Source organism: Streptomyces sp. NPDC001415, from assembly GCF_053597395.1.
On the sequence record NZ_JBSFIE010000006.1, the window covers coordinates 223,132 to 279,438 of the forward strand.

Annotated in this window: 52 protein-coding genes and 1 pseudogene (1 of these 53 only partly in view); 23 read left to right on the plus strand and 30 right to left on the minus strand. The window is 70.8% G+C overall.

Annotation, left to right across the window (positions count from 1 at the left end):
- Positions 1 to 504: the 5' portion of a hypothetical protein gene (locus tag ACWC2B_RS10590; RefSeq protein WP_450716089.1), read on the minus strand. It extends 168 nt beyond the left edge of the window; the window shows 504 of its 672 coding nt (coding positions 1–504); the start codon lies at positions 502 to 504; its stop codon lies beyond the left edge, outside the window.
- 390 nt (positions 505 to 894) lie between these two features.
- Here ACWC2B_RS10590 and ACWC2B_RS10595 point away from each other — a divergent pair, with 390 nt between their 5' ends.
- Complete coding sequence (locus ACWC2B_RS10595) at positions 895 to 1,194, plus strand: hypothetical protein (RefSeq protein WP_450716090.1); 300 nt, start codon at positions 895 to 897, stop codon at positions 1,192 to 1,194.
- Between the two features lie 155 nt (positions 1,195 to 1,349).
- Here ACWC2B_RS10595 and ACWC2B_RS10600 read toward each other — a convergent pair whose 3' ends face one another.
- From ACWC2B_RS10600 to ACWC2B_RS10610, 3 genes and pseudogenes are all read right to left on the minus strand, one after another.
- Entirely contained in the window at positions 1,350 to 2,831 is a 1,482-nt protein-coding gene (locus ACWC2B_RS10600; RefSeq protein WP_450716091.1) for an MFS transporter, read from the minus strand.
- Between the two features lie 556 nt (positions 2,832 to 3,387).
- Positions 3,388 to 3,768: pseudogene (locus tag ACWC2B_RS10605) on the minus strand (transporter); the annotation flags it as partial.
- 280 nt (positions 3,769 to 4,048) lie between these two features.
- Entirely contained in the window at positions 4,049 to 4,555 is a 507-nt protein-coding gene (locus ACWC2B_RS10610; protein ID WP_450716092.1) for a DUF3995 domain-containing protein, read from the minus strand.
- Between the two features lie 1,408 nt (positions 4,556 to 5,963).
- Here ACWC2B_RS10610 and ACWC2B_RS10615 point away from each other — a divergent pair.
- Complete coding sequence (locus ACWC2B_RS10615) at positions 5,964 to 7,238, plus strand: hypothetical protein (RefSeq protein WP_450716093.1); 1,275 nt, start codon at positions 5,964 to 5,966, stop codon at positions 7,236 to 7,238.
- Positions 7,239 to 7,465: 227 nt separating this feature from the next.
- The gene (locus ACWC2B_RS10620; protein ID WP_450716094.1) at positions 7,466 to 8,194 is read left to right on the plus strand and encodes an alpha/beta hydrolase; all 729 of its coding nucleotides are present in this window, start codon (positions 7,466 to 7,468) and stop codon (positions 8,192 to 8,194) included.
- Positions 8,195 to 8,454: 260 nt separating this feature from the next.
- On the opposite strand, the gene ACWC2B_RS10625 is transcribed toward ACWC2B_RS10620, so the two are convergent.
- On the minus strand, positions 8,455 to 9,837 hold the full coding sequence (locus ACWC2B_RS10625; protein WP_450716095.1) for a glycosyltransferase: 1,383 nt from the start codon (positions 9,835 to 9,837) through the stop codon (positions 8,455 to 8,457).
- Positions 9,834 to 10,118 carry a hypothetical protein gene (locus tag ACWC2B_RS10630; protein WP_450716096.1) on the minus strand — a complete coding sequence of 95 codons (285 nt, stop codon included), beginning with the start codon at positions 10,116 to 10,118 and terminating at the stop codon, positions 9,834 to 9,836. The genes ACWC2B_RS10625 and ACWC2B_RS10630 overlap by 4 nt, the downstream gene beginning before the upstream one ends.
- Positions 10,119 to 10,571: 453 nt before the next feature.
- On the opposite strand from ACWC2B_RS10630, the gene wecB reads away from it, so the two are divergent.
- From wecB to ACWC2B_RS10645, 3 genes are read left to right on the plus strand one after another with little or no spacing between them, the layout of a single operon-like run.
- A complete protein-coding gene (gene wecB, locus ACWC2B_RS10635; RefSeq protein ID WP_450716097.1) occupies positions 10,572 to 11,759 on the plus strand; it encodes a non-hydrolyzing UDP-N-acetylglucosamine 2-epimerase in 1,188 nt (395 codons plus the stop codon).
- Positions 11,759 to 14,047, plus strand: a complete 2,289-nt coding sequence (locus ACWC2B_RS10640) for an NHL repeat-containing protein (RefSeq protein ID WP_450716098.1) — start codon at positions 11,759 to 11,761, stop codon at positions 14,045 to 14,047. The genes wecB and ACWC2B_RS10640 overlap by 1 nt, the downstream gene beginning before the upstream one ends.
- Positions 14,048 to 14,066: 19 nt before the next feature.
- Positions 14,067 to 16,373 (plus strand): hypothetical protein, encoded by a 2,307-nt coding sequence (locus ACWC2B_RS10645; protein ID WP_450716099.1) that lies wholly within the window; start codon positions 14,067 to 14,069, stop codon positions 16,371 to 16,373.
- A 241-nt stretch (positions 16,374 to 16,614) separates the two neighbouring features.
- Here ACWC2B_RS10645 and ACWC2B_RS10650 read toward each other — a convergent pair whose 3' ends face one another.
- Entirely contained in the window at positions 16,615 to 16,830 is a 216-nt protein-coding gene (locus ACWC2B_RS10650) for a DUF6243 family protein (RefSeq protein ID WP_450716100.1), read from the minus strand.
- Positions 16,831 to 17,040: 210 nt separating this feature from the next.
- Between ACWC2B_RS10650 and ACWC2B_RS10655 the strand changes: the two genes are divergently transcribed.
- Positions 17,041 to 17,310: a hypothetical protein gene (locus ACWC2B_RS10655; RefSeq protein WP_450716101.1), complete on the plus strand. Its 270-nt coding sequence runs from the start codon at positions 17,041 to 17,043 to the stop codon at positions 17,308 to 17,310.
- A gap of 38 nt (positions 17,311 to 17,348) precedes the next feature.
- A complete protein-coding gene (locus ACWC2B_RS10660) occupies positions 17,349 to 18,569 on the plus strand; it encodes a metallophosphoesterase (protein WP_450716102.1) in 1,221 nt (406 codons plus the stop codon).
- A gap of 73 nt (positions 18,570 to 18,642) precedes the next feature.
- Here ACWC2B_RS10660 and ACWC2B_RS10665 read toward each other — a convergent pair whose 3' ends face one another.
- Positions 18,643 to 19,422, minus strand: coding sequence for an SDR family oxidoreductase (locus ACWC2B_RS10665; RefSeq protein WP_450716103.1), 780 nt, complete (start codon positions 19,420 to 19,422; stop codon positions 18,643 to 18,645).
- A gap of 292 nt (positions 19,423 to 19,714) precedes the next feature.
- Between ACWC2B_RS10665 and ACWC2B_RS10670 the strand changes: the two genes are divergently transcribed.
- The 3 genes from ACWC2B_RS10670 (at position 19,715) to ACWC2B_RS10680 (ending at position 22,459) form a co-directional block, all read left to right on the plus strand.
- Positions 19,715 to 20,287 carry an EF-hand domain-containing protein gene (locus tag ACWC2B_RS10670; RefSeq protein WP_450716104.1) on the plus strand — a complete coding sequence of 191 codons (573 nt, stop codon included), beginning with the start codon at positions 19,715 to 19,717 and terminating at the stop codon, positions 20,285 to 20,287.
- Positions 20,288 to 20,681: 394 nt separating this feature from the next.
- A complete protein-coding gene (locus ACWC2B_RS10675) occupies positions 20,682 to 21,797 on the plus strand; it encodes a NucA/NucB deoxyribonuclease domain-containing protein (RefSeq protein ID WP_450716105.1) in 1,116 nt (371 codons plus the stop codon).
- A gap of 74 nt (positions 21,798 to 21,871) precedes the next feature.
- Complete coding sequence (locus ACWC2B_RS10680) at positions 21,872 to 22,459, plus strand: hypothetical protein (RefSeq protein ID WP_450716106.1); 588 nt, start codon at positions 21,872 to 21,874, stop codon at positions 22,457 to 22,459.
- A 164-nt stretch (positions 22,460 to 22,623) separates the two neighbouring features.
- Here the strand turns inward: ACWC2B_RS10680 and ACWC2B_RS10685 are convergent, their stop codons facing one another.
- The 8 genes from ACWC2B_RS10685 to ACWC2B_RS10720 all read right to left on the minus strand — a co-directional run bounded on the left by ACWC2B_RS10685 (position 22,624) and on the right by ACWC2B_RS10720 (position 29,772).
- Positions 22,624 to 22,908 carry a hypothetical protein gene (locus ACWC2B_RS10685; RefSeq protein WP_450716107.1) on the minus strand — a complete coding sequence of 95 codons (285 nt, stop codon included), beginning with the start codon at positions 22,906 to 22,908 and terminating at the stop codon, positions 22,624 to 22,626.
- A gap of 168 nt (positions 22,909 to 23,076) precedes the next feature.
- Positions 23,077 to 23,664: a hypothetical protein gene (locus tag ACWC2B_RS10690; RefSeq protein WP_450716108.1), complete on the minus strand. Its 588-nt coding sequence runs from the start codon at positions 23,662 to 23,664 to the stop codon at positions 23,077 to 23,079.
- A complete protein-coding gene (locus tag ACWC2B_RS10695; protein ID WP_450716109.1) occupies positions 23,664 to 24,833 on the minus strand; it encodes an ROK family glucokinase in 1,170 nt (389 codons plus the stop codon). The genes ACWC2B_RS10690 and ACWC2B_RS10695 overlap by 1 nt, the downstream gene beginning before the upstream one ends.
- Before the next feature lie 75 nt (positions 24,834 to 24,908).
- Positions 24,909 to 25,751 carry an ATP-binding cassette domain-containing protein gene (locus ACWC2B_RS10700; RefSeq protein WP_450716110.1) on the minus strand — a complete coding sequence of 281 codons (843 nt, stop codon included), beginning with the start codon at positions 25,749 to 25,751 and terminating at the stop codon, positions 24,909 to 24,911.
- Entirely contained in the window at positions 25,748 to 26,785 is a 1,038-nt protein-coding gene (locus tag ACWC2B_RS10705; protein WP_450716111.1) for an ABC transporter permease, read from the minus strand. Before ACWC2B_RS10705 ends, ACWC2B_RS10700 begins: the two co-directional genes overlap by 4 nt.
- Positions 26,782 to 27,795, minus strand: a complete 1,014-nt coding sequence (locus tag ACWC2B_RS10710) for a sugar ABC transporter substrate-binding protein (protein ID WP_450716112.1) — start codon at positions 27,793 to 27,795, stop codon at positions 26,782 to 26,784. Before ACWC2B_RS10710 ends, ACWC2B_RS10705 begins: the two co-directional genes overlap by 4 nt.
- Positions 27,796 to 27,893: 98 nt before the next feature.
- Complete coding sequence (locus ACWC2B_RS10715) at positions 27,894 to 28,898, minus strand: substrate-binding domain-containing protein (RefSeq protein ID WP_450716113.1); 1,005 nt, start codon at positions 28,896 to 28,898, stop codon at positions 27,894 to 27,896.
- A 124-nt stretch (positions 28,899 to 29,022) separates the two neighbouring features.
- Entirely contained in the window at positions 29,023 to 29,772 is a 750-nt protein-coding gene (locus ACWC2B_RS10720) for a GntR family transcriptional regulator (RefSeq protein WP_450716219.1), read from the minus strand.
- A 125-nt stretch (positions 29,773 to 29,897) separates the two neighbouring features.
- Between ACWC2B_RS10720 and ACWC2B_RS10725 the strand changes: the two genes are divergently transcribed.
- A complete protein-coding gene (locus ACWC2B_RS10725) occupies positions 29,898 to 30,899 on the plus strand; it encodes a Gfo/Idh/MocA family protein (protein WP_450716114.1) in 1,002 nt (333 codons plus the stop codon).
- Between the two features lie 60 nt (positions 30,900 to 30,959).
- Here the strand turns inward: ACWC2B_RS10725 and ACWC2B_RS10730 are convergent, their stop codons facing one another.
- Entirely contained in the window at positions 30,960 to 31,415 is a 456-nt protein-coding gene (locus ACWC2B_RS10730) for a PaaI family thioesterase (RefSeq protein WP_450716115.1), read from the minus strand.
- Between the two features lie 90 nt (positions 31,416 to 31,505).
- Here ACWC2B_RS10730 and ACWC2B_RS10735 point away from each other — a divergent pair, with 90 nt between their 5' ends.
- The gene (locus ACWC2B_RS10735; RefSeq protein WP_450716116.1) at positions 31,506 to 32,279 is read left to right on the plus strand and encodes a hypothetical protein; all 774 of its coding nucleotides are present in this window, start codon (positions 31,506 to 31,508) and stop codon (positions 32,277 to 32,279) included.
- A 21-nt stretch (positions 32,280 to 32,300) separates the two neighbouring features.
- On the opposite strand, the gene ACWC2B_RS10740 is transcribed toward ACWC2B_RS10735, so the two are convergent.
- The 3 genes from ACWC2B_RS10740 to ACWC2B_RS10750 form a co-directional block, all read right to left on the minus strand.
- Positions 32,301 to 33,488: a cytochrome P450 family protein gene (locus ACWC2B_RS10740; RefSeq protein WP_450716117.1), complete on the minus strand. Its 1,188-nt coding sequence runs from the start codon at positions 33,486 to 33,488 to the stop codon at positions 32,301 to 32,303.
- 80 nt (positions 33,489 to 33,568) lie between these two features.
- The gene (locus ACWC2B_RS10745) at positions 33,569 to 34,246 is read right to left on the minus strand and encodes a response regulator transcription factor (protein WP_450716118.1); all 678 of its coding nucleotides are present in this window, start codon (positions 34,244 to 34,246) and stop codon (positions 33,569 to 33,571) included.
- Positions 34,243 to 35,466, minus strand: coding sequence for a sensor histidine kinase (locus tag ACWC2B_RS10750; RefSeq protein WP_450716119.1), 1,224 nt, complete (start codon positions 35,464 to 35,466; stop codon positions 34,243 to 34,245). The genes ACWC2B_RS10745 and ACWC2B_RS10750 overlap by 4 nt, the downstream gene beginning before the upstream one ends.
- A gap of 146 nt (positions 35,467 to 35,612) precedes the next feature.
- On the opposite strand from ACWC2B_RS10750, the gene ACWC2B_RS10755 reads away from it, so the two are divergent.
- Positions 35,613 to 35,819, plus strand: a complete 207-nt coding sequence (locus tag ACWC2B_RS10755) for a hypothetical protein (protein ID WP_450716120.1) — start codon at positions 35,613 to 35,615, stop codon at positions 35,817 to 35,819.
- On the opposite strand, the gene ACWC2B_RS10760 is transcribed toward ACWC2B_RS10755, so the two are convergent.
- Together ACWC2B_RS10760 and ACWC2B_RS10765 are read right to left on the minus strand one after the other, a co-directional pair.
- Positions 35,820 to 36,734: a DMT family transporter gene (locus tag ACWC2B_RS10760; RefSeq protein WP_450716220.1), complete on the minus strand. Its 915-nt coding sequence runs from the start codon at positions 36,732 to 36,734 to the stop codon at positions 35,820 to 35,822.
- Positions 36,735 to 36,963: 229 nt separating this feature from the next.
- Positions 36,964 to 37,779: an AIM24 family protein gene (locus ACWC2B_RS10765; protein ID WP_450716121.1), complete on the minus strand. Its 816-nt coding sequence runs from the start codon at positions 37,777 to 37,779 to the stop codon at positions 36,964 to 36,966.
- Positions 37,780 to 38,001: 222 nt separating this feature from the next.
- Between ACWC2B_RS10765 and ACWC2B_RS10770 the strand changes: the two genes are divergently transcribed.
- Positions 38,002 to 38,742 (plus strand): SDR family NAD(P)-dependent oxidoreductase, encoded by a 741-nt coding sequence (locus ACWC2B_RS10770; protein WP_450716122.1) that lies wholly within the window; start codon positions 38,002 to 38,004, stop codon positions 38,740 to 38,742.
- A 124-nt stretch (positions 38,743 to 38,866) separates the two neighbouring features.
- Here the strand turns inward: ACWC2B_RS10770 and alc are convergent, their stop codons facing one another.
- Both alc and allB read right to left on the minus strand, forming a co-directional pair.
- Complete coding sequence (gene alc / locus ACWC2B_RS10775; protein WP_450716221.1) at positions 38,867 to 39,988, minus strand: allantoicase; 1,122 nt, start codon at positions 39,986 to 39,988, stop codon at positions 38,867 to 38,869.
- A 13-nt stretch (positions 39,989 to 40,001) separates the two neighbouring features.
- Positions 40,002 to 41,339 carry an allantoinase AllB gene (gene allB / locus ACWC2B_RS10780; RefSeq protein WP_450716123.1) on the minus strand — a complete coding sequence of 446 codons (1,338 nt, stop codon included), beginning with the start codon at positions 41,337 to 41,339 and terminating at the stop codon, positions 40,002 to 40,004.
- Between the two features lie 335 nt (positions 41,340 to 41,674).
- Between allB and ACWC2B_RS10785 the strand changes: the two genes are divergently transcribed.
- Entirely contained in the window at positions 41,675 to 42,478 is an 804-nt protein-coding gene (locus ACWC2B_RS10785; protein ID WP_450716124.1) for an IclR family transcriptional regulator, read from the plus strand.
- A 47-nt stretch (positions 42,479 to 42,525) separates the two neighbouring features.
- Here ACWC2B_RS10785 and ACWC2B_RS10790 read toward each other — a convergent pair whose 3' ends face one another.
- The 3 genes from ACWC2B_RS10790 to ACWC2B_RS10800 form a co-directional block, all read right to left on the minus strand.
- Positions 42,526 to 44,175: an alkaline phosphatase family protein gene (locus ACWC2B_RS10790; protein ID WP_450716125.1), complete on the minus strand. Its 1,650-nt coding sequence runs from the start codon at positions 44,173 to 44,175 to the stop codon at positions 42,526 to 42,528.
- A gap of 163 nt (positions 44,176 to 44,338) precedes the next feature.
- Positions 44,339 to 45,034, minus strand: a complete 696-nt coding sequence (locus tag ACWC2B_RS10795; protein WP_450716126.1) for an ABC transporter ATP-binding protein — start codon at positions 45,032 to 45,034, stop codon at positions 44,339 to 44,341.
- Positions 45,031 to 46,074: an ABC transporter permease gene (locus ACWC2B_RS10800; RefSeq protein ID WP_450716127.1), complete on the minus strand. Its 1,044-nt coding sequence runs from the start codon at positions 46,072 to 46,074 to the stop codon at positions 45,031 to 45,033. The genes ACWC2B_RS10795 and ACWC2B_RS10800 overlap by 4 nt, the downstream gene beginning before the upstream one ends.
- A 133-nt stretch (positions 46,075 to 46,207) precedes the next feature.
- Here ACWC2B_RS10800 and ACWC2B_RS10805 point away from each other — a divergent pair, with 133 nt between their 5' ends.
- Complete coding sequence (locus ACWC2B_RS10805) at positions 46,208 to 47,404, plus strand: sensor histidine kinase (protein ID WP_450716128.1); 1,197 nt, start codon at positions 46,208 to 46,210, stop codon at positions 47,402 to 47,404.
- Positions 47,401 to 48,042, plus strand: coding sequence for a response regulator (locus ACWC2B_RS10810; RefSeq protein ID WP_450716129.1), 642 nt, complete (start codon positions 47,401 to 47,403; stop codon positions 48,040 to 48,042). The genes ACWC2B_RS10805 and ACWC2B_RS10810 overlap by 4 nt, the downstream gene beginning before the upstream one ends.
- 91 nt (positions 48,043 to 48,133) lie before the next feature.
- On the opposite strand, the gene ACWC2B_RS10815 is transcribed toward ACWC2B_RS10810, so the two are convergent.
- Positions 48,134 to 48,262, minus strand: coding sequence for a hypothetical protein (locus ACWC2B_RS10815; RefSeq protein ID WP_450716130.1), 129 nt, complete (start codon positions 48,260 to 48,262; stop codon positions 48,134 to 48,136).
- Between the two features lie 105 nt (positions 48,263 to 48,367).
- Between ACWC2B_RS10815 and yczR the strand changes: the two genes are divergently transcribed.
- On the plus strand, positions 48,368 to 49,855 hold the full coding sequence (gene yczR, locus ACWC2B_RS10820; RefSeq protein WP_450716131.1) for a MocR-like transcription factor YczR: 1,488 nt from the start codon (positions 48,368 to 48,370) through the stop codon (positions 49,853 to 49,855).
- A 58-nt stretch (positions 49,856 to 49,913) separates the two neighbouring features.
- Here yczR and ACWC2B_RS10825 read toward each other — a convergent pair whose 3' ends face one another.
- Positions 49,914 to 50,231 (minus strand): DUF5955 family protein, encoded by a 318-nt coding sequence (locus ACWC2B_RS10825; RefSeq protein ID WP_450716132.1) that lies wholly within the window; start codon positions 50,229 to 50,231, stop codon positions 49,914 to 49,916.
- Between the two features lie 165 nt (positions 50,232 to 50,396).
- On the opposite strand from ACWC2B_RS10825, the gene ACWC2B_RS10830 reads away from it, so the two are divergent.
- The 4 genes from ACWC2B_RS10830 to ACWC2B_RS10845 all read left to right on the plus strand — a co-directional run bounded on the left by ACWC2B_RS10830 (position 50,397) and on the right by ACWC2B_RS10845 (position 55,044).
- The gene (locus ACWC2B_RS10830) at positions 50,397 to 50,999 is read left to right on the plus strand and encodes a nucleotidyltransferase family protein (protein WP_450716133.1); all 603 of its coding nucleotides are present in this window, start codon (positions 50,397 to 50,399) and stop codon (positions 50,997 to 50,999) included.
- 318 nt (positions 51,000 to 51,317) lie between these two features.
- Positions 51,318 to 52,937, plus strand: coding sequence for a malate synthase A (gene aceB / locus ACWC2B_RS10835; RefSeq protein ID WP_450716134.1), 1,620 nt, complete (start codon positions 51,318 to 51,320; stop codon positions 52,935 to 52,937).
- 184 nt (positions 52,938 to 53,121) lie between these two features.
- Positions 53,122 to 54,324 carry an FAD-dependent monooxygenase gene (locus ACWC2B_RS10840; RefSeq protein WP_450716135.1) on the plus strand — a complete coding sequence of 401 codons (1,203 nt, stop codon included), beginning with the start codon at positions 53,122 to 53,124 and terminating at the stop codon, positions 54,322 to 54,324.
- 111 nt (positions 54,325 to 54,435) lie between these two features.
- Positions 54,436 to 55,044: a TIGR03086 family metal-binding protein gene (locus ACWC2B_RS10845; protein WP_450716136.1), complete on the plus strand. Its 609-nt coding sequence runs from the start codon at positions 54,436 to 54,438 to the stop codon at positions 55,042 to 55,044.
- A gap of 42 nt (positions 55,045 to 55,086) precedes the next feature.
- On the opposite strand, the gene ACWC2B_RS10850 is transcribed toward ACWC2B_RS10845, so the two are convergent.
- On the minus strand, positions 55,087 to 55,926 hold the full coding sequence (locus ACWC2B_RS10850) for a pentapeptide repeat-containing protein (protein ID WP_450716137.1): 840 nt from the start codon (positions 55,924 to 55,926) through the stop codon (positions 55,087 to 55,089).
- Positions 55,927 to 56,307 lie beyond the last annotated feature (381 nt).

Sequence of the window (56,307 nt, forward strand, 5' to 3'; positions counted from 1 at the left end):
TCCGTCAGCAAGCTGGAGTGTCACCATGGCACCGGTGCTCGGATCCTCCCGCCCCAGCCACACTCCACCGAGGGCAGTCGCAGGCACCCACCCCGGCTCGGACTCCGGGCCGCCCGCGCGCCACCGACGCAGCACCTTCCGCCGATAACCCGGAATCAGCAGACCCGGGAGCGTCACCACGACGAGGAGAAAGAACACGATGCTCAACACCGTCTCGGCCGCCCACCGCAGCAGCACGAGGAGAGCCGCGTAGCAGACCGAGACGAGGAACACCCACAGGCAACCCACGACGACGACGTGCGGCGCACCGGCCTTGTTCAGCAGGCTGTGGAGGCCCACCGAAGCGAGCAGCACCAAGACCGTGAGGCATCCAGCCGTGTCGCCGAGGAACGCTTCAGCGGCACGGCCGGCGATCCGGTCGCGTCTGACGACGAAACCGTGGTCATGGAATTGGACACGTACACGTCCCCCGGGCGTGGCTCTGACGCCTGCGATCTCACGCATGCCGCTCACCCTAATGCCGCATCAGACAAACGTTCGCCCGGCAGGCCGCGGCCTTCCGCGATGGCGTCGTTGTCATCGTTGAAAGCCGCAATTTCCAGCACCAGGTATAGGCCGGCAGGAACACGATGAACCGCAGGTATCGCCTCGCAGTTGCCGGAGCCCTCAGTGTCACTCTCCTCGCTGGGAGCACGGCCGCCGCCGTTGCAACAACCACGCCTGCCGCCCGAACGGCAAGCGTCTCGACGCCACGAACAGCGGCACTGACCGCGAAGCCGAGTGCAGGCACGGTCAAGGCATGGGAAGCGTTCCGGATCTCGGGAACGTCTACCGGTCTCAAGGCCGGCGTCCCGTGGACATCACCAACCAATTGCAGGAGGAGATCGACGCCGAGTGGACCTGGGCCAACCCAACCACCCGATGACGTGGCTCGACCGCGACGAGATCCGGCTCGTGTCCGCCGACGCCCAGAAGGTCCACGACGACATCGTCTCCGGCCTCCTCACGGTCCACCTGTTCTTGGGCAGTTCAGATCTGTCTCATGCGGTGTCGCTCGGGCTGATGAACGTGTTCCTGGTGCCCTCCAGTCTGCTGCTGTCTCTCGTCTCCCGCGTTGTTTCACAGGGGGACGGAGATGCTGTTGTTCTCGGTGAACTGGAAGGTGGTGACGAACCGTCTGGAGTGTGCCTCTGACGCGGCCGCCACCAACTGGAAGGACGCCGACGGGTGAGCACTCGCCGATCTCGGACCAACACCCGCCTTGATAAGGAACTCGACAAGGAAGAGGGAAGCCGGGGGCCAGGGGTGGCAGTCACCCAGTACGGGTGACTGCCACCCCTGAAAGCGGATCACCTCACCTGATTGTTCGCCCGCTTGGGCAGGAAGAACATCAGGGCCCACATCCCGGCGAGGAGGCCGCCGACCCACCACAGCACGGTGATGAATGCCTCGCGGTTGAGTCCGGCGTCGGGTGAGCCGCCGGTGGTGGCGAAGAACACCAGGGCGGTCAGCCCGGTGCCGAGAGCGATGCCCAGGTGCATGGCGGTATTGAACAGGCCCGAGGCGGAACCGGCGTCCTCGTGCGGGACCTGGGCCAGCGACATGTCGGCGAGCGGGCCGCCGACCATGCCGAGGCCGAAGCCGATCAGTACCACCGGGGCGGTCATCGCGAGGAGGGTCAGGTCGGCCTGGAGTCCGTCGGCCTGAACCCCGTAGGCGGCCATCGAGGCGAGAGCGATCAGGGCTCCGCCCTGGGGCAGGCGACGCCCGAAGCGCCCGGCACTCTTCGCCGCGACCGTCGCACCGCCCAGTTCGCCGAGAGCGAGCAGCACGAAGGCCACGGCTGCGTGGAAGGGGCTCATGCCCAGGCCGCGCTGGAGGTACAGCGTCCAGGTCATGAAGTACAGGCCGCACAGCAGGCCGAGCATCAGCTGCGCGGACAGGCCGCCGGAGAACTGCCTGCCGCGGAAGACGGACAGTGTCACGAGCGGGGCATTGTCCTGCTTGCCCTGTTGGTGGCGCAGGAACACGCCGAGGACGAGGAGACCGCAGGCGAGCATGGCGAAGCACCACAGCGGCCAGTGGTGGGTGTGACCCTCGGTGAGCGGAAAGAGGATGAGGACGATGGCCAGTGCGGACAGCAGCATGCCGGTGAGGTCGAGCCGGTCGGCCTTCCGTGCGGTCGACTCGGGGATGAACCTGCGTCCGAAGATGATTACGGCGAGGCCGACGGGCACGTTGATCAGGAAGATCAGCCGCCAGCCCAGTCCGAACAGGTCGGCCTCGGTGAGCAGGCCGCCCAGGACCGGGCCCAGGACGTTGGCGAGCGACAGGATGGCCCCGTACAGGCCGAAAGCCTTGCTGCGGTTCTCGCCGTCGAAGGTGACGTGGAGGGTGGCCAGGACCTGCGGGATCATCAGGGCCACTCCGACGCCTTGGAGCACGCGGGCGGCGATCAGCACGCCCAGCCCGGTCGCGAGGCCACACAGCAGCGAGGCCACGGTGAACACGACGGTACCGATGAGGAGGATCTTGCGTCGGCCGTGGATGTCGCCGAGGCGTCCGCCGGTGATCAGTCCGACGGCGACGGTCAGGGAGTAGCCGGCGGTCAGCCACTGGACCGCGGCCGGTCCGGCGCCGGTCGACTGCTGGATCGCGGGCAGGGCGGTGAGGACGACCGACTGGTCGAGGATGTCCATGAGCTCGGCGACCAGGAGCACCAGGAGGGCGATCCGGGCGGCCAAGGCCATCTTCGGCGGTCGCCCCGATGTGGTGTGAGCTGGGGGTTCGGTGGTGTGCTGCGGCTCGTTGCCGAGCGCGGGGGAAGACACTGGTGGGACTCCTGATCCAAGGAATCGGGGAGCCCTGCCGTCAGCCGCGCCGGGGCCGGAACACACGAAACCCGGGGCAGACGGCAGAGCTGCACCCGGGAAACGACAGGAAACTACGGCGGCGGGCGACGCAACTCAGGCCAGCGCGAGTCCGCCCCCGGACACGTTCGACGACTCAGAACGTGGGGAACGCGGACCGCTACAGGACCTGGGGGATAAAAACACCTCAAGATCGCCACAGAAGGAACAGGAAGCCTGATGCTGCAGCCGATGTCTACGGCGCAGCAACCTCTCTACGGTACGACACCCCTGACCCTGCCACCATCGAATTTCGCACCCACGCTCGTCCCTTCGGCATCCTCATCTCCGGCGCCTCCACCCTGCTGGGCCTGCTGTTCGTATGCCTGGGTTTCGACCAGTAACCAAACCCCTGCATGCGCGATGCGATCGCCGACGACATGCAGTGGAACGGCCTCCCGCAGACCAAGCCGTACGCCAGCAGGGCGATACGTAGCAGCAGACCCCCGGTTGGCGAAACCGAGGATCCCGCGCACCATCAGTGGCCCACCGCCACTACCTGCCCGTCACCTCGGAAGGCCCACCACGACAACTCCAAGTCCCGCTCCGTACGCAGCTGCAGCTCCAGGTCACCCGTGCCGTGGTGATCGAGCCCCGTCACATCGCGGGGGGAAGCCGGGGACGAGGCCGACCTCCTTCGGGTCGGCCTTGAGGTAGACGAGGAGCTTGGTCTGCTGCGGCGGACAGACGCTGGCAAAGTTCCGCAGCCGCTGGTAGGCGCGGTACTGCTTGCGCTGCACCGGGTGACGCCGTCCCGGAGTCCGATCAGGGCCTCGTCAACCGCCTGGGCCAGCTCGGCCACCGCATCACCCTGCTTCCGGAGCGGCGGCGCCCCGGGCACGCAGCGGCGTAGCCGCTTGCCCTGAGCCAAGTGCACGTAGGGGCGCCGGCCCCAACAACCCGAAGAACAGCGTCGAGTCCTAACCGCACAGGGCCATCTACTCCGGCAAGGTCCAGCTGCCCGCAGCTCAGAAAGCGATCGCGACGGACTGGACCACCGCACTGGACACACAGGGACTCAACCAACCGCGCGCAGAACTGCCAACACGGCAGTCGGGGCGCGTACCGGGCCCGCGCGGCCGCCGGTGAAGCGGGGGCGGCACGTCCCTCGCCCGTGACCAGCAGTTACGTGACAGCTCTCAACCGATACCGGTAGCCGTTGAGGCTACGGACAGGACCAGCGCACCGAGCGCGCCCACCGTGCAGTAGAGCCGCAGCTTGCCCCGATCATCGCGTTGGCGGACATACAGTGCGGTGGCCCCGGCAAAGGCCAGACCACCGACGATGAACCACGGCCCCCACAGGTAGAGGTACCAGGCGGTCAGCGCAGCCAGATCTGGCTCAACAGAGACGGCCCCAGCCTCGACCAGCACACCGTGGACGACGAAGAGGCCGCCATGCCAAGTGAGCAGGGTCGCCGCGCCACCGCCGCAGAAGACCATGAGTCGGCTGATCCTTGAGCCCCGCGGTCGCGTCAGGCCGATGCCGATCAGTGCTCCGAAGAGCTTCAGGAAGCCGGTTACGACCAGGACGGCCACGAACCACGGCACGCCGTCGCGAGCGAGCTTCACCAACGACGGCGCCACCGTCGACTGCGCGCCGAAGGTACTACCCGTCGCCCAGACGAAACCGGGTACCGCGAACAAGAACCCCCATGCCGCAGCGGCGTATCCAGGCCAATTGCTGAGGTCGAGGCGGACTGTCCGGCGCGGGACAGGACGCACTGTGTCGTCCAAGGAAGGCATAACCAACATGACTCGACCATGGTCCGCACCGCGACGATGTACGTCATCCGCACGGAGGAACCGCCTCCCCCACGAGAGCTACCTCCCGGCGCCCGAGCTACGAGCGGTCCGACGGAACCGGACCTGGCGGCATCCACACCGGTGACTGCACGATCACGGCGACGATGCACTTCAACGCGTTCGTCGACCTGTACATGGGCACCGCCGAGGGCACGCCCGCAACCAAGTCCGGGTGCCCGGCCTCAGCCACGGTCTACCTCGGCCCCAAGGCACTCCTCGACCTGAAGGACGCAGCCACCCGCACCCTCACGATGACCCAGTTCAACTCGGGTGCCGGCGCCGGTTCCGGTTCCGGCGAGCGTGTGCTCCCGTACGTCACGTCAGTAGCCGTGTCTGGCATCGAACCCTGGGTCGCCTTCGGACGACTGGAGGGAGCTGCCCACAGAGCACCCGGCCACCGGAGATCGGATGTCATGAATCGCCCCCCTCTTGAGGTGGCGTGGAGCTTACGATCGCCAGGGGCGCAGGGTCAGGGATTTCTGGGGGGCACGCCGAGCCGCGCTCACCGCACTGGCGCACATACGGAATCTGGGCGCGGCACTTGAGGAGATCGAGCTCGCTGGTGCACCGCTGCCCTCCCCCGCACGGCGCGCAGGAGGACCGGACGAGCCTCGATGGTGGATCAACTGGCAGTGGCGCCGCTACCGCGCGATCCCCCGCTGTCTTGCCGAGGGCGACGGTTGGCTGGAGATCCCGCACCCGACGCGAACCGGCCCGCTGGATGCTCTTCTCATCGTTCCCGGTCCGCGGTGAACCCTGCCGACCCCTTCAGCACACTGATCAAGTACGCCGACAACGCCTGATGGAGAACGTTTCGTGACCGGCCAGGACCCTCAATGTGTGTTGCCCTCTGAATTCCTCATCACAGCGATGACTCAACGCAGCCCGGACGACCCGGAAGCGGTGCGCCGCTGAGCAGTTGGCCCAGCTCGGCAGCCCCCTGGCTACTGAGCGGCTCGCCAGTGCGGTTGCGGCGGAGATGCGTGCCCGCGGCGGTACGCCGCCGCCCATGACTCCCCGACTGCTTGAGGAACCGACCCTGGCTCAGATCGCGTTCCGGCAAGGCCCGTTGCACGACCTGGTGTTCGCAGCGGCTCGCGACACTCTTCCGACGATCCCCGACGTCGGCGAGCTTGGCGAAGGCGATGACATCGATGACTGGCTGAAGCGGCACAGACAGGCGTATGAGGCCTGGGAGAGTATGTGGCGAGGGATACTCAAACTGCATCCAAGGCGTCACCGGGAGCTCGTGGAATGGGCTGATGGCACCGATGCGGAGCGGACGATCCGCGACGAGCTGCTCGGCAGCCTGCCGTGGGAGGTCGAGCCGGAGCTGCTGGTCGAGCTGGCCTCGGTCGATCTCGGGCGATTCCCTTTCGAGGTGCTGGTGGCCCGAGGCTGCCGTATGCGTCGTGGTGGAGCGGACGAGCAGCAGGTGCTGGATCACTTCGCCGCGGACTTGTCTGCTCTGACGGACGAAGAGCAGGACCACTTCCGTCACTTCCTGGGCCGTACGAGCACCACGCTGATCGACCTGGGGTGCCGGGCCCCCGTCGTCTGGGTGCAGCACACCGCATCCGGAACCTGGCGGCACCTCCTCAACCCGGCGCAGGCCAAGGACGGCTATCGGTCGGTCGACTGGCGGGCCTCTGCCACCACGCTCGCCGACCTCGCGGCGAGGTTCGCCGAGACGGCTGCCCAAGCCCTCGCCTTCTGGGAGTCCGGTGACCGGTACTCGGCCATCGGCTTGGCCGACGTGGCCTGGGTGCGCGACATGATGCTTCACCTGCCGACGGTCACCGAAGACGTCAAGGCCGGCGTCCGCCCGATCGTCCGCGGCGCGCGCGAGCAGTTGAGCTCCCGTCATCCCGGACTTCAGCCGCGTTACGACCAGCGCCGCGAACTTGAGGAGATCCTTGACACGATCGAGCGCGTCCTCGCCGACCCGCCGCCGGCGGTCGGTGCGGATCGTCGCCGAAGCGCACTCGGCGCCCCGGACGAGGTGACCGTGCGCGGACTGGCCGGAGTCCAGGCACAGGTACTGAGCGAGTACCTGGACCGGCACCCCGGTGACGACGCCCTGGTGGAGAAGGCTCTCCTCGCCTGTGCCGCGAGCGGATACCGGTCCGACGACAACTTCGAGAAGGTACTGCGGCGACACGGTCTCCCGAACGAGGCGCTGCTCCGACTCACCGAGGACCTGCGCACGAACCTCGGTGGCGGTCCGCCGTGGCGCGAGGCTTGGACTCGCCTGATCCTGGCCAGGCCGGACAGCGAGCGGGAACTAGTCCGCGCACTCCCGGCCTGGTCGGCGCTGCGTGCCCCGGGCGGTAGTCATGGAAGCGCCCACCCGGCGGTGGTCTCGGTGGTACGTGAGGCTCTGGGCGCCGACCAGGACGCGTGGGACCGGTTCGCGAACTGCCCGGCCAGCTACTCCGGACCGACAGCCTGGCTGCGCCTCGGCGATCTGCTCGACGCGGCCGCCGCTGGGGCGCCTTGGCCGAAGCCCCCGGGGAGCCGATGAGTGGCCAGGCACGTCATGGGCCCGTGGGTTTACGGACCATGCCAGGGCCTCCGCGAAAACCCCTTGGCGGAACCACGGCAGGCACTGCTACGTTTCCGGAGGCCGTGCAAGAGAGCGAGGAGGTGGTACCCGTGAACGTATCGACATGGGTGCTCCCCTCCGGGGTCACGGTCGGGCGATAGGTCGTCCGGGAGCGCCGTTCCATGGCACTCCGGAAAGGCACGACCATGCAATTCACTTCTGAACGGCGTCTCGACGGCGCTGTCGTCGAGCGCGAGTTCACCCTCGGTGAGATCCCCGGCATCCTGTGGACGCCCGCATCCGCACCGGCGCCGCTGATCCTGCTCAGCCCCCCTCCTCTCGGACTGCGCAAGGCATACTCCCGACTGGTGGCCCGGGCTCGGCACGCTGCGGCGGACGGCTTCGCCACGGCCACCATCGAGCTCCCCGGAAGCGGCGACCGGCCCCGTTGGCCCGCCGCCGAGCAGGCCCTCGCCGATCTGCGCCGGGCGCTGGAGGCCGGCGAGCCGGTCAGTGACGAGATCATCGACGCTCTCATCCTCCCCCTGGTCGACAAGTCGGTCCCGGAATGGCAGGCCGCCCTGGACGCCCTCCTTGCGCTGCCCGAGATCGGCGGCCCTGTGGGGTATTCGGGGGGCGTGATCTCCATCGGGACCCGGCTGGCGGTGGTCGAGCCGCGCATCTCGGCCGCCGTTCTGTTCGCCGGGAGTTTCGTCCCTCGCGCCATGTTCGAGGAGGCCCGCCGGGTCACCATTCCGCTGCACGTCCTGCTCCAGTGGGACGACGAAGGGAACGACCGGCAGGCAGCCCTGGACCTGTTCGACACCTTCGGCTCCAAGGAGAAGACCCTGCATGCCAACATGGGCGGGCACACCGGCGTCCCTCAGTTCGCGGGGGACGCCGCGGCCCAGTTCTTCACCCGACACCTGAAGTGACGCCGGGCCGTCAGGCCACCAGTAGACGGTAGCCGTGTTGGCCAGGACGCTGCTCGTCCAGGGACAGGTCCCGGCCCTCCTCGGCTCTCTGCGGCACGGGCCCCTGCCAGAGGCTTGGCAGGGGCCCGTGCCGCCCGAGGCCGTGAATCGCTCGACGTCCGCAACAGGTCGGTCTCCACGGCGATGCCCGTCTTGAGGACATCGCCTGTCCCGGCGCCGCGAAACCCGCGGTCGACGGCGTCAGCCCGCGCCGCGCCTGCTCACAGACGCCGATCGTCGGCCGGGCACGCCACCTCTGCCTCGCGGGTGGTCTTGGTCCAGCCCGTCTGCCCGCGCACCATGCGGAACAGCGCGCGCCAGGCGCAGAGGAACGACATGTAGTTCATGACGACGAAGGAGTGGCCGAGCAGCAGCGCCCGGCCCACGCCCACACCTCTGTCGCGGCGCAGGTACGTCCAGGAGGTGACGAGCGCCGGGGCGAAGGTGAGCAGGTACCAGGCGGCGAGGTTGGCAGGCCACTTCAGGGGGGTGGCGTTGACCGCGGCCGCTCTACGGCCGCGCAGCACCAGCACGTTGGGGCTGCGGATGAACCAGATCAGGCAGTACTGGAAGAGCAGCGACCAGGGCAGGTCCAGGACCCAGGGGACCAGGAGGTAGGCGAACATCTCCAGGGCGGCCAGGTGCCCCATCCGGGGGGCGCGCCAGATCTCGCCCATCCGCCGGATCGCCGTCATATGGCCCTGGTACCAGCGGGTGCGCTGGCGGACGAGCCGTCGCAGGTCGCTCACCCCTTGCTGGTCGACGGAGGCGTGGGCGGTGGTGCGCAGGCGCCAGCCTCGTACGGCCAGGCTGATGGCCAGGTCCAGGTCCTCGGTCAGCGACTGTGACCAGGGGCGTTCGCCCAGTGCGTCGAGCGCGGAGAGGCGGGTGAACTGGCCGTTGCCGCCGAGGCTGACGGTGGAGGTCCAGTTGCGGCCGAACTGGGTGACGGCGGCCATCGCCCAGAACTGGTAGTCCTGGAACCAGGTCAGGAAGTTGCCGCGGCGATTGCGGATGCGTACCCCCAGCTGCACGCCGCCCACCCGGGGGTCGTCGAAGAGCGGCAGGATGTGGCGCAGCGCCCGGTCCGAGAGCCTGCCGTCGGCGTCCATGACGCAGACGACCGTCTCGGCCGGGTCCTGTCCACGGGCCGCAACCCGCTCGCGGATCAGCCGGATGCCGTGGTTGAGCGCCTCGCCCTTGCCCTGGCGGGCGTGGGGAGGGTCGCGGCGCAGCACGGCCACTTCCCCTTCGTCACCGACCGCCCGCGCCCGCGCCCCCGCCCGTTCGGCCACCTGCCCCGTGGCGTCGTCCGAGCCGTCGTCGATGACCACGACGGTGGTACGGGGCCCGAGCAGCCCGGTGACCGTGGTGGCGATCACCGACTCCTCGTTGAGGCAGGGAACGAGGACATAGAGGTCGCGGCGGTCGCGGCGGCCGAGGTGCGGGTGTCCGTACGTGGTGTCTCCCTGGACCCGTAACGCGGCTTTCTGGCGGCGCAGTTCGAGGAGTCCGGCGCCCATGGCGAGGGTGAGATAGCCGGCGGACAGGCCGATGACGGCGTAGCCGATGGAGTCGACGGCCTTGAGCAAAAGGCGTTTCACCGATGGATCTCCTGTTGTGGACGGTCCGTCGGGGATGCGCCCCCGGAGGCGGCGGGAACCGGGTACGGACGGCGGGGCACGGGCAGGCGAGGTGTTCCGGTCCCCGGAGCCGGAGCCCACCGCTCCCTTCCGGTCCGCCGGCGCTGCAACTCCCGCCCCAGGACGAACCCGGCGGGCAGCATCATCGCGCCGATCACGGCCACCAGGGCGCCGCGTCCGGGCGCCCCGGCCCGGGCCGCCGCCATGCCGCCCACCAGCGGCCAGGTGAATCCCATGTACATGGTGCGGCCGTACCTCCGGGCAGGGGAGATGAGCACGAGTCGGGGACGTTTGGGGCGAGGGCCCGACCACTGTCACCCAGAAATCCGCTGCTGGCCAGACCGCGAAGGGGCACGTACGAGACGACTGGAGGCTGTTTCACGCCGACCCGAGGGTGACTGGATTCCCTTAATTCGCAAGCGCACCTGGCGTTTCCCGCTCCCTCACTGTGGAAGTTGCCCGGATTTGGCCATTCATGCCGGATCCGGGCCATTGCATGCCAAGCAACCTCAGAGTTAGCGTCAGCGACGGCCGCACTCAAGACGCTGAGTGTTCGGCCCTTCAGTTTCCGCGTCTTTGCGCGATCCTTCATTCTGCTGAGCGACGGGCGGTGACCCAGTGCGCCAATTTTTTTCTCGCAATGCCGTCGATACAACGGTCAAATATCCCGCGCGACGGATGGAGACCGTATCGCGTTGAACGAACGCCAGCGCATCGCCGTCATCGTGGGCACCCGCCCCGAAGCCATCAAACTCGCCCCCGTCGTTCAGGAGCTGAAGCGGAAACGCTGGGCGCTCCCGGTCGTCGTCACCACCGGCCAACACGGCACGGTGGTCACCGACACCCTCGCCTCTTTCGGGCTGCGCGCGCAGACGGAGCTGACCCTGCCACCCGGCGCGCACTCCGTCACCGAGCTGACCGCCGGCCTGCTCAGGGGGCTGGACAAGGGGCTGAACACGCTGGCGGCCCACGCGGTCGTGGTCCAGGGCGACACCTCATCGGCCCTGGCGGGGGCCATGGCCGGGTTCTTCTCCTCGATCCCCGTGGTGCACGTGGAGGCAGGGCTGCGCTCTGCGGATCTGCGCAGCCCGTTCCCCGAGGAGGCGCACCGGCGCATGATCGCCGAGGTGAGCGATCTCCATCTGGCTCCCACCCACACCGCCCGGGGCCATCTTCTTGCCCAGGCGGTGGCGGCCGAGCGGATCGTGGTGACCGGCAACACCGTGATCGACGCGGTGGTCTCCGCCAGCCGCCGCCGGCCGGCCGGCTCCGAACCGGCGTCGCCGCTGCATCGCATCGAGCGGGATTCCGCTCCGCTGGTTCTGGTGACCGCGCACCGCAGAGAGAACTGGGGCGCTCCGATCCGGCGCATCGGGCAGGCGGTGGCAATTCTCAGTCGGCAATACCCGGACGTCAGCTTCGTGGTGGCGGCACACATGAATCCATTGGTCCGCGCCGCGATCGAAGATTCCCTCCGTGATCGCCCCAACGTTCATCTACCGGGTCCCATTCCGTACGACACCTTCGCCCGGCTCCTCGCCCGTTCCATTCTCGCCATCACGGACTCGGGCGGAATCCAGGAAGAGGCAGCCGCTTTTGGCCTGCCGGTTCTCGTGACCCGCGACAACACCGAGCGGACCGAGGGGATCGATTCCGGCCTCGCCCGCCTGGTCGGCACCCAGGAATCGGAGATCGTCGCGGCCGCGGAAAAGGAATTCGCGCGTGAGGGAGCGCTCTCGGGTGCTGGTGAACGGCCACGCGTACGACGCAATCCCTATGGCGACGGCAGGGCGGCCCGGCGCTGTGCGGACGCCTGTGGCTGGCTGCTCGGCCTGGCACCCAGACCGCTCGACATCCCGATGGGCTTCCCCGAGGAGGAGTGATGGCGACACCAACTGCTGTGCCCCATGGCACGATCACAACGGTGGCGGGCACCGGCGCCGCCGGGTACGACGAGGACGGCGTCCTGGCCACTGATGCCGCGCTCAACGGCGCCAGGGTGGCCACGGACCGGTCCGGCACGTTCTACATCGCCGACACGGACAACCACCGGATACGCAAGGTCGCCTCCGACGGCATCATCCGGACGATCGCCGGCACCGGGACCTCCGGGTTCAGCGGTGACGGCGGGCAGGCCACCGCGGCGCAGATCGCCCAGCCGGTGTCGGTGGCCGTGGGCACCGACGGCAGCGTGTACTTCGCGACGTGGGGCTGGAGTCGCGTACGCAAGGTGGCGCCCAACGGCATCGTCACCACCGTCACGGGCGGCGGGGCGGGGACCGCGGACGGCGGGAAGGCCGTCGACGCCAGCCTCAGCAACGTCTTCGCCATCGCGCTGGACGGGGCCGGGAACCTGTATCTCACCGAACGCTACGGCCACAAGGTGCGCAAGGTGGGCACCGACGGCGTCATCCGTACGGTCGCCGGCACCGGCCAGGCCGGTTACGACAAGGACGACGTCCCCACCACCACCGCCAAGCTCAACAGCCCCAAGGGCCTTGCGGTGGACGGGGCCGGCAACCTCTACATCGCCGACACGGGCAACCACCGGGTGCGCAGGGTCGGCTCCGACGGCGTCATCCGTACGGTCGCGGGCACCGGGGAGCCCGGGTACATCGCGGACGGCGGGCCCGCGGTGAAGACCCGGCTCAACTCCCCCGAAGGTCTTGCCGTAGACAGCGACGGCAACCTCTACATCGCCGACAGCGCCAATCACCGGGTGCGCCGGGTGGACCCTGGCGGCATCATCACCACACTCGCCGGCACCGGCACCGGCGGCTACGACGCCGACGGCACCATGGCCGACGCCGCGCGGCTCTACTTCCCCAACACCGTCGCGCTGGACGGCGACGGCAACCTCTACATCGGCGACAGCAGCAACAACCGAGTGCGCAAGGTCGCCGGGGCGACCCGCTTCGACCCGGCCAAGTTCCCGATCGCCGACCTGTACGGCGCGGCCGTCGCCCCGCACACCGTGCAGCGCGGCCAGGAGTTCGACATCGGCGCCCGGATCCGCAACCGCGGCCCGAACACCGTCGACGGGGAGAGCGTCACCGTCGTCCTCACCCTGGCCGACGGCCTGACCGGCGGCCCGGGCACCACCGGACGGCGGCTCACCCGCACCTTCCCCGGCGTGCGCATCATCCCCTACTTCCAGGCCCTGCCCAACGGTTGGGACCACCTGGACGCGCTGTTCCGCGTCAGCGCGCCCGAGACCACTCCCGCGGGCACCTACGAATGCACCCTGGAGATCCAGTACAGCGGCGAACTCAATCTGAAGGACAACACCTTCGCCCTCCCCGTGACGGTCGTCGTCCCCCGGGACGTCAGCGACGAGACCGCCCTGGAGATCCGCCAGGAGACCGTGCCCGAGGCAGCTCCCGGACAGCCGACCAAGTTCAACGTCCTGTTCAACTCGCCCACCGGGCAGCCGGTCAACCCCGGAGTCATCACCCAGCGCTTCACCGCGCCCACCGGCTTCGTCTTCACCGGCCAGCCGTCGTACGGCTATTACGGGACCCTCCACGGCGTGATCACCGGAAACCTGGACTACGTGATCGAGGACGACGGCCGCACCCTGACCATCACCGCCAACCCTCACGTCAACACCACCACCAGCGACACCGGCCCCCTCGTCTACACCATCGGCATCCAGGCGCTCCCCGGCGCCCGGCCCGGCGTCTCGGCCGACGGCAGCGCCAGCGTCGGCAAGCACGCCCCCATCCAGATCTCCGGCAAGGTCACCGGCTCCGGTCAGGACGAAGGGGCACTGCGGGTGGCCCAGGAGAGCGTTCCCCAGGCGGCGCCGGGTGCGACGACCTCCTTCAACGTCGAGATCCGCTCGCTGAACAACGTGCCAGCCAACCCCGGCACCATCGAACAGCGCTTCACCGCCCCCACCGGCTTCGCCTTCACCGGCGGCGCCTCCTACGGCTACTACTACGTCAGGCCCGCTGTCACCGGAAACCTCACCACTCGCCTCGAAGACGGCGGCAAGACACTCGTCATCGAGTCCAACCCGCACGTCAACACCGGCAGCACGGACGCGACGGCGCTGCTCTACACCCTCTCGGTACGCGCCCTGCCCGATGCCACGCCCGGCTCGTACGAGGACGGGCGGGCCGTCATCGGCCGGCTGGCCCCCGTACCGCTTTCCGGCCACATCCTCTGACCCGACAGGAGCAGCAATCATGACAACCGCAGCCAGCACGGGAACCGGTCCGCAGCCCGCGGGCCTGATGGAAGGCGCCATCGCGACGGTCGCGGGCAACGGCGTGGGCGGATTCATCTCCGACGGCGGACCGGGGGCGCTGACCCGGCTCCAGTACCCCTACAGCGTGACCGTGGACAAGAACGGCAACCTCTACATCGCCGACCGGAACAACCACCGCATCCGCAAGGTCACCCCCAACGGGAACATCACCACCATCGCGGGCGACGGCCAGGCCGGTTACGTCTCCGACGGCGGACCCGCGGTCGCCACCCGGCTCCACTACCCCGCGGACGTGGCGGTGGACGACGCGGGCAACCTCTTCATCGCGGACACCTACAACCACCGCGTCCGCAAGATCACTCCCGCCGGCAACATCACCACCGTGGCGGGCAACGGCGAGCCCGGATACGTCTCCGACGGCGGACCCGCCATCGCCACCCGGCTCAACCTCCCGTACGGGGTGGCCGTTGACCGCAGCGGCAACCTGTACATCGCGGACCACGGCAACCACCGCATCCGCAAGGTCACCGCCAACGGGAACATCACCACCGTCGCGGGCAACGGAACCGCCGGATACGTCTCCGACGGCGGCCCGGCGATCGCGACCCGGCTGCACTACCCCGTGGCGGTGGCGGTGGACGGCGAGGGGAACCTGTACATCGCCGACCGGCACAACCACCGTATCCGCAAGGTCACTTCGAACGGCATCATCACCACCGTCGCGGGCAACGGTACGGCGGGCTACGTCTCGGACGGCGGACCGGCCATCGGCACCGCGCTCCACTACCCCTGGGGCGTGGCGCTCGACGAGGCCGGCAGCCTGTACATCGGCGACGGGCACAACCACCGTGTCCGCAAGGTGACTTCGGACGGCCTGATCACCACCGTCGCGGGCACCGGCACCGCCGGATACGTGGACGACGGCGGCCCCGCCGCAGGCACCCGCCTCTACCACCCCTACGGGGTGGCCCTCGACCGGGCCGGCAACCTCTACATCGCCGACAGCCACAACCACCGCGTCCGTGGCGTCACGAGCGTCGCCCGGATGACCCCGCCGCCCCCGCCCTCCGCCGACCTGTACGGCGAGGTCGTCAACCCGTACCGGGTGCAGCGCGACCAGGAGTTCGACCTCGGCGCACGGATCCGCAGCCGCGGGCCCAACCCGGCCGACGGACAGCACGTGACCGTCGTACTGACGCTGGCCGACGGCCTCAGCGGCGGCCCGGGCACCACCGGGCGGCGGCTGACCCGCACCTTCACCGGGCAGCAACTCCTCGCCCACCAGGGCACGTTGGACGGGGTGTTCCGGATCACCGCGCCGGACAGCACTCCCCCGGGCACCTACACCTGCACCCTGGAGATCCAGTACGGCGGCGACCTCAACCTCAAGGACAACACGTACACGCTGCCGGTCACGGTCGTCGTACCCGAACCGATCGCGGACGAGACGGCGCTGACGATCTTCCAGGACACAGTCCCCGAGATCGCGCCGGGCCAGTACACCGCCTTCAACGTGAAGTACACGGCGCCCGCCGGGCAGCCGGTCAACCCCGGCACCATCACCCAGCGCTTCACCGCCCCGACCGGCTTCGTCTTCACCGGCCATCCCACGTACGCGTACTACGAGACCATCCACGGCGTCGTCACCGGGAACCTCGTCCACCGCGTCGAGGACGGCGGCCGGATCCTGGTCATCACGGCCAACCCGCACCTCAACACCACCACCAGCGACACCGGTTCGGTGATCTACACGATCCCGGTGCAGGCCAGGAACGACGCCGCGCCCGGACGGTACGACAACGGCTCGGCCAGCGTCGGCAGGCACACCCCCGTCCAGCTCTCCGGCAAGATCACCGGCACCGCCCAGAACGAGACCGCGCTGCGCGCGGTGCAGGAGTCGATCCCGGCGGCGGCTCCGGGCCAGACCACGACCTTCAATCTGGAGTTCCGCTCGCTCAGCAACCAGCCGGTCAACCCCGGCACCATCGAACAGCGCTTCACCGCCCCCACCGGCTTCGCCTTCACCGGCGGCGCCTCCTACGGCTACTACTTCGTCCAGCCGTACGTCACGGGGAACCTGGACGCCCGCATCGAGGACGGCGGCAAGACGCTGATCGTGTCCTCCAACCCGCACCTGAACACGGGATCCACGGACAAGACCGCACTGATCTACACCCTCGGCATCCGCGCCCTGCCGGACGCCAGGACCGGCACGCAGTCGAATGACGGGCAGGTCGTCATCGGCCGGCTCACTCCCGTACCACTGACCGCCCGGGTGCTCTGACCCTGCCCGCGCGGACGTCCGGCGTGCTTGCCGGGTGATCCGAACAGCCATGGCTCCGGCCCGGTTCCGCACCGGACCGGAGCCGTGGCCTGCCCCACCGGCTTTGCAGCCGAGGGACGTTCGCACCCCGAGCCGGAGGGAGTCCCCCGGGGGCGGCCGCGCCTGGTACGGCAGCAGGGCCCGGTCCGCGCTTCGCGGTCCGAGCCCTGCCCCGTGCGGTGCCTCCTGCGGCGGCGGTGCGTCAGCTCTGTGCGGTGTCGTCGCCCGTCTGCCCGGCGCCGTCGGCCGCGCCTGCCTTCTCGCGCATCTTGCGCACCAGCTCCGCCTTCTGGTCGGCGGCGGTCCGGCGGTCGAGGTTGCGGTGAGGTCCGTTGTTCTGCCGTTCCGCGCGGGACAGCCTCTTGCGCTGGCCGCCGCCCTGGCCCACGGGGTTGTTGATGTTCTTGCTCACGGTCACGGGTTCTCCCGGTAATGATGTGAAGTGGTCTACGGATTCATCGGTGGGGGACGGGCGCGGCGACATCGAAGGACGTCAGCAGGGACCCATCACGCGCTCACTCGTAGATCGGCGTCTGGAAGAACATGACAGAGAGGAACATGACAAAGACGTTACCCGGTTCCGTCGGCCCCGCACACCAGGCTGCCGCTGGAGGCCATGCACGGCGACATGGACATCATCACCCGCACCCTCGGCCGACCCCAGCGCCTCGACGTCACCACCGGGGCCCTCGACGCCGACAGCGCCGCGATCAAGGCGGCCCTGCGCTTCGACGGGGCCGTGGCCCGCGACTCGGTCTCCTCGCCGATGCCGATGCCGTGGGGCGCCGGCGGCGGCTACACCGCTGAGGCGACGGTATTGCCGACTGCCCCCATGGCGCGGGCCGGGGCGCCGGGGCCTCCAGGACGACCGGATACAGTGCGCGCGTCGGCAGTCTGATTGCTTGTCGACAGCCTGATTGCTCCAGGAGGGGAAGCGTGACCGCCACCAGCGAGGCCCGATCCGCGGACGGTGCGGCGCATGCGGCCCGGCCGAGCCGACTGCGCCGCCTGATGCGCTTCATACCTTTGATCGCCCCCGTGCTGCTGTGGACCGTGCCCTGCTGGGTGCTGCTGCACGCCGGCCAGCACTGGCCGCTCCCCGTGGCGCTGGGCGGTACCGCCGTGTGCGTCCTCGGTCTGATCGCCATGCCGCTCGCGATGGCGCGCGGCCACGGACGGCGACAGCAGGACTGGGCGGCGATCGTCGGGGACACCCTCCTTGGGGCCGGCTGGGTGCTGTTCACCTGGTCCGTCCTGCTCGGCGTCCTGCTGCGCCTCGCCCTGACCGTGACCGGCGTAGGCGACGGCCAGGACCGGGCCCGGATCGTCACCTGGGCAGTCCTCGGCACAGCCGCCGTGCTGCTCACCTGGGGGTACGCCGAGGCCCGCCGGGTGCCACGGGTGCGCCGGATGGACGTACAACTCCCGCGCCTGGGAGCCGGGTTGGACGGCACCCGCGTCGTCCTCATCACCGACACCCACTACGGCCCGCTCGACCGCGCCCGCTGGTCGGCGCGGGTCTGCGAGACGGTCAACACCCTGGAGGCCGACCTGGTCTGCCACACCGGCGACATCGCGGACGGCACGGCCGAACGCCGCCGCGCCCAGGCCGCCCCACTCGGCACCGTACGAGCCACCCGCGCCCGCGTCTACGTCACCGGAAACCACGAGTACTACACCGAGGCCCAGGGCTGGGTCGACCTGATGGACGAGCTGGGCTGGGAGCCGCTGCGCAACCGCCACCTGCTGCTCGAACGCGGCGGCGACACCCTCGTGGTCGCCGGCGTGGACGACGTCACCGCCGACTCCTCCGGCCTGGCCGGCCACCGCGCCCACCTCCCCGGAGCCCTCAACGGCGCCGACCCCGACCTGCCCGTCCTGCTCCTGGCCCACCAGCCCAAGTTCGTCGACCGGGCCGCAGCAGCCGGCGTCGACCTCCAGCTCTCGGGCCACACCCACGGCGGCCAGATCTGGCCCTTCCACCACCTCGTCCGCATCGACCAGCCCGCCCTCGCCGGCCTCAGCCGCCACGGCGCCCGCACCCTCCTCTACACCAGCCGCGGCACCGGCTTCTGGGGCCCGCCGCTCCGCATCTTCGCCCCCAGCGAGATCACCCTGCTCACACTCCGCTCCCCGCAGCAGCCCCCCGCGCCGTAGCGCCGGGCGGGCCGGCAACCCCTCATGGACCGGTTCACCGAGTCGAAGCCCGCCTCGGCAAGACGGTGGAGGTTCACCCGGCCGTGATCGGTCCGAGGTAGGTTCCGCCGGAGACATCGATGGTCTGGCCGGTCACCCAGCGGCCCTGCGGGCCCGCCAGGAAGCCCACCACGTCCGCGACGTCCTCCGGCTGACCGATCCGGCCGAGCGCGGTGATCGACTCAAGTCCGGCGACCGCCTCGGGAATCGCGGCGTAGTGGGCGATCATGTCAGTCAGCACCACCCCGGGTTCGACTGTGTTCACGGTGACCCCACGGCGGCCCAGCTCGTTGGCGAGCGACGGTCCAAGGGCCGCCAGCGCCGCCTTGGTGACGGTGTAGCCGATCTGGATGGGGTTCGCGATCCGGGTGGCCGCCGAGCCCATGTTGACGATCCGTCCGCCGTCCCGCAGCAGCGGCAGCGCCCGCTGGACGACGAAGACCGGCGTGCTCACGTTGACCGCGAGCAGCCGCTCGAACTCCTCCTCGGTGAGCTGCCCGATCGAACTGACCGAGTGGATGCCCGCGTTGTTGACGAGGATGTCCAGACCCTCCGCGCCGTGGTCCGCAAGCCCGGTGGTGAGCCCCTCGAACAGCCGGTCCACCGCGCCGCTCTCGCCGAACCGGGCCTGCACCGCGAACGCCCGGCCGCCGGCCTTGGCGATCTGCGCCACCGTCTCCGCGGCGGCCGCGTCGTTGCCCCCGTAGTGGACCGCGACCAGCGCCCCCTCGGCGCCGAGCCGCAGCGCGACCGCCCGCCCGATCCCACGCGAGCCGCCCGTCACCAGCGCGCTCCTGCCGTCCAGTTCCCCCACGATCGACACTCCCCTCGTGACGCCCCGGTCGAATCCGGGAACGATCCACTCTAAGCAGCCTCAGTACGACTCGCCCCATGCGGCGTCGGTGAAGTGCCGTACCGCCCCTCCGGCGCCCACCCACGCCGGTACCCTGACAGACCCGGAGGATCAGCACTCGACTTCGACCAACCCGCTCAGCGCCCTGCCCCGCCGCAACAACTACCCGGTGGCACAGGGGAGTTCAAGGGGGGCGCTCGTGCGGCGCGGCGGCCTATCCGCATCTCCCGCCTGACGACCGAAGGGTTCCGCGATGCCTGAGACGACACCGCCCAGCGTGTTCCTGGATCGCAAGCTGGCCAGGCGTTTTCGCACCTACGACCTCGATGGGGACGGTGTGATCGAGCGCGGTGACTTCAAGGCCGCAGCCGAGGCGATGGCCCAGGAGTTCGACCAGAAGCCCGGCTCGGCGGCCCGTGAGCGGCTGACGTCGCTGTGCCTGGGACTGTGGGAGCACCTCGCGGCCGTGGCCGACCACGACGGCGACGGGCGGATCAGCGAGGCCGAATACAAGGCGGCCTTCCACGCCGGACTGCTGGAGACCCCGGAGTCCTTCGACGCCGGGTACGTGCCGTTCCTGCACGCGATCATGGACATCTCCGACAGCGACGGTGACGGCCGGCTCACCATCGAAGAACACGTGCGCTGGACGGGGGCTTTGATGAACCTTCCCGCCACCGACGCCCGGAGGATTGCTGTTCGCCTGGATGCCGATGGCGACGGCCTGATCGAACGCGACGACCTGCTCTCAGCCATCCGTGCGTACTACTTCGACGAGTCCCCCGACTCCGCCGGCAGCTGGCTGCTCGGTCCGCTGCCTGCCTGACGGCACCGGCGCCCGGCGCGGGATTTCGCCGACGCGGGAGTCGGGCCGGTGAGAGTCGCGGGCCGTGGGAGTCGGGCCCGTAAATACCCGAGCAATTCCCGGTACGGGCCCGCATTATCGCCCGGAGCCTGCCCGTGGAATTGGCGGATCTGTGTACTCATCCCGAAAACGACGGCCGTAGAGGCTGAAACCCACCCCCTTCCGGTATGCGGAAGGCAGGTTACGGACAACGATTCCCACACCCCTCACCTGCATGGATGCCTCATGGCCAGCACACAGAAACGGCGCACACACCCGCCCCAATGACTGAAACAACCCGCACGGCGCACCACGCGGTTGACGTCCCCATTTTCACGCCAGAACCATGGTCCCGCCTCATCCGGACGAAAGGACCATGAACGAGAGGACTCTGACGGTGAAAATGATCAAACGCGGGGGAATCCTGCTGGCCGCACTCGTCGCGGTCAGCTCGGCATTCACAGGAGCCGCCACAGCAGAGGCCGCCACACCCACGCCCACACCCCAGCCCCGACACAGTGCCACCGCCCAGCTCACCCCGCTGACGACGCAGGACGTCGCCGCCGACGCCGCCGTGACCTGTACCGTCGGCCAGGTCAGAACGGATCGCACCAGCTCGTGCGCCTCCGGCGGTCTCCGCGTCGACTTCTACATCGAGCCCGAGCACCAGTACCAGGGCAGCGCCAACTTCGCATGGACCTCGAACGTCCAGCTCGACGCCCGCAACCGGCATCGCTGGACCGACAAGGTCACCCTGCGGCTGCTGTCCACCACCGTCCCGGCCGCCGAACTGGGCGTCGCCACCATCACGGAAACCTGCGGCCACTGCACCTCCACCGGAGGCACGCCGCAGATCACCACCCTGGGCACGACGCGTACCTGGGACATCGTCATCGACTCCCCCGGAGCGGTCACCAACACCGACGCCCAGGCCCCGCACCTCAACTACGAGGCCGCCCCCTACACCCCGGTCAGCATCGACCTCGGCCCGAAACTCAACGTGCGGTGCGACAACACCCCCCGCATGAGCCCGGTCGCCGCCGGGGGATGCGTCTACCCCGACTACACCCCCAGCTACAACATCTCCGTCACCGGCCCCTTCGACCAGGTCGCCTGGCACATCGACTGGGCCCAGCACAACCTGAAGAACCACTGGGGATGGAAAGGCCACGGCCCCGCGCTGACGCGCACCATGGACCAGGCCCTGATACGCGCCAACCGGCGTACCGCCTGCCCGTCCTCGATCCCGCGCCCGCCCGGGAAGAGCTGCGACGAATACCCCTTCGCCTCCACCCACCAGGGCGCCAGCGTCAACCCTGACTTCTCCTGCCACATGGTCCCCGCCGCGCAGAACCGCCTCGAAGGCCGTGCCCGGCAGTCCTGGTACAACGCCAACCGGCTGCTGGAGAACGACAAGTTCTGGGTCAACGTCACCAACATCCCGAGCGTCCGAAGCGATGCCGCGATGCGCCCGCTCGTGCAGTGCCCGTAGCACCGGCCGCGTAGCGTAAAACCCCTGGGGGGCAGCGAAAACGCTGTCCCCCTTCCGCAGTAAGGAGCCCAGCCATGGCCTCACTCATCGACCGCGTCTTCGACCCCCACCTCTTCATCGCCTACGGCACCCTCGACCTCATCGACCTCGACACCTTCGAAGACGTCCCCCTCGACCACTCGGCCAACGGACTCGTCGCCGCTCGCGAGGACCATGCCTCGATCGTCTGCGCCGTCGAAGGCGGAGACATCGACGTGACCGCCGAACTCTGGGACGGGCCCCCCGCCCTCCACCTGGACGACTGGCAGGACGCCGCCGAAGTCTCCTTCACGTGGACCACGGCCCGCGTCTTCGTCGGCCCCGGCGAGGAGAACCCCGACGAAGCGCCCCTGTTGACCCTGCCCGGTCCCGGCAGCTACCGCCTTCTGGTCCACGGAAAAAACCGCGACGACGGCGACGTACGTGAGGACGGCGACCCCGTCGAGACCTACCTGCTCCAGCTCTGGCCGGCGCCCCTCGCCGCCCCCGTCACCCACAAAGCCACCAGCGCCTACGGCGCCACCATGCGCGAGACGGCCCCGGCGCCCACCGGTCAACGCCCCGACTGGTACGACCAGAAAACCAGCGGCTACGGCCCCGACCACCCCGCAGCCCAGCGGTAGGACATGGAGATGACTCGTTTTCGCCAGGAGGTTCACGCTGCGCCCGGAGCCCGCCGTCGTCACTCCGGGAGGGTGACGGGCGACCCGTCACCCTCCCGATAGAGCTCATTCGAGACCGTGCGTACCCGCGCCGTCACAGTGCCCGGCACGCGCACGGCCCCGGCTTAGTCCAGGGCGCTGTTGTTGCAGCCCATGCTCGAACCCAGGTGGGTGTTCTGCGCACCCGGGTTGCCCTCGCCGTTGAGCGCGTTGCCGAGGACGCCGTTGAGGATGCCGACCTGGCCGAGGACGTCGACGTTCAGGTCGTGGGACCGGCAGTTGCTGCTCTGGCCGATGGCGAACTGGTCGCCGCCCTTGCCGCCGTCGTGCGCCTGGGCCGTGCCGGCGCCCAGCATCGCGAAGCTGCCGAGGGCGGCGACCAGGACGGCCGCCTTGCGAAGCTCGTTCATGTGATCTCCAATGGAGTGAAGTGGATACGATCCGTGGCAGATCGACTCCTTACAGTCATCGAAATTAATAATAAATACCGTCAAAAAACCCAAGGACACGCCGAAATTCGTGATCCTTGTTGTGAAAGCACGCTGACGTCGTAACGCGTAGGCGCGGGCCCCTGGGGGTCAGGGGGTTGCCGTGGATACCACGAAAACGACCGGCTTGTCCGGGTCGGTCTCGTCGACGGTGATGTCCTGGGTCGGCAGCGGGTCCTTCTGGGCGTGCGTGGTGCCCGCCCAGTCGTGGCCCGCGGGGAAGGTCCAGCCGACCTTCATGGCGTCCTCGGGGGCGATCGTCACGTCGCCGGGCTTGAGCGCGGCGGTGCTGGTGCCGGTCTCCTTCATGAACTCCGCGAGGCCGGCCGCGCTCGTCCTGAAGTTGACGTACAGCTTGCTGACCTTCCAGTTGTTCGCCTCGTAGTAGTCGACGCCGACCGCGTCCGCCGGGATCGGCACTTCGTAGATGCGCCGCTGGGTCTTGGAGGGCCAGTCGTGCTGGAGGCCGTGCGCCGAGGCCTCGGACTCCTTGTCGCGGCCGCTGGTGCGGCTCTGCTCGGCGGAGATCGCCAGATAGCCGGCGGGCACGCCGATGAGCAGCACGATGATCACCGCGGTGATCCAGCGCCGCCGGATCATGTGCTGGCGGGTCTCGGGGGGCTTCTCGTCCGGCGGCGGGGACTGGCGCGGCACCGCGGGGCGGTCGGACGGTGTCATCAGTCGGATTCCTGGGTGGTGCGGTTGGTGCCCGTCCTGCGGACGGCTTCGGCGGCCTTGGCGTACCGCTCGTAGCGCTCGACGCGGCGGCGGTTGGCCCGGCGGAAGCGGCGGGCCACCAGGCGGGCGAGGTCGGCGGCGCCGACCATGCCCGCCTCGGGGCCCAGTTGGGCCTTGGCGATCCTCGCCTCGGGGCGGTAGCCGCGGCCGGTGAGGTGGCGCCTGAAGGCGTCCCTGGCGGGCCCGATCAGGAGGTCGTCGGCGGCGCTGACACCCCCGCCGATGACGAAGCAGGAGGGATCGAGCGCGGCGGCGAGGTTGGCGATGCCGACGCCGAGCCACTGGCCGATGTCCTGGAGCAGCTCGACGCACATGGCGTCGCCCTCGCGGGCCAGCTCGGTGATGAGCGGCCCGGTGATCTCGGGGATGTTCCCGCCGACCCGCTCGATGATGTTGTACGCCACCGGGGAGTCGGCCGTGGCCAGCTCGCGGGCCTCGCGGACCAGGGCGTTCCCGGAGCTGTACTGCTCCCAGCAGCCCCGGTTGCCGCAGGCGCAGCGGTGTCCGCCGGGCACGACCTGCATGTGGCCGAACTCGCCGGCCACGCCGTACTTGCCGCGCTTGACCTGACCGTCCTCCAGGATCGCGCCGCCGATGCCGGTGCCCAGCGTGATCATGACCAGGTGGTCCTCGCCGCGTCCGGCGCCGAAGCGCCACTCGGCCCAGGCGGCCGTGTTGGCGTCGTTGTCGACCATGACCGGCACCGCGAGACGGGCCTGGAGGGCGTCGCGCAGCGGCTCGTTGCGCCAGGCGAGGTGCGGGGCGAACAGGATGGTGGAGCGGTCGGCGTCGACCCAGCCGGCCGCGCCGATGCCGACCGCGTGCACGTCGTGCCGGTCGGAGAGGTCGAGGACCAGCTCGGTGATGGTGTCCTCGACGACCTTGGGGCTCTTGGACTTGTCCGGGGTCTCCGTGCGGAGCTTCTCCAGGATGTTCCCGTCCGCGTCCACGACGCCGGCCATCACCTTCGTGCCGCCGATGTCGATGCCGACGGTGGGGACCCGGGGGGCCGTCAGGTGTGAGCGGCGTTCCCGGGTGCCTACGGTGCGCAGCACGGTGGCCCGGGCGGAACCCCGGTGGGCTAGGGCGAAGTCGCGGTACGTGGTCATCGGGGCCGATTCTGCCACCCCTGGGGGAGGCGGACCCTGCGCCGGGGGCCGCCCCGGTGGCCCGGGGCGGCCGGCTCACTCCTCGTCGGACGGCCCGCCGAGGTGGCCGGGGGCGGGGGCCCGCTGGAGTTCGTGGCTGAGCTCTTCGAGCTCGCTGCCGCCCGCCATCTGGCGGGTGAGCTCGTCCAGGGTGATGTCGGAGCGCAGGTGGCTGCCGGTCATCGTGCCGCGCTTGAGGAGCACGAAACGATCCCCGACGAGGTAGGCGTGGTGCGGGTTGTGCGTGATGAGAACCACGCCGAGTCCGGCGTCCCGGGCGGCCGCCACGTACTTCAGGACGACGCCGGACTGCTTCACACCCAGCGCCGCGGTCGGCTCGTCCAGGACGAGGACCTTGGCGCCGAAGTAGACCGCCCGCGCGATGGCGACGCACTGGCGCTCGCCGCCGGACAGGGTGCCGATCGGCTGGTCGACGTCGCGCAGGTCGATGCCCATGCGGAGCAGCTCCGCGCGGGTGGTGGCGCGCATCTTGTCGACGTCGAGCCGCTTGAAGGGGCCCTTGCCCTTCGTGGGCTCGGAGCCGAGGAAGAAGTTGCGCCAGACCGGCATCAGCGGGACCACGGCCAGGTCCTGGTAGACGGTGGCGATGCCACGGTCCAGGGCCTCGCGGGGGTTGCTCAGCGCGACGTCCTCGCCCTCGATGCGGAAGCCGCCGGCGTCGTGCTGGTGAAGGCCTGCGATGATCTTGATGAGGGTGGACTTGCCGGCTCCGTTGTCACCCAGTACGCAGGTGATCTCCCCGGGGTGGACCTCCAGGGAGACCCCTTCGAGGGCGCGGATGTTGCCGTAGTACTTGCTGACGTCGTCGAGCTCGACGAGGGCCGTCCGCCCGGCCGTCTTTTCCTGGGTGGTCGTCATGCTGTCGCCTCCGCCCGCTTGCGCACCCACGCGTTGAGCAGGGTGGCGAGGAGGAGCATCGCTCCGAGGAAGAACTTGAACCAGTCCGGGTTCCACTCCGCGTACACGATGCCCTTGCTGGTCATGCCGAAGATGAACGCGCCGACGGCCGAGCCGATCGCCGAGCCGTAGCCGCCGGTGATCAGGCAGCCGCCGATGACGGCCGCGATGATGTAGATCAGCTCGTTGCCGACGCCCTCACCGGACTGCACCACGTCGAACGAGAACAGCAGGTGCTGGCCGGAGACCCAGGCCGCGAAGGCGACGCCCATGTAGAGGCCGATCTTCGTCTTGAAGACCGGTACGCCGACCGCGCGGGCCGCGTCCGCCTCGCCGCCGACCGCGAAGATCCAGTTGCCGAAGCGGGTCCGCAGCAGGATCCAGGTGGCGACCGCGACCAGCGCGAACCACCACAGGATGGTGACCTTCAGGTCGACGGAGCCGATGGTCAGCTGGGAGGCGAAGAGCTTCTTCGCGGATTCGAAGCCCTCCATGTCGGCGACGGACTTCGTCGAGACCGTGCCGCTGATCAGCTTGGTGAAGCCGAGGTTGAGGCCGGTCAGCATCAGGAACGTGCCGAGCGTGATGATGAAGCTCGGGAGCTTGGTGCGGGTCAGCATGAAGCCGTTGAACGCGCCGATGGCGAGGGTGACCAGGAGGGAAACCCCCACTCCCACCCAGATGTTGGCCGTCATCTGGTAGCTGAACATCGAGGAGACGAGAGCCGACGTCGTCACCAGGACACCGGCCGACAGGTCGAACTCGCCGCCGATCATGAGCAGCGCGACCGGCACCGCCATGATGCCGATGGTCGAGGCCGCATACAGGACGGTCGACAGGCTGGAGGGCTGCAGGAAGCTTCCGGCGACGACCGAGAAGAAGAGGAAGACGGCTCCGGCGCCGACCACCGAGCCGAGTTCGGGACGGCCGAGGATCTTGCGCCAGACCGAGCGGCGGAGCAGCCGTTCGTCCTCGGCGATGTCTGTCGCGCTCATCGCGTCCCCCTCTTCGTGTACTCCTCCAGCTTGGCGGCCTGGTCCTTGGTGATGATCTGGGGTCCGGTCAGGACCGGGAGGCCGCCGCCGAGGACGTCGGCGTTGTACTTGTAGAGCCAGAGCAGGTCCACCGCCTCGTACCCCTGGAGGTAGGGCTGCTGGTCGACGGCGAAGCCGAGCGTGCCGGCCTCCAGGGACGTGGCCACCTTGGCGTTGAGGTCGAAGGTGTCGATCTCGGCGGAGCTGCCGGCCGACTGCTTGGCCTTGACGGCCGTGTCCGCGAAGGGCGCGCCGAGGGTGACCACGGCGTCGATGGACGGGTCGGCCTGGAGCTTGGCCTCGATGGAGGACTGCACGTCGGGCATGCTGGTGCCGGTGACGTAGAGGTTCTGGACGTCACCCTTGAACGTCTTCTTGGTGCCCGCGCAGCGCTGCTCGTGGCCGACGTTGCCCTGCTCGTGCAGGACGCACAGCGCCTTCTTCCTGCCCCGCTTGCTGAGCTCGTCGCCGACGGCCTCGCCGGCGATGGTCTCGTCCTGACCGATGTGGGTGAGCGCCCCGAACTCCTTGGACTTCTCCGAGCCCGAGTTCACGGTGATCACCGGGATGCCGGCCTTCTCGGCCTTGGCGACGACGTCCTTGAGCGCGTCGGGCTTCGCGAGCGTGACCACGATGCCGTCGACCTTCTGGTCGATGGCGGCCTGCACGAACTGGGCCTGCTGCTGGCCCTGGTCGCTGTGCGAGTAGAGGAAGTCGATGTTGTCCTTGACGGCGGCCTGCTTGGCGCCGCTCTGGACGATGTCCCAGAACGTGTCGCCGTCGCCCGAGTGGGTGACCATCGCGATCTTCCAGCGGGGCGTGTTCACCGCGGCCCTGCCCTGGGCCTGCGCGGACTTGCGCGCGTCCTCGGCGCGCTTGCCGCCGGTGCTGCTGCACCCCGCCAAGGAGGCTCCGAGCACCGCTGCCAGCACCGCGCCCATGACGCGTACCCCTGTCCGAACCCTTGCCACGACGCCGTGCCCTTCTTGCTGTACCACCGGGTGCCACCGGGGCTGGTTCAGCCCTGCCCCGGCCGCCCAAGTATGGGTCACGCCGGGTCGCCGGGCGATCATCGGGTACCGCGGGCGGTGTACTTCTCCAGCGTCGGCACGTCCTTCTCGGTGACGATCGCGGGTCCGGTCAGGACCGGCCTGCCACCGCCGATCACATCCCCGTTGGTCTTGTTCAGCCACAGTTCGTCGATCGCGAGATAGCCCTGGAGGTAGGGCTGCTGGTCGACGGCGAAGCCGATCTCCTTGGCCTTGAACTGCTTGATCACGGCCGCGTTCAGGTCGAAGGTGTCGATCTCGGCTGAGCTGTTCGCGTCGCCCTTCGCCTTGGCCGCGGCGGCCGCCATCGGCGCGCCGAGCGTGACGACCGAGTCGATGTCCTTGGCCGACTGGAGCTTGGCCTCGATGGACGAGGTGGAGGCGGGCGTGTTGGTGCCGTCCACGTTCAGGTTCTCGACGCTGCCCTGGAAGGTCTTCTTCACTCCCGCGCAGCGCTGCTCCAGGGAGACGTTGCCCTGTTCGTGGATGACGCAGAGGGCCTTCTTCCTGCCCCGCTTGTCGAGCTCGTCGCCGACCGCCTCGCCGGCCACGCCCTCGTCCTGGCCGATGTGCCCGAGCGCGCCGACCTCCTTGGAGAAGTCGGCGCCGGAGTTGATCGTGACGACGGGTATCCCCGCGGCGACGGCCTTCTTGATGACGTCCTTGACGGCCTCGGGCTTGGCGAGCGTCACGACGATGCCGTCCACCTTCTGGTCGATGGCCGCCTGCACCAGCTGCGCCTGCTGTTGGCCCTCCTTGCTCGCCGAGTACAGGAAGTCGACGTTGTCCTTGGCGGCGGCCTGTTTCGCGCCGCTCTGGACGATGTCCCAGAAGGTGTCGCCCTCGCCGGAATGGGTCACCATCGCGATCTTGAGGCGGGGAGTGTTCACGCCCTTGCCACCGCTCGGCGATCCGGAGCCCTTGTCCTCGGAGCTCTTGCCCCCCGAGCTGCTGCAGCCGCCGAGCGCGAGCGCCAGTGCGGCGACGGCCACGGCCGCCGTGGTTGCCGTGCGGGGTGTGCGCATGGGTTCCGCCTTCTGTCCCGGCCGCCCGGTTGCGGCACGTGAGTTCTAGCGGCGGTTCCGCGACACCGTCAATACTTTGTCCGAACATTCTTACTCAAGAGCGTTCCGGGACCGCCCGCGCCTCTCACGGACGTACGAGCAGCTGGAACTCGAAGGAGTAGCGCGAGGCCCGGTAGATGTGCGAGCCGAACTCGACCGCCCGGCCGGTGTCGTCGAAGGTGGTGCGCTGCATGGTGAGCAGCGGCGCGCCCTCGGCCTCGGTGAGCAGGTCGGCCTCCTGCGCGGTGGCCGCCCGCGCCCCCACCGTCTGGCGCGCGCTGTGCAGCGTGATGCCCGCGCCCCGCATCAGCCGGTACAGGCCGGTGCCCTCCAGGTACTCGGTGTCCAGGGGGAGCAGCCCGGCCGGCAGGTGGTTGCGCAGCCGCGCCATGGGCTCGCCGTGCGCGTACCGCAGCCGCTCCACCAGGTGTACGTCGCTGCCCTCGGGCACGCCGAGCGCGGCGGCGACTTCAGCGGTGGCCGGCTCGAAGGTGTTGCGAAGGACGGTGGTGGCGGGCTTCTGCCCGGCCGCCTCCAGGTCGTCGTACAGGCTGCTCAGTTCGAGCGGGCGCTTGACCTGGCTGTGCACTACCTGGGTGCCGACGCCCCGGCGGCGCACCAGCAGGCCCTTGTCGACCAGGGCCTGGATGGCCTGGCGGACCGTGGGGCGGGACAGGCCCAGCCGGCCCGCCAGGTCGATCTCGTTGCCTAGGAGGCTGCCGGGCGTGAGGGTGCCCTTCTCGATGGCCGCCTCCAGCTGCTGCGAGAGCTGGAAGTAGAGCGGGACCGGGCTGGTGCGGTCCACGCTGAGCTGGAGCGGCTTCGGGAAGTCCATCGCTGGTCTGGGCTGCTTGGGCACGGAGCGAGCGTAATGCGCCGGGGATGTTGACGGGAAGTCGTGAAGTTCGATTGTCAGGACAAACTCTTGACAGGATGACCCGCCGCGGCCACGGTGTGCCCATGCGTATCGGACTGATCGGAACGGGACGGATCGGCTCTTTCCACGCGGGTGTCCTCGCCCGGCATCCGCAGGTCGAGCACCTGGTGGTCGCCGACGCCGACGCCGCGCGGGCCGGGGAGGTCGCCGCGCTGACCGGCGCGACGGCCGCGGCCACGGTGACGGAGGCGTTCACCGGGGTCGACGCCGTGGTGATCGCCTCGGCGACCTCGGCGCACGCCGGGCTCATCGCGGCCGCCGCCCGCGCCGGGCTGCCCGCCTTCTGCGAGAAACCCGTCGCCCTGGACGTGCCGGGCACCCTCGAAGCCCTCCGTGCGGTCGAGGCGGCGGGCACCGAGCTCCAGCTCGGCTTCATGCGCCGCTTCGACGCGGGCTACCGGAACGCCCGGGACCTCGTGCGCTCGGGGCGGCTCGGCCGACTGCACACCGTACGAGCCGTCACCTCCGACCCGGCGCCGCCGCCCGCCGCCTACCTTCCGCTGTCCGGCGGGCTCTACCGCGACTGCCTGGTCCACGACTTCGACATCGTGCGCTGGGTGACGGGCCGCGAGGTCACCGAGGTGTACGCGATGGGTTCGGACGCGGGGCCCGCGATGTTCCGCGCGGCCGGTGACGTCGACACGGCGGCGGTCGTCCTCACCCTGGACGACGGCACCCTGGCGACGGCGACCGCCGCCCGCTGCAACGGCGCGGGGTACGACGTACGGCTCGAACTGGCTGGAGAACGCGACCAGTTCGCGGTCGGCCTGGACGACCGCACCCCGCTGACCTCGGCCGAACCGCACGGCCCCGGCCGCCCCGACAAGCCGTGGCCCGGCTTCCTCGAACGCTTCGCCCCCGCGTACGAGGCCGAACTGGACGCCTTCGTCCGGCTCGTACGCGGCGAGGCGCCGAACCCCTGCGACGGCCGCGACGCGCTGTACGCATTGCGCATCGCGGAGGCCTGCGAGGTGTCGCGCAGGGAGCGGCGGGTGGTGCGGGTGTCGGAGATCCCGGCCGGGTGAGCCACCACCTGACCGGCAGCGCCTCCGACCCCCGCGCATCGCTGGTCGGTGCGTGTCCCTTCAGGACGTCTCGACGGATGCGGCCGATACGGCGGATGCGGCCGACGCCGCGGACAGTACGGTGCCCTGCGCGACCGCGCAGAGCTTTTCCGCGCCGTCCGCGTCCAGGGTGAACAGGTCGCAGCGGACGGTGGCCTGGCGGCGGCCGCCGTGCACCACCGTGGCGCGGGCGATCAGGGTGCGTCCTGTCGCGGGGCGTACGTACTGGATGGAGAAGCCGCTGGTGAGGACGGCGGGCCCGAGGGCGGTGCCGGCCGCGAAGGTGAGGGCGTTGTCGGCGGCGTAGGCCAGGACTCCGCCGTGCAGGAAGCCGTTCTGCTGGTGGAGTTCCTCGCGGATGTCCAGCTCCAGGACTGCGCCGCCGTCTCCGAACGCGGTGATCCGCGCGTCGAGAAGGCGGCTGAACGGCTGGCTCGCCAGCGTCCCGCGGGCCGATTCGAGATCGAGCTCCCCCATGCTGTGCACCTCTCGTCGAACGATCGGGCACACCCTAACTCTCCAGTAGCTTAAGGGGCTTCTAACCTGGTCGGAGCGAGGGAGGCAAGGGTGCTGAGGCGTTGGTGGTTCATGGAGCGGCTGCGTCCCGCCGTGCCCGCGCAGCCGTCGCGGGAGCTGTCGAAGGAGCAGCAGCAGCTGGTTCTCGACGAGTGGGCGACGGCCCGCGAGCGGCTCGACCGGCTGGTGTCGGCGCGGGTGACGGCCGTGGGGGACGTGCTGCGGACGGCCGAACTGCCTCTGTCGCCGGGCCCGTTGGGAACGCGGTTCAGGTCCGATCCGCGGGCCGAGGGCGACTGCGCCTGGGCCTTCGACGCGTTCCAGGCCGCGGGCAAGCTGCTCGACGAGGCGGCCGATCTGCCCGACCTCGCGGCCGCGGCGGTCCTCGCCGACCGCGCGCTCGAACGGTTCGCGGCGGTCCACGCGCGAGCGGCCGGACAGCCCGTCCCCAAGGCCGCCCAGCGCTGTTTCTACAACCCGCTGCACACGGCGGCCGAGGGCACCCACTCCCCCGTCCGCAAACAGCACCGCAAGGAGGCAAGGCGCCGCACCGGGCCGCGCGAGGCGGCGGCCGACCGGCGCCCGGCCTGCCCGTCCTGCCGCCGGGCGATCCTGGCCGGCCAGGCGCCTGACGTCCTGCCCGCGCTCGTCCCGGTGAGGCTGTCGCGGCTGCGGACGGCCAGGGTGCTCGTGCCGTACTACTCGGTGCCGCAGCAGTGGTCGCTGTGGTCGGTCTGCGCCTGCGGGGCGTACGGGGACGAGTGGCCCTCGCTCGTGCTGCGCGGCGAGCACCGCAAGCGGGCGGCGGCCGCGCGCAAGGCGTGAGTCACTCGTGCGCCCTGTGCGTCACCAGCGCACCGGCAGGTGACGCACGCCCCGGATCAGCATGCCCGGCAGCCACTCCAACTGACCTGTGTCCGCTGCCAGTTGGAGGTCGGGGGCGCGTTCCAGGAGGCCCCGGACCGCGATCCGGCCCTCCATTCGGGCGAGCGGCGCGCCGAGGCAGAAGTGGATGCCGTGGCCGAAGGCGAGGTGGCTCTGCGGGGTGCGGCGGATGTCGAAACGGTCCGGGTCGGCGTGGCGGAGCGGGTCGCGGCCGGCCGAAGCGAGAGAGATCAGGACGGGGGCGCCCGCCGGGATGAGGGCGTCACCGACCAGCACGGGCTCCTTGGCGAAGCGGTACGTGGCGGTCTCGACCGGGCCCTCGTAACGCAGGATCTCCTCGATGGCGCCGTCGATGAGCCCGTCGAAGTCACCGCGCAGCGCGGCCAGTTGGTCGGGGTGGCCGAGCAAGGTGCGTACGCCGTTGGAGATCAGGTTGACGGTCGTCTCGTGGCCCGCGACGAGCAGCAGGAAGGCCATGCCGATGAGCTCGTCCGGGGACAGCTGGTCGCCGTCCTCGTCACGCGCCCGGATCAGGGCGCTCAGCAGGTCGTCGCCGGGGCGGGAGGAGCGCTTGTCCTCGATCAGCTCGATGAGGTACTCGCCCATCTCGCGCACGGCCGTGTTCTTGCCCTCGTCCACGGCGGGCGCGACGGCCGCGTTGGACAGCGCCCGGAAGGCCTCCTGGTCGAGGTCGGACACCCCGAGGAGCTCGCAGATCACCGTCATGGGAAGCGGGAAGGCGAGCGAGTCGACCAGGTCGGCGGTGCGGCCGGGCGCGGCCAGCATGGTGTCGAGCAGACCGTCGGTGATCTCCTGGACGAGCGGCCGGAGCTCGTCGATGCGGCGCGGGGTGAACTCCCGCGCCACCAGTTTGCGCAGCCGGGTGTGCTGCGGCGGGTCGGTCTCCAACATGTTGGCGCTGACCGGCAGCGCGCCGTACTCCCAGTCGCCGTTGCCCCGCCAGTCCTTGGACAGGCGGGGGTCGGCGAGCGCGGTCCGCCCCTCCTCGTGCCCGACGATCAGCCACACTTCGCCGCCTTCGGGGATGCGCACGAGATGGGCGGGGCCCTCGGCCCGCAGCTTGGTGTAGACCGGATGGGGGTCGGCGGTGAACTCCTCGCCGCGCTCCCCCAGGTCGATGACAGTCATGGCCCCGCCCTCCGCTCGGTTCGCCTCAGAGCCTGTGGCTGACACTCCGTCAGGACCGGGCGGGGTTCAGACACAGGCTCTCAGCCTACGTCGCGGTCCGGATCGTCGAGCAGGCCCGCGTCGTGCACCAACAGGGCGATCTGGACGCGGTTGTTGAGGTCGAGCTTGGCCAGGACACGGGAGACGTGGGTCTTCACGGTGGGCACGCTCAGATACAGCCGTGCGGAGATCTCGGCGTTGGAGTGGCCGCGGCCGACGGCGACGGCCACCTCGCGTTCGCGTTCCGCGAGCAGCGCGATGCGCTCGCGGGCCCGGACCGCCCGGTCGCCGGGGGTCGCGGACGACATCTGGGTCATCAACTGCCGCATGACGGCCGGGGACAGGACGGGATCGCCCTTCGCGACCTGGCGTACGGCGGCGACGATCTCGACGGGCGGGGTGTCCTTGAGGACGAATCCGGCGGCTCCCGCCCGCAGCGCCCGCAGTACTTGTTCGTCGGCGTGGAAGGTGGTCAGGACGATCACCTCGGGCGCGTCGGGGCGGGCGCGGAGCGTCTCGGTGGCGGTGAGGCCGTCGACGTGGGGCATGCGGATGTCCATGAGCACGACGTCCGGGCGCAGTTCCTGGGCCAGTTGATCCACCCCGGAGCCGTCGGCCGCCTCGCCGACGATCTCGATGTCCTCGGCGCCGCCGAGCATGAAGGTGAGTCCGGCGCGGACCAGGGGGTCGTCGTCGACGATGAGCAGGCGGATGGTCATGAGGGCCACGGTAGCCAGGCCACGACCGAGAAGGAGCCGTCGGGCCCGCGCCCGTGGTGGAGCCGGCCGCCGGCCAGGGTGGCGCGTTCGGTGAGTCCGATGAGCCCCTGCCCCGATCCGGGCACTTCGGGTACGGGCCCCGGGGGCGCGGGGTTGCGGACCTCGACGGTGAGTCCGTCGCCGGGGCGTCCGGTCACGGTGACGGTGACCTCGGCGCCGGGCGCGTGTTTGCGGGCGTTGGTGAGGGCTTCCTGGGCGATGCGGTAGGCGTTGCGCCCGGTGGCGGCGGGGACGCCCTCGGTGTCCGGGATGCGGCTGTCGAGGGCGACCTTCATGCCGGCCTCGCGGGATTCGGCGACGAGCGCGTCGAGGGTGGCGAGCGTCGGCTGGGGCCGGTCGTCGGCGCCCTCGCCGGGGCTGCGCAGCACCCCGATGATCTGCCGCAGGTCCTGGAGCGCCTCGTGTGCGCTGTCCCGGATGACTCCGGCGGCCCGGGCGACCTGGGCGGGCGGCGCGTCGGGCCGGAATTCGAGGGCACCGGCGTGCACGGAGAGCAGGGTGAGCCGGTGGGCGAGCACGTCGTGCATCTCGCGGGCGATGGCCTCGCGGGCGAGCCGCTGCGCGTTCTCGGCCCGCAGCGCCGCCTCGGCCTCGGCGCGGGCGGCCCGTTCGCGCAGCGCGAGGACGAGCTGGCGCCGGGAGCGTACGAGCATGCCCCAACCGGTGACCAGCAGGATCAGCACGGTTCCCACGACGGCGTTGGCGAGGAAGCTGGTGGTCGGGTCGGGGCGGACCACGGGCTGGAGCAGCGAGCTCGCCACGGCGAGGGTGCCCACCACCAGCACGGCGGGCTTGAACGGCCGGTGCACGGCGAGGCTGAACAGGGCGACCAGGAATCCGCCCGAGGCGACCGGCGCGACGACCGACACCACGGCGAGCACCGCCGCGAGCCCCACCGGCCGGCGCCGCCGCAGCCACACCGCGCAGCAGGCCGCGGCCCCCACGAGCTGGTCGACGAGCAGGACGGTCTCGGAGTTGCCGGGCATCTTGCCGAGGGAGTCGGCCGTGAGCATGCCGATGAGGGCGGCGGCGAGGAAGGCGCAGATGTCGACGACCCAGTCGCGTACGGTGCGCCGCGGCCGGGCCCGGTCGCCGGGCAGCTCGGGGTCGGCCACCGCCGAGGGCAGCAGCCAGCGGAACTCTGGTCCGGCTCGTGTCATGTCGACAAAGTTACGCAGCTCGGGGGCAGGGCGGCGCGATGCGGGCGCGGGACGCTACCAAAGTCGTACGGCCGAAGACTTTGGACGCGGGGGCGGTGTCCCGACGGCCGACGCGGAGGTGCGGCCGGTCGGCGCAGGCTCGGGGCATGAGGAAGTTTCTGGAGGTCGCCGGGTTCCTGCTGCTGCTCCAGGGCGTCGGCGGGCTCGTGCACGAGTGGACCGGGTGGTTCAGCCTGTGGACGCTGGTGCACCGCCCCGATGCGCTTGAGGGCCACGAGGTGTTCGCCAGCGTTGTGCTGGCGGTGGCGGGCGTGGCGGTGCTCATCGCGTCGGAGCGGGCCGTGAAGAAGTAGTCAGGCCGCGGCCCGGCGCCCCCAGCTGGTGCCCGCGAGGACCAGGATTCCGCCCAACAGGCCGAGTGCGCCCAGGCGTTCACCCCCGAGCGCGATGCCGGCGGCCGCGGCCCAGAGCGGTTCGGTGCCGAGCAGCAGGCTGACCCGGGACGGGGAGGTACGGCGGACCGCCCACATCTGCACGAAGAACGCGAACAGGGTGCAGAACACGGACAGGAACAGCAGACCGGTCCACTCGCGGACGCCGAAGGCGGAGGCCACCGTCCAGGGCGCGTCCCCCGTGCCGGGCAGGGCTGCCAGGACCGCGAACACCGCTACGGAGCCGCCCAGTTGGACGGTGGTCAACGACAGCGAGTCGGCGTCCTGGACCGCCTTGACGCGGGCCATGAACAGGACGTGCGCGGTACGGGCGAGGGCGGCGAGCAGCATCAGGAGGTCGCCCGTCGAGGGCGCGGTGAAGCCGCCGCCCTGGGTCAGCAGGACGACGCCCGCCACCGAGAGCGCGGCCGCCGCGAGGAAGGCGCGCGGCGGGCGAACCCGCGTGACGGCGGCCTCGGCGAGCGGGGTGAAGATCATGGTGAGGCTGATGATGAGCCCGGCGTTGGTGGCCGAGGTGTGCACGACGCCGTACGTCTCCAGGAGGAAGATCCCGCTGAGGACGAGGCCGAGCACGCCCGCGCCTCGCCACTGGGCGGCGGTCAGTGCGCGAAGGCCGCGCCATCCGGCGGCCACCAGGACCGGCATCACGAGCCCGAAGCGCAGCACCAGGACGGCGGTCACGGTGTGCGCGGTGGTGATGTCCTTGGCGGCGAGGTAGCTGGCGCCCCAGACGACGGCCACCAGGAGGACCGGCAGGTCGGTGAGCCAGGCGCGGCGCGGGGCGAGGCCCGCGGAGGGTACGGCGATCGACGACACGGGCCCGGTCTCCAGACGGTGCGGGGGTGTGGAGACGTCGGCGGCTCGCACGGGAACGATCACCGTACCCGTAGGTGACCGGCCCGGGAAGGGCCGTTTCGCGCACTGGGCGGGGAGGCCGAAACTCCCGTGACGAGGCGAAGAGGTGCGCCCCCGCACGATGCGAGGAGGTGCGACCCCGCGCTCCTGCGGAACTCAGACACAGGCTCTCATCGCCCCGCGCCGCGGCTCACCCCGCGTGGGTGGAGAAGAGGCCGCCCGTGGGGCCCTGCTTGTCGCCGCCCTGGGCCTTCTTGAGGGCGTTGGCCAAGCCTTCGATCGTGAGGGACTGGAGGATGACGCGGCCGTTGCCCTCCAGGGTGGCGAGCGAGAGGCCCTCGCCGCCGAAGACGGCGTTCATCAGACCCTGGCGGTTGAGGCCGCCGATGCGCTGCACCCCGTACTCGATGCCTTCCTCGAACGCGACGATGCAGCCGGTGTCGACCTCGATGCGGCCGCCGAAGTCGGCCGGGTTGAGGTCGATGAAGTTGCCCGCGCCGCAGATGATCACGGTGCCGGTGCCGGTGAACTTCTCCAGGATGAAGCCCTCGCCGCCGCTCATTCCGGTGCGGCCGCCCTGGAAGGCGATGCCGAAGTCGACGGTGGACTCGGCGGCCACGAAGGCGTCCTTCTCGGCGAACCAGGCGCGGTTTCCGGTGAGTTCGAGGGCGCGCATCTCGCCGGGCAGCACGCCCGCGAAGCCGACCGTGCCTTCGCCGCTCGTGGAGGTGAAGTACTGGAAGGCGAGCGATTCGCCGGCGAGTGCGCGCTGACCGACCTGCATCGCGGTGCCCATGGCCTGGCGCAGCATGCCGCCCATGCCTCCGCCGCCCTGGCCCGCCTGGTCGCGGCCGCCCCGGTCGGGTCCGGAAAGACGGGTCTCCATGGACACGTTGGCGGTCTTGAAGAGGAACTTCCCGGCCTCGCAGTAGACGGTCTGGCCTGGAGTGAGGTTCACGACGGCCATCTGCATGGCGTTGCCGACGATCTCTTGCTGAAGGGTCACGGCCGGTCTCCTGAGGCGTGCGGGGTGGTGTTGCCGGTGGTCAACGTACGACACGGAGGTCCAGGTTCCGCTACCTGGGACTCGGTGTCCGAAGGCCGCCAGCGCGGGGGCCTCGTGACGGCTTTGCTTGAACCCGCAAGCAAAGCCGGACCGAGGAAACCTCGAAGATCCTCGATCCGACCTCGATGAACCTCGAAGAAGTTCGTAGAAAAGGACCTCACCATGAACTCGCTCAACGGCAAGAAGGCCCTGGTCACGGGTGGCAGCCGGGGCATCGGGGCCGCCGTCGCGCTGCGGCTCGCCGAGCAGGGGGCCGATGTCGCCGTCACGTACATCCAGGGCGAGGAGGCGGCCCGCGCGGTCGTCGCGAAGATCGAGGCGATGGGCCGGCGCGGGCTCGCGCTCCGCGCGGATCTCGGGGACGCCGCGGATGCGGCCGCCGCGGTCGAGCGGGCGGCCGAGGCCTTCGGCGGCCTCGACATCCTGGTCAACAACGCGGGCGTGGGCGTGCTCGCCCCGCTCGACCAGCTCGGCCTGGCCGATGTCGACCGGGTGCTCGCGGTGAACGTACGCGGGGTCTTCCTCGCCTCCCAGGCCGCGGCGGCCCGGCTGCCGCGCGGCGGCAGGATCATCACGATCGGCTCGTGCATGACCCAGCTGGTGCCCGGGCCCGGCGGGACGCTGTACGCGACGAGCAAGGCCGCGCTCACCGGGCTCACCAAGGCGCTGGCCCGGGAGCTCGGGGGGCGCGGGATCAACGCGACGCTCGTCCACCCGGGTCCCATCGACACCGACATGAACCCGGCGGACGGCCCGTCCGCGGCGCACCAGGCCGCGATGACCTCGCTCGGGCGGTACGGGACGGCCGACGAGGTCGCCTCGATGGTGGCGTACCTCGCGGGTGACGACGCGGTGTATGTGACGGGCACGGAGCTCTCGGTGGACGGCGGCTACGCGGCCTAAGCGGGTACGCGGCGGCGGTGCTCGTACGCACAAGAACGCGAGGCACCCCGGTGCTGTCGGGTCGGGGTGCCTCGCGTCAGCGGGCGGGTGTCGTGCCGCCCTGCTCTTGGGGGAACGGGCGGGCTCAGCCGCCCAGTTCCTGGTGGCGGGCGGTGAGCCGCGCCGAGCCCTCGGCCGTCAGGGAGCCGAAGAGGCGCAGGCGCGAGATGCCGCCGTCGGGGAAGATGTCGATCCGCACGTGGGTGGCCACGGCGGGGGCGTCCAGGACGAAGCGGTGGTTGGTGTCGGGCTGAAGGCGCGTGCGGGGCAGCACCTCGGCCCACTCGCCCGACGCGCCGTCGCGCACCGAAAGCGCCGCCCAGCCCGCCGAGTTGCCCTTCAGGTACGCCGTGTCGATCTCGATCGCGCGGATCTCCGACTGGGCCGCCAGCTGGTAGCGGATCCAGTCGTTGCCCTTGTCGCGGCGGCGCCGGGTCTCCCAGCCGTCGTCCATCTTGCGGGAGCGGCCCGGCTGGATGGTGTTGGTGGCGGGCGAGTAGAAGCGGTCGGAGGCGTCCTCGACCTGGCCGCCGTTTTCGAGCGCCGCGAGGTCGAAGGTGCCGAGGGTGGCCAGCCAGCGCGGGTCGGGGGCGACCTCGCCGTATACGCGCAGGCGGGCCACGCCGCCGTCGGGGTGCTGGTTGAGGCGCAGGTGCGTGAAGCGCTGCTCGACGTCCACCGCGAAGCCGTTGGCCGCGTGTCCGCCAACTGCCGTACGGGGTACGAGAGTTACCCACTTCACGTCGGGGGCGAGCAGTTCCTCGGGCGAGGGGGATCCCGCCACGGAGGTGGCCTCGACGGAGACGGCCTGCGGGTAGTTGCCGCGGAAGTGGGCGGTGTCGACGACGATGCCGCGGATCACGCCGGGCGCGCCGAGGCGGATGAGCGCCCAGTCGTGGTCCTCGTCGGTGGGGTGCGGCTGCGCGGCCGAGATTCCGCGGCGGCGCCGGGTCTCCCAGCCGTCCATGATCTTGCCCTTGTGCCCGAAGTGCTCGGGGTCGAACTCGGCGGCCTCGGGCTTGAGGAGATTCTCGCGCTCGGCGAAGAACTCGTCGTTGGCGGCGATCACGCCCGCGCCGAGGCGCCGGTCGGCGAGGTCGGCGTACTGGGTGAAGCCGAAGTCCGCGGTGCGGTAATCGGCGTACGGGTCGCCGCCGCCGAAGGGGCTGGCGTCGCCGGTGAAGGAGGCCACAGAAGAGGAATGCAGGGTGCTCACGGTGTCAGTTGTTCCTTTCGAGCAGGCGGCCGGTGGGCTCGGCGATGACGCCGTCGTGCTGGATGCGCTCGCCGCGCAGCCAGGTCGACTTGACGACACCGTGCAGCGTCTTGCCGGCGTAGGCGGTGACGCGGTTGCGGTGCTGGAGTTCGGCCGGGTCCACGGTGAAGGTCTCGTCGGGGGCGAGCACCGCGAAGTCGGCGTCGCGGCCGGCCTCGATGGCGCCCTTCTGGGTCAGTCCGACCAGGTTCGCGGTCGCGGTCGACATCCAGCGGACCACGTCCTCCAAGGTGTAACCACGCTTGCGGGCCTCGGTCCAGACCGCGGGGAGGCTGAGCTGGAGGCCGGAGATGCCGCCCCAGGCGGTGGCGAAGTCGGCGGTCTTGAGGTCGGCGGTGGAGGGCGAGTGGTCGGTGACGATACAGTCGATGGTGCCGTCGGCCAGCGCGTCCCACAGCAGGTCCTGGTTGGCGGCCTCGCGGATCGGCGGGCAGCACTTGAACTCGCTCGCCCCGTCCGGGACTTCCTCGGCGGTGAGCGTGAGGTAGTGCGGGCAGGTCTCGACGGTGAGCTTGACGCCCTCGCGCTTGGCGGCGGCGATCACGGGCAGCGCGTCCGATGAGGACAGGTGCAGGACGTGGACGCGGGCGCCGACGCGCTTGGCGGCCGCGATCAGGCCCTCGATCGCGGTGTTCTCCGAGACGCGCGGGCGGGTGGCCAGGTAGTCGGCGTACTTGGGTCCTGTCAGGTGCGGGGCGGCGTCCAGCTCGTGCGGGTCCTCGGCGTGGATGATCATCAGGCCGTCGAACCCGGCGATCTCGGCGAGCGAGCGCTCCAGCTGCTCCTGGTTCAGCTCGGGGAACTCCTCGACGCCCGACGGCGACAGGAACGCCTTGAAGCCGAAGACGCCGGCCTCGTGCAGGGGCTTGAGGTCCTTGACGTTGTCGGGCAGCGCGCCGCCCCAGAAGCCGGTGTCGATGTGCGCCTTGCTCGCGGCGACCTCCTGCTTGATCCGCAGGTTCCCGACCGTGGTGGTCGGCGGCAGCGAGTTGAGCGGCATGTCGACGAGGGTGGTGATGCCTCCGGCGGCGGCCGCGCGGGTGGCCGTCCAGAAGCCCTCCCACTCGGTGCGGCCGGGGTCGTTCACATGCACATGGGTGTCGACGATGCCGGGCAGCAGCACGTCGTCACCGAAGTCCTCCAGGCGCGCGCCGGCCGGCACCTCGGCCTCGTACGGCAGTACGTCCGCGATCTTCCCGTCGGCGACGGCGACCGTCGCCGGGCGCGTCCCCTCGGGGGTGATGACGCGCGTCGAGCGCAGTACCAGGTTGACGTCGGACACCCGAGCCCCTCACTTCCAGACTTCCAGCGGATTTTTCGGTGCACCGGTTCTTCCGTACACCGGAATTCAACGATCTGTTGAAGGAGTTTGCGCCGCTGCCGACGAAGCCGTCAAGAGTGGCCGACGAGTGACCGCCGACACGGACGCAAGTCTTGGAGGTTTCCACAGAATGGAATTAGAATTTCGCCAAGCAGAATGTAGGTACCGCCACGGGGCGCCGCGAACGAACGGACAAACCCGCTCTGACCGGCAAGGACACCTGACCTGTCCAGGGCAGGACGGACAACCGCCCGATAGTCTGCTCCTTCGCCTGCCAGTACCGAAAGGAACGCGCCGTGCCGACGTCAAGCGCCAGCACCACCGACGCCTCCAAGACCCCTGCCGCCAGCGGAGGAGTCCAGTCTCTTGAGCGCGCCTTCGACCTCCTTGAGCGGATGGCCGACGCCGGGGGCGAGGTCGGCCTCAGCGAGCTCTCCGCGAGCAGCGGCCTCCCCCTTCCGACGATTCACCGGCTGATGCGCACGCTCGTGGCCTGCGGCTACGTCCGCCAGCAGGCCAACCGGCGCTACGCGCTCGGCCCGCGCCTGATCCGCCTCGGCGAATCGGCGTCGCGCCTGCTCGGCACCTGGGCGCGCCCGTATCTGACCCGCCTGGTCGAGGAGACCGGCGAGACCGCGAACATGGCGCTGCTCGACGGCGACGAGATCGTGTACGTGGCGCAGGTGCCCTCCAAGCATTCGATGCGGATGTTCACCGAGGTCGGCCGCCGCGTCCTTCCGCACTCCACGGGCGTGGGCAAGGCGCTGCTCGCGCACACGCCGCCGGACGAGGTCCGCGCGCTGCTCGCCCGCACCGGCATGCCCGCCGCGACGGAGAAGACGATCACCACGGCGGACGGTTTCCTCGACGCCCTTGAGCAGGTGCGGCGCGCCGGGTACGCGGTGGACGACAACGAGCAGGAGATAGGGGTGCGCTGCCTCGCGGTGTCGGTGCCCAACTCCCCCACCGCGGCGGCCATTTCGATCTCGGGGCCGGCGGGCCGCGTCACCGAGGCGGCCACGGACCGGATCGTCCCGATCCTCCAGGGCATCGCCCAGGAGCTCTCGACGGCGCTGGCGAACACGGGCGCGCAGACCTGAGCCACCCCCGGTGGGTCCCTGTCGATCGACAGGGACCCACCGGCGTTTCAGCGCACGGGCAGCACGCGGGTGTGCTCACGCCGTACGGCTTGCAGGTCCCGCGGGTCCAGGCCGAGCAGGGCCAGGATGGTGGGCGCGATCTGCGTGGTGTGGACGCGGCTCTCCTCGCGCACCCCGGCCGGGGTGCCCGCGCCGGAGACGATCAGCGGGACGTCGAGGTCGTCGGCGCTGGCGCCGCCGTGCTCGGCGATCTTCTTGATGCCGCCGGTGTAGACGACGCCGTACTGGGCGACGCCGAGAACGTCGGGAACCCGGGCGTCGCCGGTCGGCACGCCGAAGTAGCGGGCCGCTTCGCTGCCCGCGTACGCCTTGGTCAGGCCGCTCGCCGTGAAGGCCTTCGGCTTGGCGTCGACATCGGTGCCCGTGCCGTGCTGGGCCAGCAGATAGGCCTTGGCGAAGTCGGCGGCAGCCTGGGAGCGGTCGGTGAGCCACAGCATCACGCCGTCGTCGTCCGCGGAGTGCGCGACGAGGTTGCCCGCGCCCGGGTGGGCCTTCTTCCAGGCCGCGTCGAGGCCCGCGAGCAGCGGGGCGTCGTCTATACGGGTCAGCGCGGCCGGGTCGGTCGGCGACTGGCCGTGCTTGGCGGACAGCACGATCGTCGTGCTCGTGTCGAGGTGGCGGGCCTTGAGCTCGGCGACCAGCGAGCCGAGCTCGGAGTCGACGAATCCGATGCTCTTCTCGACCAGCGGCCCGGGCACGCCCTTGGCCGCGTAGCCGCCCTTGAGGCCGTCGGAGGCGGGCAGCTTCTGCGCGGTCGACACGGACTGGAAGTTCAGGCCGAGGACGGCCGGGGTGCCCGTGCGGTGGCTGCGGCTGTGGTCGTAGCCGTCGATCTCGTTGCGGACGGCCTGGACCTTGTAGTCGTCGTACTGCTGCGTGGCTTTGTTGTCCTTGGTCCAGTCGGTGCCCTTGGGGTAGCCGGTGGCGGCGGAGTTGATCTCGGGCGTGAAGAGGTCCTGGATGCCGTTCCCGGAAGGCCCGTTGAGGATGTCGTACGCGGCGTGCTTGTCCGACCAGGCGGTGCGCAGCCCGGCCCGGCGGGCCACGTCGAAGACGGTGTTGACGCGCAGGTAGGAGTGCGGGGCGACCGGCTTGCAGGTCTTCGGATCGACGGGCAGCGCGGCCGGATTGAGCAGGATGGCGGGGTGGCCCGTCATGCTCAGGATGCTGCCGGGCAGTCCGGTCAGGCCCTGGCCCGCGTCCAGGGCCGACTTGTCCTTGTCGAGGTCCTCGGTGAGGTCGACCTCGGCGCCCGCCTTGGCGTTGTTGCAGTCGGTGGTGCCGGCCGGGAGCAGGGCGCGGTCGTAGGAGTCGTCGTAGTAGACCCCGGTGGTGCCCGGTCCGCCGCCGGTGACCTGCGCGGTCATGCCGGGGAACGAGTCCGAGGGCGTGGTGGTGCTCGCGTGCGTGTACTGCACGCCGCCGTGCGCGAGCCGGGCCAGCGCGGACTGCGGGTGCTCGGCGGTGTACCGGTCCAGGTCGGCCTGGTGCAGTCCGTCCACGGAGACGAGCAGGACGTGCTGGGCGGCGGCTCGGTGCTGGCGGGCCGGGTTGGCATCGGCGTGCGGCACGGCCGTTCCGGCGAGCGCGCCGGCGGCGCCGAACGTGGCGGCCAGCCGGAGGAGCGGGCGGTTCACAGGTATCCCCTGACGTTGGTGGAACCGGGGTTTGGGGGGTGCGCGCTCATGAGTAGCGGCGCCCTGTGTACCGCCGTGGCCGGGGAGGTGAACCTCCGGCGCACGGGCGGTATGGAGCAGCCCATGCGCCGGCCAATGTTGTGCCGACGCGGATCCCGTGCGGTCAGCCGGCCACCGCCCGCGCCGCGCTCAGGCGCCCGTCGGCCATGGTCACCACGGCGTCCATCCGCTCCAGGTGGGCGCGGTCGTGGGTGACCAGGACGGTGGCTGTGCCCCGGTCGCGGGTGAGGGTGAGCAGGAGGTCGAGTATCGCGGCGCCCCGCTCGTGGTCGAGGGCGCTGGTGGGCTCGTCCACCAGGAGCACGGCGGGCTCGTTCATGAGGGCGCGGGCGATATTGACGCGCTGGCGCTGGCCGCCGGAGAGCTGGTGCGGACGGCGGTGGGCCTGGTCGGTGAGGCCGACGGCGGCCAGGAGTTCCAGGGCGCGGGCCCGTACCTCGCGGGGACGTCGGCCCGCGAGATGGGCCATCACCTGGAGCTGCTCGGCGGCCGTGAGCGAGGGCAGCAGGTTGGGCTGCTGGAAGACGATGCCGATGGAGTCGCGACGGAGCGCCGCCTTCTCGGCGGGCCCGAGCGCGCCGGTGTCGGCCCCGGCCACGACGACGCGTCCGCTGTCCGGGGTGACCAGAGTCGCGGCGACCGCGAGCAGGCTGGACTTGCCGGATCCGGACGGGCCGACGCAGGCCGTCACCGTACCGGCGTCGACCGACAGCGAGACCGCGTCCAGGGCGGTGAGGCGGCCTTCGCCGTCGGGGTAGGTCAGCGTGATGTCGTCGAGAAGCAGGGTCGAGGCAGTCATCGGGCACTCCCGAGCGCGGTCAGCGGGTCGACGGCGGTGATGCGCCGGATGGACAGGGCGGCGCCGATCACGCCGAGGACGATCAGGACGGCGGCAGGACCGAGCGTCGTGGTGGGATCGAGCACGAACGGCACGGCACCGCCCACGAGCCCCCCGGCGAGCGAGGCGAGCCCGGTGCCGACGAGCGTGCCGACCGTCAACATCACGACCGCCTGGCCGAGCGCGTCCTTGAGGAGGTAGGGCGTCGAGGCCCCGAGCGCCTTCAGTACGGCGATGTCGCCGCTGCGCTGGATCGTCCACACGGTGAAGAAGGCGCCGACGACCAGCGCCGAGATGACGAAGAGGAAGCCGCGCATCAGCTGGAGCGAGCCGTTCTCGGCCTGGTACGAGGGCAGCGCCGAGAGCGCGTCGGACAGCGTCAGGCTCTTCGTGGCGAGCTCCTTGTCGGTGGCCGCGAGGTCCGCGCCGCCGTCGAGGGTGAGCGCGACGACGGTGGCGGGCGCGTCGTCGGCGAGCGCCGTCCAGGCGACGGGGGTGTGGCTGTAGGAGTCCTCGCCCGCCACCGCCGACACGGTCAGTGCCTTGCCGCCCAGCGTCACGGTGTCGCCCGCCTTCGCGTCCAGGTCCTTGGCCGCGCCCCGGGAGAGGACGACGGATCCGGCGCGTACCGCGGCCGGGGCCAGGTCCGAGCCGGGCGGCACCGCGAACGACGACACCGCGGCCGTGCGCTCCCCCGCCTTCGCGTTCAGCGTCGAGACGCCGATCGGCTGGGCCTTCTTCACCCCGGGCGCCTGCCGCCACTTGTGCCAAATGCCGCTCGGAACAACGGAGTTGGTGAAGGACACCGACTGTCCGGAGGGCGGCGCGGCGAAGGCGAGCCGGTCGGCGGGCAGGGCGCTGACGGCCGAGGTGTTGTCCCTGGCAAGGCCGGCGGTCAGCCCGGAAAGCAGCCCCACCAGCAAGGTGATCAGCACCACGACGGTACCCATCAGTGCGAACCGGCCCTTGGCGAACCGGAGGTCTCTCCATGCGACGAACATGGGGCCAAGCCTTCCGGCCCGGCCCCTCCGCCACATCGCGCGCGGGCATGCGTCCCCGTATCGAAGGATGCATCCGCAGATCAAACTTTCGGTTGACCGGGGCCGCCCGACCGGCCCGTACGCTGGAAGTCCTATGGATTCCGCCCGCCCCCAGGCACGCCCCCACACCCCCGTCGCCGCCCTGCTGCGCCTGTGTCTGCACGCGCTGCTCGGCGGGCTGCTCGCGCTCGCCGCGGTACGGTCCTTCGGCGACGGCGCGCCGCACGCGGGGGTCGTCCTCGCGGCGGTCGTCCTGATGGCGGCGGTGTACGCGGCGGGCGTCGCCCTGCCCGCGGTACGGCCCGGGACCTCGGCTGCCGCGGTGTGGCTCGGGGCGCTCGGCGCGTCCTGGCTGGCGCTGCTCGTCCTCTCCCCCGAGGCGCTGTGGGCCGCCTTCCCGCTCTACTTCCTGCTGCTGCATCTGCTGCCGCTGCGCTGGGCGCTGCCCGCGGTGCTGGCCACGGCGGGCGCGGCCATCGCGAGTTTCCTGCTGCACGGGCAGCCGATCACGCCGGGCGCCTTCATCGGACCGCTGATCGGGGCGGCGGTCGCCGTCGCGACCGTGCTCGGGTACGACGCGCTGTACCGCGAGAGCGAGCGGCGCCGCGAGCTCATCGACGAGCTGGTGGCGACGCGGGCCGAACTCGCGGAGGCCGAGCGGACGGCCGGCACCCTTGCCGAGCGGGAGCGCCTGGCCCGCGAGATCCACGACACGCTGGCCCAGGGCCTCTCCTCGATCCAGCTGCTGCTGCGCGCCGCCGAGCGCGCGCTGCCCGCCGGTGATCCGGCCCGCGAACACGTGGAGCAGGCCCGCCGCGCGGCCCAGGACAACCTGGCCGAGGCCCGCCGGTTCGTGAAGGCGCTCACCCCGCCGGACCTGGAGCACGGCTCGCTGTCCGGCGCCCTTGAGCGGCTGTGCGCGGCGGCGCCGGGCCCGGCCGTGCAGTTCGGCGTGAGCGGCACCCCGGTCGAGCTGCCGACGCCGTACGAGGTGGCGCTGCTGCGCATCGCGCAGTCGGCGCTCGCCAACACCGTGCAGCACGCGGGTGCCGACCGGGCCGAGATCACACTCAGTTTCATGGACACCTCGGTGGCCCTGGACGTCGTCGACGACGGGCGCGGGTTCGACCCGGCGAAGCGGCGGCCGAAGGAGGAGACCAGCGGCTTCGGGCTCCCCGCGATGCGCTCGCGCGCCCAGTCGCTCGGCGGCACGCTGAGCGTGGAGTCGGCGCCGGGTCAGGGCACGGCCGTCGCGATCACGCTGCCGCTGCCCGTGGCGGGTGCCCGGTGAACGCGGCGCCCATCCGGCTCCTGCTGGCCGACGACCACCCCATCGTGCGGGCCGGGCTGCGCGCGGTCCTCGACACCGAGCCGGACTTCACGGTGGCCGGCGAGGCCGCCACCGCCGAGCGCGCGGTGGAGCTCGCCGCTTCCGGCGCCTTCGACGTGGTCCTGATGGACCTCCAGTTCGGGGCCGGGATGCACGGCGCCGAAGCGACCGCGAAGATCACGGCGCGGCCGGGCGCCCCGCGTGTCCTCGTGCTCACGACGTACGACACGGACGCGGACATCCTCGCGGCGGTGGAGGCGGGCGCTGCGGGCTATCTCCTGAAGGACGCCCCGCCCGAGGAGCTGGCGGCGGCGGTGCGCACGGCGGCCTCGGGCCAGTCGGCGCTCGCCCCCGCCGTGGCCCATCGCCTGATGGACCGGATGCGCACACCCGCCGAGGCACTGACCCGGCGCGAGCTGGAGGTGTTGCAGCTGGTCGGCGACGGCCTGTCCAACCAGCAGATCAGCAAGCAACTGTTCCTCAGCCAGGCCACCGTCAAGTCCCATCTGGTCCATATCTACGCCAAGTTGGGAGTGGACTCGCGCACGGCGGCGGTCGCCGCCGCGAGCGCGCGCCGCCTGATCCGCCAGCCGGGCTGAGTACGCCCGCCCCAGGAGAACCGCTGAACGGAATCCGCCGGGCGCGGCGCGGGTGGGGGCCGGACCGTCCCCCGCACGGCCCGGCCCCCGGTCACTTCGCCCGCCCCCCGCGCAGCCGCAGCACGCGGAACCAGTCGAGGGAGATCCCTCTCGGGCCGTCCTCACGACGCCGCTGCATCCGCCGCTCGAACCGGTCCGTGACCGCCACATCGCGTTCCATGACCACTCCCCCTCCTCGGCCCCTTCATCCAGGCCAATGCGCTGACAGGACGAGAGTCTGTACGCTGATTGGCCTGGACGGCAGGGCCAATTCACGGAGGTTGGTATGGCAGGAATGCGGGTGGTCCGGTCCGTGGACACCGTGAGCGGTACCGCGCGCACGCTCGGCAGCCGCCAGCTCGCCGCCCAGGTCACCGCCCTCACCGGCCCGCGCCCCGGCTACCGGCCCCTCGCCCAGGGGGTGCGCACCCTGCTGCTCGACGGCCGCATCCCGCTGCACACGCGGCTGCCGGCCGAGCGCGAGCTGGCCACCGCCCTCCAGGTCAGCCGGGCCACCATCACGGCCGCGTACGACCTGCTGCGCGAGGGCGGGTACGCGCTGAGCCGACGCGGTTCGGGCACCTGGACCGAGCTTCCCGAGGGCGAGGCCCCGGCCAATGTGGCCCGGTACCAGGCGCCCGACGGCGTCATCGACCTGGCGATGGCCGCGCCGAGCGCCCCGGCCGCCGAGCTGGCCGCCGCGTTCGAGCTGGCCGGGCCCGCATTGGCCTGCCACGCCGCCACCAACGGCTACCACCCGCTCGGCCTGCCCGAGCTGCGTGCCGCCGTCGCCGACCGCTACACCCGGCGCGGTCTTCCCACCCTGCCCGAGCAGGTCCTGATCACCACCGGCGCCCAGTCCGCGGTGTCCCTGGTGGTGAACCTCCTCGGCCGCCCCGGCGACCGGGCCCTGGTCGAGAGCCCCTCGTACCCCAACGCCCTCGACGCGGTGCGCCACGCCGGGCTGCGGATCACTCCCGTACCGGTGACCGAGGACGGCTGGGACATCGAGCTCCTCGAATGCACCCTGCGCCAGACCGCGCCCCGGCTCGCCTACCTCATCCCGGACTTCCAGAACCCGACCGGCGCGCTGATGAGCACCGAGCAGCGGACCCGGCTTCTGCGCGCGGCCCGGGCGACGGGCACGTGGCTGCTCATCGACGAGACCATGGCCGAGATGGCGCTTGAGGGACCGGCACCGGCACCGTTCGTGTCACTGGCCCACCAGGGCGAGTCCGAGCAGATCGTCACGGTCGGCTCGCTCAGCAAGACCCACTGGGGCGGGTTGCGCATCGGCTGGGTGCGGGCGGGCTCCCGGCTCGTCAAGGAACTGGCCGCGCTGCGCATCCATGTGGACCTGGCGCCTTCGCTCGTCGACCAGGTGCTCGCCAAGGCGCTGCTGCCCGGCATGGACGAGGTCCTGGGCGGGCGACTGCCCGAGCTGCGCGAGCGGCGTGACGCGCTGGCCGAGTCGCTGACCCGTCATCTCCCGGAGTGGCGCTGGCAGTTGCCGGTCGGCGGGCTCAGCCTCTGGGTCGACCTCGGGCGGCCGATCGCGGGGGCGCTGGCCCAGGCGGCCCTGGCCCACGGCGTGAACATCCAGCCGGGTTCACGCTTCGCCGCCGACCCCGGCACGCACGAACACCGCCTTCGCATCCCCTTCGTCCATGAGCCGGAGCGGACGGACGAGGCGGTCCGCCGCCTGGCCATGGCCCTGGACGCGGGCCTGCCCGCGTTCACGGGCGAGCAGAACCGGCCGCACTGGGTGGCGTGAACTCGGCCTGAGTCTGGGGGAGTTCAGGCCGAGCCACCACACGAAAGCGTCCGGACGATCAGTACCGGCCCGGCGGCTCGCCGAATAACTCGACGGCTTTCCGTACGTCGGTCACCGCGCCCGCCAGCGCGCTGACCGAGCCGATCGAGCCCGCTATCAGGAGCAGCGAGCGGCGCAGCCTCGGTACCTCCGGGACGCCGCTGATGGCCATCGCGTCAAGCGCCGCCAGCTCGTCCTCGGCCACGGCCCGGTCGGGAAACTCCGCCGGATGACCGGCCAGCTCCCGGCGCAGCCGCGACACGGCTGCCCGCAACTCGCTCACCCTGGGGTCCTCACCACTGCCGGCCACGGCCCTCTGTTCCACGCCTCGCAACAAAAGTCCTCCCCCACGCACGTCTTTGTGCAGGTGTTCAGAACCCGTGCAGTGAAGGTCAACTGCCGGGATTCGCGGGCCAGTTAACGCCATCCGGTGTGTCGTGCGCCACTGCACGGACGGAATTCGACAGAAGCATTGGGTATATGTGGGGGCATGACGCAACCAATGACAAATGCCACACAGGTCACGGGACTGCTCCTCGCGGCGGGCGGCGGGCGGCGGCTCGGCGGCCGCCCCAAGGCCCTGCTCCCGCACCGCGGCCGCCCACTCGTCGAGAACGCGGTCCGGGTCCTGCGCGAGGGCGGCTGCCGCACGGTGTACGTGGTGCTCGGCGCCGCGGCCGATGAGGTGCGGGCCCGCGCGGACCTGGCGGGCTGCGCGCTGATCGACAATCCGGAGTGGGCAGAGGGCATGGGCTCCTCGCTGCGGGTGGGCCTTGAGGCGCTGACCGAGTCGGGCGGCGGGGCGCGGGCCGTCCTTGTCTCGCTCGTCGACCAGCCCGGCATCGGCGCCGAGGCGGTGGCCCGGGTGCTCGCCGCCCACCGTTCGGGCGATTCCCTGGCGGCGGCTTCGTACGACGGGAAGCGCGGCCATCCGGTGCTGTTCGGCGCGGACCGCTGGGCGGACATCGCCGCGAGCGCGACGGGCGACCGGGGCGCCCGCGCCTACCTGAAGGCCCACGAGGCGGAGATCACGCTCGTCGAGTGCGGGGACGTGGCGGAGCCGTACGACATCGACACGGAGGCGGACCTCGGCCGTCTCCAGTAGACCTGGAGTACGGGAGTACACGGGAAGACAGCCGAGAACAGCGACCCCCACCGCGACCGTCACGATCGCCGAGACCGCCGAGACCGCCAAAGACACGGAGTGAACGGGGTGGCACCCAGCGCCATGGTCTGTCGACCCGGAGAATCTCGATATCAACAAACCATTGAACTTCCACTATGAGGAAACTAGTATCCACTGTTCAGAAGCGCCCGTCAGATCAACCGGCGCCCACAGTCGTATCTCGGAGCCTTGGCACTGAGTGCCATTTATGGCGACCCGGCGGCCGTCAGGGCACCGCCCGCGAAGGAGTGACAGCTCATGTCCGCACCAGCGCCGTCCCCGCTGGCCATCGTCGATGCCGAGCCCCTGCCCCGGCAGGACGAGGTACTCACCGACGCGGCCCTCGCCTTCGTGGCCGAGCTGCACCGGAACTTCACGGCCCGCCGTGACGAGCTCCTCACCCGCCGCCAGGACCGCCGCGCCGAGATCGCCCGGACCTCCACGCTGGACTTCCGCCCCGAGACGGCCGAGATCCGCGCCGCCGACTGGAAGGTCGCGCCGGCCCCGGCCGCGCTGAACGACCGCCGTGTGGAGATCACCGGTCCGACCGACCGCAAGATGACCATCAACGCCCTGAACTCGGGCGCCAGGGTCTGGCTCGCCGACTTCGAGGACGCCTCTGCCCCCACCTGGGAGAACGTCGTCCTCGGCCAGCTCAACCTGATCGACGCGTACGAGCGCCGCATCGACTTCACCGACGCCAGGTCCGGCAAGTCGTACGCCCTCAAGGACGCCGACCAGCTCGCGACCGTGGTCATGCGCCCGCGCGGCTGGCACCTGGAGGAGCGCCACCTCCAGTTCGACGGCCGCCCGGTCCCGGGCGCGCTCGTCGACTTCGGCCTGTACTTCTTCCACAACGCGCAGCGCCTGATCGACCTCGGCAAGGGCCCGTACTTCTACCTCCCGAAGACGGAGTCGTACCTGGAGGCCCGCCTCTGGAACGACATCTTCGTCTTCGCGCAGGACTACGTGGGCATCCCGCAGGGCACCGTCCGCGCCACGGTCCTGATCGAGACGATCACGGCCGCGTACGAGATGGAAGAGATCCTGTACGAACTCCGCGACCACGCCGCCGGGTTGAACGCGGGCCGCTGGGACTACCTCTTCTCCATCGTGAAGAACTTCCGCGACGGCGGTGCGAAGTTCGTCCTGCCGGACCGCAACGCGGTGACGATGACGGCCCCCTTCATGCGTGCGTACACCGAGCTCCTGGTGCGCACCTGCCACAAGCGCGGCGCGCACGCGATCGGCGGCATGGCCGCGTTCATCCCCTCGCGCCGGGACGCCGAGGTGAACAAGGTCGCCTTCGAGAAGGTCAAGGCCGACAAGGACCGCGAGGCGGGCGACGGCTTCGACGGCTCCTGGGTGGCCCACCCCGACCTGGTCCCGATCGCGATGGCCTCCTTCGACGCGGTGCTCGGCGACAAGCCGAACCAGAAGGACCGGCTGCGCGAGGACGTCTCGGTGGCCCCCGGCGACCTGATCGCCATCGACTCCCTCGACGCCAAGCCCACGTACAACGGCCTGGTCTCCGCCGTCCAGGTCGGCATCCGCTACATCGAGGCATGGCTGCGCGGCCTCGGTGCGGTCGCCATCTTCAACCTCATGGAGGACGCGGCCACCGCCGAGATCTCGCGCTCGCAGATCTGGCAGTGGATCAACGCCGGTGTGGTCTTCGAGAACGGTGAGAAGGCCACGGCCGAGCTCGCCCGCAAGGTCGCGGCCGAGGAACTCGCCGCGATCCGCGCGGAGATCGGCGAGGAGGCCTTCGCGGCCGGCAAGTGGCAGCAGGCCCACGACCTCCTCCTGAAGGTCAGCCTGGACGCCGACTACGCCGACTTCCTGACCCTCCCGGCCTACGACCAACTGGTCGGCTGATCCCGGCAGTCACCTCTTCGGCTCCGCCCCCGGTACCGCACAGCACCGGGGGCGGAGCCGCATCCCGTGATCGCTCGGGCGCCCCCTCCTGCGCGGCCCGCCCGTTGCTGCGAGAATCCGGCGGGGGCGTTCGCCGGGTCGGAGCCCGGCACCCTGTCTGACGAGGACTGCGAGGGCGTTGGGGATGCGTGGAGGGCGAGTCGCCATTGTGGGCGGGAGCGTCGCGGGGTGTGCCGCGGCACTGGCCGCGCACCGCGGTGGCGCCGAGGGGATCACGGTGTACGAGCGGGCCGCGGGGCAACTGGCCGACCGCGGGGTGGGGCTCGCGATGCACAACGACCGCTATGCCGAACTGGAGGCCGCCGGGTACGTGGACGCAGGGATGCCGTGGATCCAACTGAGCAGGCGGGCTTGGTACGTTCGCGACGGCGGGGCCCCGCTGGGCCGCCGCGTCGGGACCATGCCCTTCCCGTTCCGCACGTACAACTGGGGACCGCTCTGGCGCGAACTGCGCACGCGGATACCCGAGTCGGTGGAGTTCCGCGCGGGTACGGCGATCGAGCGGCTCCACGTCATGTCCGATCACGTCGAGTTGAGCACGGCCGACGGAGATCGTGAGCGGTTCGACTTCGTCGTGGGCGCCGACGGCTACCGCTCGGTGGTCCGCACCGCCGCCCATCCCGAGGTGCGGCCCCGGTACGCGGGCTATCTCGCCTGGCGCGGCGCCTTCCCCGTCGAGCGGCTCCCCGATCCCGGGCTCTGGCCGGTGGAGGACTGCGTGTACGCCGTCTTCCCGGGCGGGCACGCGATCATCTACCGCATCCCGGACGGCCGGGGCGGCCACCGCGTCAACTGGGTGCTGTATGCGGCGCCGCCGGCCGGCCACGGGCTGCCCCTCGACTCCCCCACCAGTCTGCCGCCCGGCACCCTCACCGACGAGCTGCGCGCCTGCGCCCTGGAGATGGCTGACACCCAACTCGCGCCGTACTGGGGCCAGTTGATGCATCTGACGGCGCCCGAGGAACTCTTCATCCAGCCGATGTACGACTTCACCGCGCCGCGCTACGCGGTCGGCCGGCTCGCCCTGGCCGGGGATGCCGCCACGGTGGCCCGGCCGCACACCGGCGGCGGCGCGGTGAAGGCGCTCCAGGACGCGACCGCCCTGGGGTCGGCGCTGGCATCGGCCGGGAGCTGGCCCGAGGCACTGGCCGCCTACGACACCAGGCGGTCCGAGGTCGGGCGCAGCATGGTCGACCTCGGCCGCCGCCTGGGCCTCGGACTCGTACAGGAGAGCCCCGACTGGAGCACGATGGACCAGAGCGGTCTGGAGAAGTGGTGGCAACAGGCGGACGGATCAAGCGCGTTCGGCGGCCGGAAGCTGTCCTGACAGCCCGGGGCGAACACGCACGGCTGCGCGGGCGACGGCCACGCAATGGTCCTTCCCTCATTCGTGGCGCGGTCGGCGATGAGTTCTCGGTCTCCGTACCGTCTCCGTTGTATGAGCAGTGAGACGAACGCCCAAGCGCCCCTTCCCGACCTCGGTCCCGCGGCGGCCGAGCTGACGCGCCTCCTCGAAGGCGTACGCGACGATCAGCTGGAGGGCCCGACACCCTGCCCCCAGTACGCGCTGCGGGACCTCCTCTCCCACATCGCGGGCCTCAGCGTCGCCTTCCAGGATGCCGCGCACAAGGAGTTCGGCCCGTCGACCAGCACCGCCCCTGGCAGTGTGCCGCCGCCCGAACTGCCCGCCGACTGGCGCAAGTCCATGCCCGAGAACCTGGCCGCCCTGGCCGACGCCTGGCGGGACCCGGCGGCCTGGGAGGGCGACACGCAGGCGGGCGGCGTCACGTTCCCCGCGGCGATCGCGGGCCGCGTCGCCCTCGACGAGCTCGTCGTCCACGGCTGGGACGTGGCGCGGGCCACCGGTCAGACGTTCCGGCCCGCCCCGGCCGACCTGGAGGTTTCCTATGCGCTCCTCGCCCCGTCGAAGGACGACCCGGCCGCGCGGGGCACGGCGTTCGGGCCGGTCGTCGACGTGCCGGAGGAGGCGCCGATGCTGGAGCGCCTGATCGGCATGAGCGGACGGGACCCGGGCTGGGCCCGCTGAGCGCTCCGCCGGGTGCGGCTACCGGCTGTAAGACCCCGGTACCTACCAGTGCGCGGGCCTCGTCAGCGACGGCGGGAGCTTGGTGGTCGCATCGCCCTTGGCCGCGTTCAGCTGGGCCTGGGTGAGGAAGAACGCCTCGGTCAGGTCGGCGCCGGACAGCCGCGCGTCGCGGAAGTCCGCGCCGATCAGGTCCGCGTGGCGCAGGTCGGCGCCACGCAGGTCCGCGGCGATCAGGAAGGCGCCGCGCAGGTTCGCGCCCCGCAGGTCGGCACCCTTCAGCTTGGCGCCCATGAGGTCGGCACCGCGGCGGTCCTTCTTCTTGCCCTTGAAATCGGCCCTGACCAGCTCGCTCGCCCGCAGGAGCAGCTTGTTGACCTGGTCGCGGTGGGCGGGCACGTCCACGTCCGCGAGGGCCTCGGGGGCCAGGTCCGTGAAACGCTCGGTCTCCTTGAGGGCCGCGCGCAGCTCGGCGTGGACGGGCCGCGCCTTCGGCAGGGCGAGCGCTTCGGTGACGTACCAGAGCAGCTCGTGGAGCTGGCGCATCACCGGGAAGACCTCGAACATCGAGGCGGCGGTTTCCGGCGCGGCACGCCAGTCGCGGCCCTCGAAGGTCCCCTGGGAGACCTTCTGGCCGGCGCCGAAGCAGTCGTACACCGTGCAGCCCTGGAAACCGCGTCCTCGCAGGTCGCGGTGGATTCCGCAGCGGAAGTCCCGCTGGAGGTTGGGGCAGGGCTTCCCGGCCGGCTTGTTGATCGCGAAGTCGGCGGAGGCCGCGTAGGCGAGGGCGACACAGCACAGGCCGAAGCAGTTGCCGCAGTCGGAGACGAGGGTGAGGCGGGTCGCACCCGGGGCCGGGGCGGCTGCCTCGTGGTTCTCGGACAACGTGCGGGACTCCTTCTGGCTGGTGTGCTGACGTGCGGCGACGGCAGCACGCCAGTCTAGCCGCGCACCTCTCCCGCCTCGGCTCAGGGCGTCGGGACGGGCCGCCGCCCAGCGGGTTGATCTTCTCCGCGCCGCCGCCGCGGGGTGCCCCGTTCTGTCCCCCCGGGTACCCCGCCCGACCCGGTCCGGCGGCGAGGCCATGCCTTCGCTCGAAGGCGGCTCGTCGCGCCGCTTCGTGCGGGTCGGACACAGGCTCTGAGCAACTCCCCGTCCCGTACGGCGCGTTCGGCGGGCGAACGGGTGGACCCGGACGCCCCGCCACTTCAACTTCCTTGTGCCGCAGGGGTGTACGGCCGCTTCACGGCAGTGGTAGGAAAGTTT

What these genes read in the sequence shown, in the direction of transcription:
- ACWC2B_RS10620 (WP_450716094.1), top strand. Translation starts at nt 7,466, where the DNA reads ATGCAATTCACTTCTGAACGGCGTCTCGACGGCGCTGTCGTCGAGCGC.
- ACWC2B_RS10630 (WP_450716096.1), bottom strand. Translation starts at nt 10,118, where the DNA reads ATGTACATGGGATTCACCTGGCCGCTGGTGGGCGGCATGGCGGCGGCC.
- ACWC2B_RS10640 (WP_450716098.1), top strand. Translation starts at nt 11,759, where the DNA reads ATGGCGACACCAACTGCTGTGCCCCATGGCACGATCACAACGGTGGCG.
- ACWC2B_RS10645 (WP_450716099.1), top strand. Translation starts at nt 14,067, where the DNA reads ATGACAACCGCAGCCAGCACGGGAACCGGTCCGCAGCCCGCGGGCCTG.
- ACWC2B_RS10655 (WP_450716101.1), top strand. Translation starts at nt 17,041, where the DNA reads ATGGACATCATCACCCGCACCCTCGGCCGACCCCAGCGCCTCGACGTC.
- ACWC2B_RS10670 (WP_450716104.1), top strand. Translation starts at nt 19,715, where the DNA reads ATGCCTGAGACGACACCGCCCAGCGTGTTCCTGGATCGCAAGCTGGCC.
- ACWC2B_RS10675 (WP_450716105.1), top strand. Translation starts at nt 20,682, where the DNA reads ATGAACGAGAGGACTCTGACGGTGAAAATGATCAAACGCGGGGGAATC.
- ACWC2B_RS10680 (WP_450716106.1), top strand. Translation starts at nt 21,872, where the DNA reads ATGGCCTCACTCATCGACCGCGTCTTCGACCCCCACCTCTTCATCGCC.
- ACWC2B_RS10685 (WP_450716107.1), bottom strand. Translation starts at nt 22,908, where the DNA reads ATGAACGAGCTTCGCAAGGCGGCCGTCCTGGTCGCCGCCCTCGGCAGC.
- ACWC2B_RS10690 (WP_450716108.1), bottom strand. Translation starts at nt 23,664, where the DNA reads ATGACACCGTCCGACCGCCCCGCGGTGCCGCGCCAGTCCCCGCCGCCG.
- ACWC2B_RS10695 (WP_450716109.1), bottom strand. Translation starts at nt 24,833, where the DNA reads ATGACCACGTACCGCGACTTCGCCCTAGCCCACCGGGGTTCCGCCCGG.
- ACWC2B_RS10700 (WP_450716110.1), bottom strand. Translation starts at nt 25,751, where the DNA reads ATGACGACCACCCAGGAAAAGACGGCCGGGCGGACGGCCCTCGTCGAG.
- ACWC2B_RS10705 (WP_450716111.1), bottom strand. Translation starts at nt 26,785, where the DNA reads ATGAGCGCGACAGACATCGCCGAGGACGAACGGCTGCTCCGCCGCTCG.
- ACWC2B_RS10715 (WP_450716113.1), bottom strand. Translation starts at nt 28,898, where the DNA reads ATGCGCACACCCCGCACGGCAACCACGGCGGCCGTGGCCGTCGCCGCA.
- ACWC2B_RS10720 (WP_450716219.1), bottom strand. Translation starts at nt 29,772, where the DNA reads ATGGACTTCCCGAAGCCGCTCCAGCTCAGCGTGGACCGCACCAGCCCG.
- ACWC2B_RS10725 (WP_450716114.1), top strand. Translation starts at nt 29,898, where the DNA reads ATGCGTATCGGACTGATCGGAACGGGACGGATCGGCTCTTTCCACGCG.
- ACWC2B_RS10730 (WP_450716115.1), bottom strand. Translation starts at nt 31,415, where the DNA reads ATGGGGGAGCTCGATCTCGAATCGGCCCGCGGGACGCTGGCGAGCCAG.
- ACWC2B_RS10740 (WP_450716117.1), bottom strand. Translation starts at nt 33,488, where the DNA reads ATGACTGTCATCGACCTGGGGGAGCGCGGCGAGGAGTTCACCGCCGAC.
- ACWC2B_RS10745 (WP_450716118.1), bottom strand. Translation starts at nt 34,246, where the DNA reads ATGACCATCCGCCTGCTCATCGTCGACGACGACCCCCTGGTCCGCGCC.
- ACWC2B_RS10750 (WP_450716119.1), bottom strand. Translation starts at nt 35,466, where the DNA reads ATGACACGAGCCGGACCAGAGTTCCGCTGGCTGCTGCCCTCGGCGGTG.
- ACWC2B_RS10755 (WP_450716120.1), top strand. Translation starts at nt 35,613, where the DNA reads ATGAGGAAGTTTCTGGAGGTCGCCGGGTTCCTGCTGCTGCTCCAGGGC.
- ACWC2B_RS10770 (WP_450716122.1), top strand. Translation starts at nt 38,002, where the DNA reads ATGAACTCGCTCAACGGCAAGAAGGCCCTGGTCACGGGTGGCAGCCGG.
- ACWC2B_RS10795 (WP_450716126.1), bottom strand. Translation starts at nt 45,034, where the DNA reads ATGACTGCCTCGACCCTGCTTCTCGACGACATCACGCTGACCTACCCC.
- ACWC2B_RS10800 (WP_450716127.1), bottom strand. Translation starts at nt 46,074, where the DNA reads ATGTTCGTCGCATGGAGAGACCTCCGGTTCGCCAAGGGCCGGTTCGCA.
- ACWC2B_RS10805 (WP_450716128.1), top strand. Translation starts at nt 46,208, where the DNA reads ATGGATTCCGCCCGCCCCCAGGCACGCCCCCACACCCCCGTCGCCGCC.
- ACWC2B_RS10815 (WP_450716130.1), bottom strand. Translation starts at nt 48,262, where the DNA reads ATGGAACGCGATGTGGCGGTCACGGACCGGTTCGAGCGGCGGATGCAG.
- yczR (WP_450716131.1), top strand. Translation starts at nt 48,368, where the DNA reads ATGGCAGGAATGCGGGTGGTCCGGTCCGTGGACACCGTGAGCGGTACC.
- ACWC2B_RS10830 (WP_450716133.1), top strand. Translation starts at nt 50,397, where the DNA reads ATGACAAATGCCACACAGGTCACGGGACTGCTCCTCGCGGCGGGCGGC.
- aceB (WP_450716134.1), top strand. Translation starts at nt 51,318, where the DNA reads ATGTCCGCACCAGCGCCGTCCCCGCTGGCCATCGTCGATGCCGAGCCC.
- ACWC2B_RS10840 (WP_450716135.1), top strand. Translation starts at nt 53,122, where the DNA reads ATGCGTGGAGGGCGAGTCGCCATTGTGGGCGGGAGCGTCGCGGGGTGT.
- ACWC2B_RS10845 (WP_450716136.1), top strand. Translation starts at nt 54,436, where the DNA reads ATGAGCAGTGAGACGAACGCCCAAGCGCCCCTTCCCGACCTCGGTCCC.